General features: G+C 62.6%; 50 protein-coding genes and 3 tRNA genes (2 of these 53 only partly in view). 17 read left to right on the forward strand and 36 right to left on the reverse strand.

Translation table 11 applies throughout. The features are described 5' to 3' along the window. From epsC to SR858_RS18260, 10 genes are all read left to right on the forward strand, one after another. Positions 1 to 536 carry the 3' portion of a serine O-acetyltransferase EpsC gene (gene epsC, locus SR858_RS18215; RefSeq protein ID WP_019920422.1) on the forward strand. 400 nt of this gene lie to the left of the window's left edge, so 536 of the gene's 936 nt are visible here — the last part of the coding sequence; the start codon falls outside the window, past its left edge; its stop codon occupies positions 534 to 536. Beyond that, entirely contained in the window at positions 533 to 790 is a 258-nt protein-coding gene (locus tag SR858_RS18220; RefSeq protein ID WP_019920423.1) for a helix-turn-helix domain-containing protein, read from the forward strand. Before epsC ends, SR858_RS18220 begins: the two co-directional genes overlap by 4 nt. 78 nt (positions 791 to 868) lie before the next feature. Then, entirely contained in the window at positions 869 to 1801 is a 933-nt protein-coding gene (locus SR858_RS18225; protein WP_019920424.1) for a family 2A encapsulin nanocompartment shell protein, read from the forward strand. Between the two features lie 8 nt (positions 1802 to 1809). Beyond that, positions 1810 to 3948: a family 2A encapsulin nanocompartment cargo protein cysteine desulfurase gene (locus SR858_RS18230; protein WP_026637019.1), complete on the forward strand. Its 2139-nt coding sequence runs from the start codon at positions 1810 to 1812 to the stop codon at positions 3946 to 3948. A gap of 106 nt (positions 3949 to 4054) precedes the next feature. Then, positions 4055 to 4381 (forward strand): ArsR/SmtB family transcription factor, encoded by a 327-nt coding sequence (locus SR858_RS18235; protein ID WP_019920426.1) that lies wholly within the window; start codon positions 4055 to 4057, stop codon positions 4379 to 4381. An 8-nt stretch (positions 4382 to 4389) separates the two neighbouring features. Then, complete coding sequence (locus SR858_RS18240) at positions 4390 to 4626, forward strand: hypothetical protein (RefSeq protein WP_019920427.1); 237 nt, start codon at positions 4390 to 4392, stop codon at positions 4624 to 4626. Between the two features lie 70 nt (positions 4627 to 4696). Beyond that, a complete protein-coding gene (locus SR858_RS18245) occupies positions 4697 to 5068 on the forward strand; it encodes a hypothetical protein (protein WP_019920428.1) in 372 nt (123 codons plus the stop codon). Between the two features lie 77 nt (positions 5069 to 5145). After that, positions 5146 to 5427 (forward strand): type II toxin-antitoxin system RelB/DinJ family antitoxin, encoded by a 282-nt coding sequence (locus SR858_RS18250; RefSeq protein WP_084669797.1) that lies wholly within the window; start codon positions 5146 to 5148, stop codon positions 5425 to 5427. Then, positions 5399 to 5719 (forward strand): type II toxin-antitoxin system YafQ family toxin, encoded by a 321-nt coding sequence (locus SR858_RS18255; protein ID WP_040377308.1) that lies wholly within the window; start codon positions 5399 to 5401, stop codon positions 5717 to 5719. The genes SR858_RS18250 and SR858_RS18255 overlap by 29 nt, the downstream gene beginning before the upstream one ends. Positions 5720 to 5823: 104 nt before the next feature. Beyond that, positions 5824 to 7071, forward strand: a complete 1248-nt coding sequence (locus SR858_RS18260; protein WP_019920431.1) for a zinc ribbon domain-containing protein — start codon at positions 5824 to 5826, stop codon at positions 7069 to 7071. A gap of 195 nt (positions 7072 to 7266) precedes the next feature. Here SR858_RS18260 and SR858_RS18265 read toward each other — a convergent pair. The 3 genes from SR858_RS18265 to SR858_RS18275 form a co-directional block, all read right to left on the reverse strand. Beyond that, a tRNA-Asn gene (locus SR858_RS18265) sits at positions 7267 to 7342 on the reverse strand. Positions 7343 to 7398: 56 nt separating this feature from the next. Next, positions 7399 to 9585, reverse strand: a complete 2187-nt coding sequence (locus SR858_RS18270; RefSeq protein ID WP_019920433.1) for a TonB-dependent receptor — start codon at positions 9583 to 9585, stop codon at positions 7399 to 7401. 395 nt (positions 9586 to 9980) lie between these two features. Continuing rightward, the gene (locus tag SR858_RS18275) at positions 9981 to 10673 is read right to left on the reverse strand and encodes a DUF3334 family protein (protein WP_019920434.1); all 693 of its coding nucleotides are present in this window, start codon (positions 10671 to 10673) and stop codon (positions 9981 to 9983) included. A 283-nt stretch (positions 10674 to 10956) separates the two neighbouring features. On the opposite strand from SR858_RS18275, the gene SR858_RS18280 reads away from it, so the two are divergent. Continuing rightward, positions 10957 to 13548, forward strand: coding sequence for a hypothetical protein (locus tag SR858_RS18280; RefSeq protein WP_019920435.1), 2592 nt, complete (start codon positions 10957 to 10959; stop codon positions 13546 to 13548). A gap of 98 nt (positions 13549 to 13646) precedes the next feature. Here SR858_RS18280 and SR858_RS18285 read toward each other — a convergent pair. The 3 genes from SR858_RS18285 to SR858_RS18295 form a co-directional block, all read right to left on the reverse strand. Then, positions 13647 to 13722: transfer RNA gene (locus SR858_RS18285), tRNA-Asn, on the reverse strand. An 85-nt stretch (positions 13723 to 13807) separates the two neighbouring features. Beyond that, positions 13808 to 13883 (reverse strand) — tRNA-Asn (locus SR858_RS18290). 124 nt (positions 13884 to 14007) lie between these two features. Then, on the reverse strand, positions 14008 to 15210 hold the full coding sequence (locus tag SR858_RS18295; protein ID WP_026637022.1) for an amino acid aminotransferase: 1203 nt from the start codon (positions 15208 to 15210) through the stop codon (positions 14008 to 14010). A gap of 116 nt (positions 15211 to 15326) precedes the next feature. On the opposite strand from SR858_RS18295, the gene uvrB reads away from it, so the two are divergent. Together uvrB and SR858_RS18305 are read left to right on the forward strand one after the other, a co-directional pair. Further along, positions 15327 to 17402: an excinuclease ABC subunit UvrB gene (gene uvrB / locus SR858_RS18300; protein ID WP_026637023.1), complete on the forward strand. Its 2076-nt coding sequence runs from the start codon at positions 15327 to 15329 to the stop codon at positions 17400 to 17402. A gap of 10 nt (positions 17403 to 17412) precedes the next feature. Next, the gene (locus SR858_RS18305; RefSeq protein ID WP_026637024.1) at positions 17413 to 18432 is read left to right on the forward strand and encodes a pirin family protein; all 1020 of its coding nucleotides are present in this window, start codon (positions 17413 to 17415) and stop codon (positions 18430 to 18432) included. A 123-nt stretch (positions 18433 to 18555) separates the two neighbouring features. Here SR858_RS18305 and SR858_RS18310 read toward each other — a convergent pair whose 3' ends face one another. The 4 genes from SR858_RS18310 to SR858_RS18325 form a co-directional block, all read right to left on the reverse strand. Beyond that, positions 18556 to 19629 carry an alpha/beta hydrolase gene (locus SR858_RS18310; RefSeq protein WP_322533707.1) on the reverse strand — a complete coding sequence of 358 codons (1074 nt, stop codon included), beginning with the start codon at positions 19627 to 19629 and terminating at the stop codon, positions 18556 to 18558. Positions 19630 to 19662: 33 nt separating this feature from the next. Beyond that, entirely contained in the window at positions 19663 to 20319 is a 657-nt protein-coding gene (locus SR858_RS18315) for an SdpI family protein (protein WP_019920440.1), read from the reverse strand. After that, positions 20316 to 20597, reverse strand: coding sequence for an autorepressor SdpR family transcription factor (locus tag SR858_RS18320; RefSeq protein ID WP_019920441.1), 282 nt, complete (start codon positions 20595 to 20597; stop codon positions 20316 to 20318). The genes SR858_RS18315 and SR858_RS18320 overlap by 4 nt, the downstream gene beginning before the upstream one ends. 101 nt (positions 20598 to 20698) lie before the next feature. Further along, positions 20699 to 20980 (reverse strand): DUF1971 domain-containing protein, encoded by a 282-nt coding sequence (locus SR858_RS18325; RefSeq protein ID WP_019920442.1) that lies wholly within the window; start codon positions 20978 to 20980, stop codon positions 20699 to 20701. A gap of 254 nt (positions 20981 to 21234) precedes the next feature. On the opposite strand from SR858_RS18325, the gene SR858_RS18330 reads away from it, so the two are divergent. Next, on the forward strand, positions 21235 to 21879 hold the full coding sequence (locus tag SR858_RS18330) for an alternative oxidase (protein ID WP_026637025.1): 645 nt from the start codon (positions 21235 to 21237) through the stop codon (positions 21877 to 21879). Positions 21880 to 21927: 48 nt separating this feature from the next. After that, positions 21928 to 22353, forward strand: a complete 426-nt coding sequence (locus SR858_RS18335; protein ID WP_019920444.1) for a group III truncated hemoglobin — start codon at positions 21928 to 21930, stop codon at positions 22351 to 22353. A 54-nt stretch (positions 22354 to 22407) separates the two neighbouring features. Here the strand turns inward: SR858_RS18335 and SR858_RS18340 are convergent, their stop codons facing one another. From SR858_RS18340 to ndk, 18 genes are all read right to left on the reverse strand, one after another. Further along, on the reverse strand, positions 22408 to 25272 hold the full coding sequence (locus SR858_RS18340) for a TonB-dependent receptor (protein WP_084669798.1): 2865 nt from the start codon (positions 25270 to 25272) through the stop codon (positions 22408 to 22410). A 211-nt stretch (positions 25273 to 25483) separates the two neighbouring features. Continuing rightward, the gene (locus SR858_RS18345) at positions 25484 to 26080 is read right to left on the reverse strand and encodes a MarC family protein (protein ID WP_019920446.1); all 597 of its coding nucleotides are present in this window, start codon (positions 26078 to 26080) and stop codon (positions 25484 to 25486) included. Positions 26081 to 26136: 56 nt separating this feature from the next. After that, a complete protein-coding gene (locus SR858_RS18350) occupies positions 26137 to 26676 on the reverse strand; it encodes a phosphoribosyltransferase (protein ID WP_019920447.1) in 540 nt (179 codons plus the stop codon). A 13-nt stretch (positions 26677 to 26689) separates the two neighbouring features. Beyond that, on the reverse strand, positions 26690 to 28000 hold the full coding sequence (locus SR858_RS18355) for an adenylosuccinate synthase (RefSeq protein ID WP_019920448.1): 1311 nt from the start codon (positions 27998 to 28000) through the stop codon (positions 26690 to 26692). Between the two features lie 4 nt (positions 28001 to 28004). Beyond that, a complete protein-coding gene (locus tag SR858_RS18360; protein ID WP_026637027.1) occupies positions 28005 to 29165 on the reverse strand; it encodes an ATP phosphoribosyltransferase regulatory subunit in 1161 nt (386 codons plus the stop codon). Positions 29166 to 29411: 246 nt separating this feature from the next. Continuing rightward, the gene (gene hflC / locus SR858_RS18365) at positions 29412 to 30305 is read right to left on the reverse strand and encodes a protease modulator HflC (protein WP_019920450.1); all 894 of its coding nucleotides are present in this window, start codon (positions 30303 to 30305) and stop codon (positions 29412 to 29414) included. Next, positions 30305 to 31624: an FtsH protease activity modulator HflK gene (gene hflK, locus SR858_RS18370; RefSeq protein WP_019920451.1), complete on the reverse strand. Its 1320-nt coding sequence runs from the start codon at positions 31622 to 31624 to the stop codon at positions 30305 to 30307. The genes hflC and hflK overlap by 1 nt, the downstream gene beginning before the upstream one ends. A 14-nt stretch (positions 31625 to 31638) precedes the next feature. Next, entirely contained in the window at positions 31639 to 32856 is a 1218-nt protein-coding gene (gene hflX / locus SR858_RS18375) for a GTPase HflX (protein WP_019920452.1), read from the reverse strand. 42 nt (positions 32857 to 32898) lie between these two features. Then, the gene (gene hfq / locus SR858_RS18380; protein ID WP_019920453.1) at positions 32899 to 33135 is read right to left on the reverse strand and encodes an RNA chaperone Hfq; all 237 of its coding nucleotides are present in this window, start codon (positions 33133 to 33135) and stop codon (positions 32899 to 32901) included. A gap of 258 nt (positions 33136 to 33393) precedes the next feature. After that, positions 33394 to 34743 carry a ribosome biogenesis GTPase Der gene (gene der, locus SR858_RS18385; RefSeq protein ID WP_026637029.1) on the reverse strand — a complete coding sequence of 450 codons (1350 nt, stop codon included), beginning with the start codon at positions 34741 to 34743 and terminating at the stop codon, positions 33394 to 33396. 4 nt (positions 34744 to 34747) lie between these two features. After that, positions 34748 to 35884, reverse strand: a complete 1137-nt coding sequence (gene bamB / locus SR858_RS18390) for an outer membrane protein assembly factor BamB (RefSeq protein WP_019920455.1) — start codon at positions 35882 to 35884, stop codon at positions 34748 to 34750. A gap of 51 nt (positions 35885 to 35935) precedes the next feature. Continuing rightward, positions 35936 to 36598: a tetratricopeptide repeat protein gene (locus SR858_RS18395; protein WP_019920456.1), complete on the reverse strand. Its 663-nt coding sequence runs from the start codon at positions 36596 to 36598 to the stop codon at positions 35936 to 35938. A gap of 38 nt (positions 36599 to 36636) precedes the next feature. After that, a complete protein-coding gene (gene hisS / locus SR858_RS18400) occupies positions 36637 to 37989 on the reverse strand; it encodes a histidine--tRNA ligase (RefSeq protein WP_019920457.1) in 1353 nt (450 codons plus the stop codon). A gap of 20 nt (positions 37990 to 38009) precedes the next feature. Next, on the reverse strand, positions 38010 to 39278 hold the full coding sequence (ispG, locus tag SR858_RS18405; protein WP_026637030.1) for a flavodoxin-dependent (E)-4-hydroxy-3-methylbut-2-enyl-diphosphate synthase: 1269 nt from the start codon (positions 39276 to 39278) through the stop codon (positions 38010 to 38012). 51 nt (positions 39279 to 39329) lie between these two features. Beyond that, on the reverse strand, positions 39330 to 40376 hold the full coding sequence (locus SR858_RS18410) for a helix-turn-helix domain-containing protein (protein WP_019920459.1): 1047 nt from the start codon (positions 40374 to 40376) through the stop codon (positions 39330 to 39332). 7 nt (positions 40377 to 40383) lie between these two features. Further along, complete coding sequence (pilW, locus tag SR858_RS18415; RefSeq protein WP_019920460.1) at positions 40384 to 41211, reverse strand: type IV pilus biogenesis/stability protein PilW; 828 nt, start codon at positions 41209 to 41211, stop codon at positions 40384 to 40386. Continuing rightward, positions 41211 to 42383, reverse strand: a complete 1173-nt coding sequence (rlmN, locus tag SR858_RS18420; protein WP_019920461.1) for a 23S rRNA (adenine(2503)-C(2))-methyltransferase RlmN — start codon at positions 42381 to 42383, stop codon at positions 41211 to 41213. The genes pilW and rlmN overlap by 1 nt, the downstream gene beginning before the upstream one ends. A 66-nt stretch (positions 42384 to 42449) precedes the next feature. Further along, positions 42450 to 42857 carry a nucleoside-diphosphate kinase gene (gene ndk / locus SR858_RS18425; protein ID WP_019920462.1) on the reverse strand — a complete coding sequence of 136 codons (408 nt, stop codon included), beginning with the start codon at positions 42855 to 42857 and terminating at the stop codon, positions 42450 to 42452. Between the two features lie 284 nt (positions 42858 to 43141). Between ndk and SR858_RS18430 the strand changes: the two genes are divergently transcribed. Both SR858_RS18430 and SR858_RS18435 read left to right on the forward strand, forming a co-directional pair. Continuing rightward, positions 43142 to 43825 carry a Bax inhibitor-1/YccA family protein gene (locus SR858_RS18430; RefSeq protein WP_019920463.1) on the forward strand — a complete coding sequence of 228 codons (684 nt, stop codon included), beginning with the start codon at positions 43142 to 43144 and terminating at the stop codon, positions 43823 to 43825. Between the two features lie 132 nt (positions 43826 to 43957). Next, positions 43958 to 44260, forward strand: a complete 303-nt coding sequence (locus SR858_RS18435; RefSeq protein ID WP_084669799.1) for a hypothetical protein — start codon at positions 43958 to 43960, stop codon at positions 44258 to 44260. Here SR858_RS18435 and SR858_RS18440 read toward each other — a convergent pair. The 8 genes from SR858_RS18440 to SR858_RS18475 form a co-directional block, all read right to left on the reverse strand. Next, complete coding sequence (locus tag SR858_RS18440) at positions 44225 to 45211, reverse strand: nucleotidyl transferase AbiEii/AbiGii toxin family protein (protein WP_019920465.1); 987 nt, start codon at positions 45209 to 45211, stop codon at positions 44225 to 44227. The genes SR858_RS18435 and SR858_RS18440 overlap by 36 nt on opposite strands. Continuing rightward, positions 45198 to 45608 (reverse strand): DUF6088 family protein, encoded by a 411-nt coding sequence (locus SR858_RS18445; RefSeq protein ID WP_154819733.1) that lies wholly within the window; start codon positions 45606 to 45608, stop codon positions 45198 to 45200. The genes SR858_RS18440 and SR858_RS18445 overlap by 14 nt, the downstream gene beginning before the upstream one ends. A 90-nt stretch (positions 45609 to 45698) precedes the next feature. Further along, positions 45699 to 47963, reverse strand: coding sequence for a penicillin-binding protein 1C (gene pbpC, locus SR858_RS18450; protein WP_322533715.1), 2265 nt, complete (start codon positions 47961 to 47963; stop codon positions 45699 to 45701). Next, on the reverse strand, positions 47960 to 53755 hold the full coding sequence (locus SR858_RS18455; RefSeq protein ID WP_019920469.1) for an alpha-2-macroglobulin family protein: 5796 nt from the start codon (positions 53753 to 53755) through the stop codon (positions 47960 to 47962). Before SR858_RS18455 ends, pbpC begins: the two co-directional genes overlap by 4 nt. 60 nt (positions 53756 to 53815) lie before the next feature. Further along, positions 53816 to 55174: a 23S rRNA (uracil(1939)-C(5))-methyltransferase RlmD gene (gene rlmD / locus SR858_RS18460; RefSeq protein WP_019920470.1), complete on the reverse strand. Its 1359-nt coding sequence runs from the start codon at positions 55172 to 55174 to the stop codon at positions 53816 to 53818. Between the two features lie 90 nt (positions 55175 to 55264). Next, positions 55265 to 56269 carry an RNA polymerase sigma factor RpoS gene (rpoS, locus tag SR858_RS18465; RefSeq protein WP_019920471.1) on the reverse strand — a complete coding sequence of 335 codons (1005 nt, stop codon included), beginning with the start codon at positions 56267 to 56269 and terminating at the stop codon, positions 55265 to 55267. A gap of 39 nt (positions 56270 to 56308) precedes the next feature. Next, positions 56309 to 57268 (reverse strand): peptidoglycan DD-metalloendopeptidase family protein, encoded by a 960-nt coding sequence (locus SR858_RS18470; RefSeq protein ID WP_019920472.1) that lies wholly within the window; start codon positions 57266 to 57268, stop codon positions 56309 to 56311. Between the two features lie 60 nt (positions 57269 to 57328). Next, positions 57329 to 57429, reverse strand: the 3' portion of a protein-coding gene (locus tag SR858_RS18475) for a protein-L-isoaspartate(D-aspartate) O-methyltransferase (RefSeq protein WP_026637033.1). 775 nt of this gene lie beyond the right edge of the window; 101 of the gene's 876 nt are visible here — the last part of the coding sequence; its start codon lies off the right edge, out of view; it ends in the stop codon at positions 57329 to 57331.

Consider the following 57429-nt stretch of genomic DNA (forward strand, 5'->3'; position numbering starts at 1 on the left):
TACTGGCCGCCTACCAGGGCGATCCGGCCGCGCGCAGCGTCGATGAAGTACTGCTGTGCTATCCGGGCGTGCTGGCCATGATCCATTACCGGCTGGCGCACCAGCTGTATGGCCTGGGCCTGCCGCTGCTGGCGCGCATCATCGCCGAACTGGCGCACGGCGCCACCGGCATCGACATCCACCCCGGCGCCCACATCGGCCCCGGCTTCTTCATCGACCACGGCACCGGCGTGGTGATCGGCGAGACCGCCGTGATCGGCGCCCGGGTGCGGGTGTACCAGGCTGTCACGCTCGGCGCCAAGCGCTTCCCGACCGACGCCGAGGGCAAGCTGCAAAAAGGCTTGCCGCGCCATCCGGTCGTCGAAGACGACGTGGTGATCTATGCCGGCGCCACCATCCTGGGCCGCATCACGCTGGGCAAGGGCGCTGTCATCGGCGGCAATGTCTGGCTCACCCACGACGTGCCGGCGGGCGGTCGCATCGCCCAGGCCGAATCGCGCTCGGGGGCGCTGGCCAAAGGCATCGGCGCATCATGAGTGCCGATGCCGGACCGGGTTCGCTGGTGCACAACTTCGGCGCCGGCGTGCGCGCGTTGCGCCTCGCGCGCGGCTGGTCGCAGGAGCGGCTGGCCGAGAACTCCAACCTCAATCGTTCGTACATCGGCGAGATAGAACGCGGCAGCGTGATCGCCTCGCTGGTGACACTGGAAAAGCTGGCGGCCGCGCTCAAGCTCACACCGGCCGCGCTGCTGGACCGCAGCGTGCGGGCCGATGCCAACGGCCCCGGTTGATGGCTATAGCATGTTGAGCGGTCCCGCTCCAGCACGCACACTGATGCAAGTCACATCATTAAATCAAAGGAACCTCAAATGACGGCAACTGTAGGCGGCACCACGGCGCTGGGCGACAACGCAGCACGGCAATTAGCCAACGCAACCAAGACTGCACCGCAGCTCGAAACCATCAGTCCACGCTGGCTCACGCACCTGCTGCAATGGGTGCCGGTGGAAGCAGGCATTTATCGCCTCAACAAGGTCAAGAATCCGGAAGCGATCAAGGTCACCTGCACCGCCCGCGAGCAGGAGAACCAACTGCCGCGCACCTACGTCGATTACGAAGAAAATCCGCGCGAGTACTTCCTCAATGCCGTCTCGACCATCCTTGACGTGCACACCCGCGTTTCCGACTTGTACAGCAGCCCGCACGACCAGATCAAGGAGCAGCTGCGCCTGACCATCGAGACCATCAAGGAAAACCAGGAAAGCGAACTGATCAACAATCCGGACTACGGCCTGCTGGCGCAAGTGACCGACGAGCAGCGCATCTTCCCGCTCACCGGCGCGCCCACCCCGGACGACCTCGACGAACTGCTGACCAAGGTCTGGAAAGAGCCGGCCTTCTTCCTTACCCACCCGCTGGCGATTGCCGCCTTCGGCCGCGAAGCGACCCGCCGCGGCACGCCGCCGCCGACCATCAGCCTGTTCGGTTCGCAGTTCATCACCTGGCGCGGCATTCCCCTGATCCCGTCCGACAAGGTGCCGGTGGCCGATGGCAAATCGAAGATCATCCTGCTGCGCGTGGGCGACAAGCGGCAAGGCGTGGTCGGCCTGTTCCAGCCTGGCCTGCCGGGCGAACAAAGTCCGGGCCTGTCGGTGCGCTTCATGGGCATCAACAACCACGCGATTTCGTCGTACCTGATTTCGCTGTACTGCTCGCTCGCGGTGCTGACCTCCGACGCGCTGGCCGTGCTGGACGACGTCGAAATCGGCAAATACCACGACTACCCTGACACCTACAAGTAAGCCGCGCCGTGAGCATCCTGACGCCCCCCTCCTCCCTCCCGGCCAGCGCGCCGGCCAATGTGCCGGAACCGACGGGCGCGCCCTTCGATCCGCCCGTGCTGGCGCGGCTGGCGAACGAGCTGTTTGCAGCGTCGCCGTTTGCTTCGCGGTTGACTTTGCCGTTTTCAGCACCTGGCTCGATATCCGGTTCGGCGCCTGGCGCGGCGCCGGGTTTGTCGCCATCGTCAGCGTCATCGCCGGCATATCCGTCTGCGCCATCATCGGCATCTCTGTCGCCGCCATCGCAGGTGCAGCAATTTGCACCGACGGCAGCGCGGCAGTTTTCCGCGCCCGGCGTACAGGCGCCCGCCAACATCGCGCCGGCCGGCTCGCCCCTGGCCAGCCCCGCCGGCTTCGGTCCGGCAGTACCGGGCACGCCGATCCCGCAAGGACAGATCCCCGGCACCAACCTGATCCCGGCCTCGCCTACCCAGGTACTGTCGCTGGTCAACCGCGCGCCGGCGCTGCTGCCGTCCGCGCAAGCGGGCAACGGCGTGCCGGACAAGGCGCTCGGCGCGATACCCGCGTACGAGCCACGCGTGGGCGGCGCGCTGCTCGGCGTGCCGCAGGCGTTTGGGAACACGCCTGGTAATGCCGGTGCGGCTGGCGTGCCTGTTGCGCCAGCAGCGCAGCAGTACCCGGCTGCGCCTTTCGCAGACACTGGCGCCTACTACTTCCTGAGCGACCGCCACGGCCAGCCCGGCGCCACCGCGCACGACCACCGGAACGCCGTCGTACCAGGAGCATCGAGCACACCGGGCACCCCAGCGCCCGCGCCGCAGTACTATTTTGTCGATGCCGTCACCCTGCCCAGCGGCTTCGTCACGCCTGCCAAGCCGGCGCCACATGGCGCCGTGCCGCTGGCCGGCAGCGACCGCCATCCGCCGTTCGATGTGCACGCGGTGCGGCGCGATTTTCCGATCTTGCAGGAGCGCGTCAATGGCCGCCAGCTGGTGTGGTTCGACAACGCCGCCACTACCCACAAGCCGCAATCGGTGATCGACCGCATCAGCTACTTCTACGAGCACGAAAATTCCAACATCCACCGCGCCGCGCATGCGCTGGCGGCGCGCGCGACCGACGCCTACGAAGGCGCGCGCGAGCGGGTGCGGCGCTTCCTCAACGCGCCCGATGTGAACGAGGTCATTTTCGTGCGCGGCACCACCGAGGCCATCAACCTCGTGGCCAAGAGCTGGGGCGGGCAGCACGTGGGCGAAGGCGACGAGATCATCGTCTCCAACCTCGAACACCACGCCAACATCGTGCCGTGGCAACAGCTCGCTGCCGCCAAGGGCGCCACGCTGCGCGTGATCCCGGTCGATGACAGCGGCCAAGTGCTGCTCGACGAATACCGCAAGCTGCTGAACGACCGCACCAGGATCGTCGCCGTCACGCAGGTCTCGAATGCGCTTGGCACCGTGGTGCCGGTCAAGGAGATCGTGGAACTGGCGCACCGCGCGGGGGCCAAGGCGCTGGTCGATGGCGCGCAATCGGTGTCGCATATGCGCATCGACGTGCAGGACATCGGCGCCGACTTCTTCGTGTTCTCGGGCCACAAGCTGTTCGGTCCGACCGGCATCGGCGTGGTGTGGGGCAAGCGCGAGGTCCTGGAAGACATGCCGCCATGGCAGGGCGGCGGCAATATGATCGCCGATGTCACGTTCGAGAAGACCGTGTTCCAGCCGATTCCGAACAAGTTCGAAGCTGGTACCGGCAACATCGCCGACGCGGTGGGCCTCGGCGCCGCCATCGACTACATCGACAGGATCGGCATCGAAAACATCGCCCGCTACGAGCACGAACTGCTCGACTACGGCACCCGCAGGCTGCGCGACATCCCCGGCGTGCGCCTGATCGGCACGGCGGCGGACAAGGCCAGCGTGATGTCGTTCGTACTGGCAGGCTACACGACAGAGGAAGTGGGCAAGGCGCTCAACGAAGAAGGCATCGCCGTGCGCACCGGCCACCACTGCGCGCAGCCGATCCTGCGCCGGTTCGGCGTGGAGACCACGGTACGGCCGTCGCTGGCGTTCTACAACACCTACGACGAAATCGACCGTTTGATCACAGTAGTCCGACGGCTGGCAGGAGAGCGGCGCAACGGCTGACGCAGCATCTGCCCGGCAGTTGTCCATGAAAGCCTCGTGCGCTGCATGAGGCTTTTTTTCGTTGAAATGGTTTGACATGCTGACACCTGTCAGATATTGTTGACACATGAAATCAAAACACCTTACTGGCGATCAGCTGCTGGCGGCGCTGGCGGCGCTGTCCAACCCGCACCGTTTGCGGGTGGTGGCGGCGCTGGCCGCAGGCGGGCGCAATTACGTGAGCCAGCTGGCGCGGGAGTTGAACATCAGCCGGCCCTTGCTGCATTTGCATTTGCAGAAGCTGGAAGACGCCGGGTTGGTAACGAGCCAGCTGGAATTGTCGGACGATGGCAAGGCGCTCAATTTTTTCGACGTCGCGCCATTCGCCATCGACCTGTCGCCGGCCATGATCAGTACCGCAGTCGCCACCCTGACCAACAATCCTGAAAAATAGAGGCAACCATGTCTGAACCGATTTACCTGACGACCCTCGGCATCTTCTTCGGCACGATCCTGATGATCTTCCTGATCCGCTCGCAGACCATCGTCAAGAAGGCGCGACTGCAAGCCGACAGCGAAGAGTCTTACCGCCTGCTGGCCGAACGCGCGGTCGCCGCCGAAGAAGCCACCGCCGCTGCCCTGGCCGACCTGAAAATCCGCATCGTCGCGATTGAAAAAGTGCTGAAAGACGTCGAGTAATCCAACCTGCCAGAATGGGAGTAGCGCCATGCCACACGTATCGCTGTTTCGTTTGTATTCGCTGAGAGCTGTGTATTTGATCATCGCGCTGGGACTGGCGCTGGTCGTGTGGCCGGGCGTGCTGCGCCACGCCGAACCGTGGGGTTTGTCGCAGGGGGTGGTCAAGTGCATGCTGACGGCCTTCAGCCTGCTGTGCATCATCGGCATCCGCTATCCCTTGCAGATGTTGCCGGTGCTGCTGTGGGAAATGACGTGGAAGTCGCTGTGGCTGCTGCTGGTCGCCCTGCCCGCCTGGCAAAGCGGCACCATGGACGACACCATCATCGCCACCGCCTTCGAATGCGCGGTGGCCATCATCATCCCGATTGCGATGCCGTGGGGATATGTGTTCGACCAGCATATTCGCAAGCGTGGTGACCGGTGGGGTGCGGCTGCGGCTTGAGTTGGCGGCGGTCATAAAATATCCAAAAAGGATATCGGTATCTCTTTTGAGATACAATGTCGTGACAGGAGGATCTCATGGCAACCAATACTTCAATGCTCCATGTCCGCATCGACGAAAACATCAAAGCCCAGGCGAATGAGGCATTGGCGTCGATGGGGCTGACCATGGCCGACGCCGTACGGCTGTTTCTGCACCGCGTCGTGGCGGATCAAGCCTTCCCGCTGGAACTGAAAGTGCCGAACGCGGCCACGCGCGCTGCAATGAGTGAAGCCCGTGCCATCATGGCAGAACGTCGGGCCCGCTTTACCAATGCTGATGAGCTGTTAGCTGATCTTGAAAAAGACAGCGGCCAGTAAGCGGGCAGCAATGCCACGGGCATCGGATTACGCCAAGACCTTCAAAGAGGATTGGATCCGGCTGTCGCATTCGGGCCGCTACGATCTCAATCGCCTGAAGCAAGCAATGCTCCTGCTGATCGCTCACGATGCGCCGCTACCGGCGGAATGGCTCGATCACGCGTTAAAAGGCGAATGGAGTGATCACCGGGAATGCCATATCGGCGGTGATTTCTTGCTGATCTATCGCGAGGAGGCCGATAGCGTCGTCTTCGTTCGTGCCGGTACACATGCCGAGCTGTTTGCCGATTAAACCGGTACTTATTCAACATTGCTCGCGTAATTGATTGAGAGCAATTTCGCGACAGCTCCACTCGGCGACAATGGCCATCCGTCCATTACAAACGGATTATCGTCATGTTCGCGACACTCGCTCAGGCCATCAAATCCAGGTGGCTAAGACTAATCACCTACTCGGGCGCCAAGCGTCTCTCCTGGTTTGCCTTGATACTGGTGTTTGCGCTCGATGGATTTACTCTTACCCTGATGTTCAAGGGGCTGACCGATGCTGAAGAGTTGGTGAACTATCCCAGCTCACACGTGTCGAACGATTGCACGTCCCTGTCATTCAACCTCCTGCGCAGCAGCACCGCTGAGCAGATCGCCACCTTGGCATCGGCTGCCGAAGGGGTAGGTCAGCAGACTCGACAAAATCATGACCTCCACCAGATAAATCAGATCTTATTGCCGATTTGCGTCCAGATCCAGGAAAAAATGCTGGTGACTATCGGCACGCCGCCGATCATTCGTCTTGCTGAGCACCTGAAGCAAATCGACGAGCAAATCAGCAGGGCTAACGAGGAAAGCCGCAAAATCAAGGAAAGCTACAGCACCGCGCTGCTGGAAAAGATAGCTGATCAAAAACGCGAAGAGTCGATACTTCCGGTTGAAGCAGGCAAGATAAAGAGCACTGTAGACTATCTGACGTCCCGACTCGCGATGCTGGAGCAACGGCACGCCGAAGTAAGTAGCGAAATAGTCAACCATCCCAACGTTCTCGCCTATTTCGTCTATTTGAAGTCGCTGCCTATCGACAGCGAATTTGCGAAAGAAGCCGAGCGCTATGAACGGCAGGTCTTCTGGTATCCGCTGAAAGTGGTAGCCGCGCAAGTCGGGTTCATGGTTCCGCTATTGCTGATGACGATCTTCTGGAATGCGCGCGCCATCAGGAAAAGCCAGGAAACCAGCATCCTGATTTCCGCCCATCTGATCCTGGTATGTACGATCCCCATATTGCTGCGCCTGCTGTACTTTATCGGTGATCTGTTGCCCCAAGAACTACTGTACCGGCTACTCTACGTGCTGCAAGAATGGAAACTCAGCTTTCTCTGGTATTACCTTGCGATTGCCGCGAGCGTGGCCGGCGGCTTGTTCCTGGTCTACCTGGCCCAGCGTAGCTTGTTTACTGCAGCGCGCCAACGCCTGACGCGGTTGCGCAAGACGCAGTGCCGGTCATGCGGCGAAAAGCTGCGATTGGTCGATCAAGCCTGCTGCGAGATGTGCGGCGCCAGTCAGCGCGCGCCATGCGATGCCTGCGGCCAGCCGCGCCAGCTGCTGGCCTTCCATTGCAACCACTGTGGTACTGCAACGCCTGCGCCAACCTAGTAACTTCGGCAGGCGACAAGCTGCTGCATACTCTGCTCCGAATTCAGGCAGCCCTGCTGTCCAGCATCGGCACCAATAACCAGCGCATCCACGACAGCAAGGGTGAGATGCTGCGTGGGCTGATAAGGCTTGAATATAAGCCCCAAAGCAAAAAGCCCAACCGGTAAAGGCTGGGCTTTTTGATGCTGCGTATTCTGGCTCCCCGACCTGGACTCGAACCAGGGACCTGCGGATTAACAGTCCGTCGCTCTACCAACTGAGCTATCAGGGAAAAGAGGCCGCATTATATACGGCCATCTGTCAGCTGTCTACGCTGAACGGCGAATTTTAGAAATTGCCGCGGAACTGCACGCCGAACTGGCGTGGCTCGTTCACGAAACCGGTGCGGTTGTTGAAGTCGATGCCACCGATGATGCGCGCGGTGTTGGTGATGTTGCGGCCGAACGCTGCCACTTCATACTTGCCGCCATCCCAGTTGTAGCCGACGCGCACGCCGCCTTCCACCATCGACTTGCCGGTGAACTCTTTCGACTCGTACAGGAAGAAGTTGATCTTGCTGCGGTAAGCCCAGTCGGTCAGCACGAACAGGTTGCCGTTTTCCAGCGCCCAGTTGTAGCGGGCGGTGGCGTTGACGGTGTACTTCGGCGCCTGTGGCAGTGCGTTGCCGTCGATGCGGGCGAAGCCGTTGGCATCGACAGGGTCCGTCACGGTGCAACGGCTGGCGTTGCAAGTAGCCACGCGCAGCGACGGGTCCTTGATCTCGGTAAAGTTGTACGAACCGCCTGCAGTCACCTTGAAGGCCGGGGTGATGAAGGCTTCGAAATCGGCTTCCACGCCGCGGCCCTTGGTCTTGGCCGCGTTGATCAGCTGGTTGGCATTGGACAGGCCGCCCACCACGGTCAGCTGCTGGTTCTTGACTTCGTAGTTGTAGATGCTGAAGTTGGCGCGGGCGCGACGGTTGAACAGGTCGGCCTTGATACCGGCTTCATACGAGGTGATGGTTTCCGCATCGGCCACGGTGATCGGCACGGCTGCCGATGCGGCTGCGATACTTGGCGCGCGGAAGCCGGTCGCCACGCGGGCGTAGGCGTTCACGTCCGGATTGATCTTGTAGGTCAGGCTGGCATCCCAGTTGGCCTTGCTCTTGTCGGCGTCGGCCGTGCTTGGACCCGTTTGTGGCACGTTGATGTTAGTAACGGTGCGGAAGTCCTTCTTGTCGTTGGTGTAACGCACGCCGCCACGCAGGACCAGGTCGCTGCTCAGGTCGTAAGTCAACGAGCCGAAGATAGCCTTGGCGGTGTTGTTCTGGTGGCTCACCAGGTGCGAGGTGCGGGCGCCGGCAGTGTCGAAGTTGTCGGTCAGGCCTTCGGCGCTTTCCTTGAACCAGTACACACCGGTCTGCCAGTTCAGGGGACCGGCGTTTTTCGATTCGACGCGGAATTCCTGGCTGTACTGCTTCAGGTAGCTCAGGCCACCGGCGGTTTCAACCTGGAACGGCACGCCCGGCTGGTTCGGATAGCCGCCGTCGATGTCGCCACGGGACAGGTAGTCGTCCACGCCTTCGTAGCCGGTGATCGAAAACAGCTTGACCGCACCGAGGTCCCACGACAGGCGCACGTTGGCGCCGTTGGTGCGCAGGTGCTGGCCGTTCTGGGCATTGGTGCCGATCTTGGTGAAGTCGTAGCCGTCGGCGAAGTCGTTGCTGCCCTGGCGGATCAGGTTAGCACGGAACAGGCGCGCGCTGCCGGTGGTCGTACGCGAGTGCACATTGAACAGCGCGTTGAAGGTGGTGCTCGGCTTGTACAGGAACTGCACGCGCTCGGCGTGTTCGTTGTAGCCTTCCAGCGAATCCTTGGCGCCGGTAAAGGTGTTGTCCACGAAATCGTCGCGGTGCTGGCGCAGCGTCGATACGCGCATTGCCCATTCCTTCGACAGCGGCACGTTGGCAGCGCCTTCGAGGTTGATGGTGTTGTGGGTTGCTACGGACAGGCTGTAATAGCCTTCCACTTTGTCGAGGTTCGGCTTGGCCGATTCGAACTTGACCACGCCGGCCGGGGTGTTGCGGCCGAACAGCGTGCCTTGCGGGCCGCGCAGCACTTCCACGCCGGCCAGGTCGAACATCGGGAAACCTTTCAGGATGCCGTTTTCTTGCACCACGTCGTCATAGATCAGCGACACTGGTTGCGAGGCGAAGGCGTTGAAGTCGGTGTTGCCGTAGCCGCGGATGTAGAAGCGTGGGAAGGTACGGCCGTTCGACGATTCGATGTTCAGCGATGGCACTTTGCCTGCCAGCACGCGAATGTCCTGGCCGCCGGACAGCAGCACATCGAGGCGCTCGTCCTTGAGCATCGTCACCGATACCGGCACGTCCTTGATGTTTTCAGCGCGACGCTGGGCGGTTACCACGACGGTTTCCAGTTGCGGTTGGGTTGCAGTCTGGGCCATTGCGGCACCCATAGGCATAACGGCGCTCAGCGCCAGCAGGCGCTTGTGCATCTTGGACAGTTTGATCATTCGAAATTCCCGATTTAATTGGCTGGATAAAGAGTGCGAAACAGTGTCTCCTGTCTTCTCTTTTGTGGTCTGGCTTCCGGCTGATCATCTGTCGCGACCATGGCGGTTCAAGCGGGGCAACGCATCTTGAAGATGTCTAGAATGCACCCGCTTTGAGAAAGGCGGTATTTTCTTTCATTGATAGGTGGTATTGCAAGCCGAATATATGACCAGCTCGCTTAAGTGTTAGATATTCGGTACACGATATGTGTTTACAGAATATAAAAAGGCGCCCGGCTGTGCAGCGGGGCGCCTTTTGGCGAAAAATCAATACTGTTTATTTCGTTACCCCAGGTCCGTTGGGCGCGACTTTTTTCATGAAATCTTCACCGTGTGTGTGAAAAACACCACAGCTGTTACATGCCTAGCGAACGCAGCAGGTCGGAGTTGTCGTCGATGTCATCCACCGGGGCGGACTGGGAACCCTGGTTACCCTTGGCTCGTTCGGCATCCATCAGGGCGTCGGCATCGGTTTCTTCGTGGGTGTCGAAGTCGTGCAGGCGGATGAATTCGGTACGGTCGATCGCCAGTTCCAGGTAGAAGATGTTGTTCTTCTCGGTATAGAACGTCACGCGGCGGATTTCCGGACGGTCCAGCGGCGTATCGACGTTCAGCATCACCTGCTTGTTGAGCACCAGCATTTTCGGCTGGTTCTGGGTGATGTTGGTTTGCAGCTCGCGGCGGACCTTGCCGGTGAAGTCGCCGACGATCTGGTTCATCAGCTCGCCCATGATGTTGGACACTTCGTCCGACGTGTGGGCGGTGGCCAGTTCCGACTTCGGCATGCCCATGGTGAGCATGTAGCGCTCGTAGATTTCCATCGCGGTGGCGGCGCTGAAGTTGAGCACCACCAGGCCGGTAAAGCCGCCGTCGAACAGCACGAAGCAACCGATGTCCGGCTTCAGGCCGATCTTGGTAATGCGCTGCACCATGCCCGAATAGTTCACGCGGCTCTGCGTGGCCACGTTGATCACGCGCGATACGGAATCGCACAAGCTCTTCAGCACATCCTCGGTGCCGTAGACAACCGTTTCTTTCTCAAAACTCATGGTGAACCTCTGTGACCTTTTCAATTGTAAAAGCTGGGCGCAGGTGCGCGCTGCGCAACGACCGCGTCCCGAGTTAGAAGAATAACCAGATGCAAGATTCACGTCCACCGATACCTGCGATTTCATGAAACATTTGTGCCGAAATGCAAATTCTGTGAGCCATCCGCCTATGCCTCATAGCAGACCTTGTTCGTTTCAAATCGAATTTGATTTCCGGTAACATTCTCCGGCATTACCGCCACATCAAACATATCGAATCAACCATCAATCCCGGGGAACACCAATGAACAATTTCCGCTCACGATTACGGACGGCGTGCGCGCTGGCCGTGGCCGCCCTGCTGGCAGCCTGCGGCGCCGGCGATGGCGCCAACCGGCAACCGGCTGCCAAGACCGCCAGCTTCGCCGCCACCACGGTGCTGGCCGGAAACGATGCGCTGGTGCTGCCACTCGAAGTGCTGGGCAACGGTTCGCCGACCACGCCAGTGATCGCCGAAGCGCGGTTGGGCCTGGCCGCCGACAAGCTCGGCGCCGCGACACAATTGTGGTTCCAGTGCCACCGCTGCGGCTTCTACGGCGCGCCCGAATTCGAGGCCACCACCGCCCTGCCCGTCAAGATCAAGGCCAGCATGCGCATCCTTGGCGGCGCTGGCGACGACAGCAACGCGCCGTGGATCGACGTTACCGATGCCAACATGGTGCTGGCCGATGACGAGCGCCTGCATGGCGGCATCAACGGCGGCTTCTACACTACCCGCATCACCGTGCCGCTCGACGCGGCAGCCAGGGCGCGCCTGGTGGCGCTGCCCGGCATGAACCGCATCCAGTTCCGCTTCAACGGCACCGACGGCGAATCGAACGGCTACCGCATCCTCAACCTGCAATTGCAGGACGCCAGCGCGGCGCAGGTGGACACCACCACCGTGCAGCACTTCGATCCGCTGAGCGAGCGCGGCACTGGCAACCTGGCGCAAGCCGGCATCGATGCCGGCAAAGCCTTGTGGTACGCGCATGGCAACAACGCCAAGTCGGCCATCGTCACCCGCAAGCTGCAGGCCGCGTGCGCTTCGTGCCACGCCGACAATGGCCGCGACCTGCAGTACTTCAATTATTCAAACAATGCCATCGTCCAGCGCAGCCGCTTCCACGGCCTGTCCGACATGCAGGGTGCGCAGATCGCCGCCTTCCTGCGCGCATCGCTCAAGGACGTACCCTACGTGGCCAGGGCGCGACCATGGAATCCGCCATACCAGCCCGGCCCCGGCCTCGATTGCACTACCGCTGCTTGCGCTACCGAATGGTCGGCCGGCGCCGGCCTCGATGCGGTACTGACCAATCCGGCCGATGCCGTGAAAGCGCTGTTCGGCAAGCCTTTGAACGCGCCGCTGGCCCTCACCCAGGCCGACATCGACCGCGTGATGAATCCCGACGCCACCATGAACGTGCGCGAGACCGCGATCCCGATGCAGTTCCCCGACTGGAATGCCTGGCTACCCACCACCCATCCGCTCGACATCTGGCCCACGACTGCAGACGGCAGCGGCTTTACCAACGGCATCCAGCATCCGAACGAAGGCTGGCAAAATCCCAATGGCCGTTACCATGACCTGATCAACTGGTTCGAGCAGCACAAGAACCCCAACGGCAACCGCGCCGATTACAGCCACCTGATCCCGGACCTGCGGGTGCAGATCAATGCCATGATGACGTTTACCGGGTGGGACGCCTATAAATTCCTCGGCGGCGGACGCGGCAACCACATTGCCGACAACGGCCAGCAATACGGCGCCCAGCGCGGCGCGGCCTACCTGCAAACCCTGGCCAACAGCACCACCATGGCCGCCGCCAAGCCGCGCGACTTCACCACGAACGCCTTCATCGAACGCGCGGTGGCCAGCATGTTCCACTGGAATGTGGTCAAGCAGTGGGAACTGGCGCAGGACTACCAGCTCGAAGGCAACCAGACCTGGTTTATCGGCGACAAGGATAAAACCACCGGCCAGTGGAAGGGTCGCGGCGAGGCGCACGGCTGGCCGTTCCAGACCGTCAGCCTGTTCTTCCTGGCGCCGCACATGGTGTACCAGGAGGACAAGAACGCAGCGGGCAAGATCACGCGCGAATGGTATACGGCATGGGAGGCGGACAACATCGTCGGCTCCTACTACCGCAGCAACCAGTGGTACCAGTTGCAGATGACGGTCAATCCCGGGGGCCAGAGCGGCTGGGTGAACTACCCGATGGACTGGCCGTACCTGACCGCGTTCGACGAATACATCGGCGACCTCGTGGGCTCCGGCACACCGGCGGCGCGCGCACTGCAAAACAGCCACAACGTCCGCCTGCTGCAAGGACGCATCAAGGGCGCGCAATACGTCAACAACGCTATCCCGATCTGGGACCCGAACGGCCCCACCGGCTACGACAACGCCGCCCGCTACGGCCGCGCCCAGATCGTCAAGCACCTGGCCACCGCCAACTTCCTCGACAAGGCCACGCGCGAAGGCGTACAACCCTCGCGCTACCGCTTCCTCGACGAACTGCAGCCGGGCCTCTACCTGAAAACCGTGAACGGTGCGATCGGCCAGTTCAACGCGCTGTATACCCACCAGCCAGCAAGCGCCTGGCGCCGCTGCGACCCGGCCAACACCGAACTGGGCGAACCGGAAAACGTCGCCGGCTTCCGCTACTGCCTCGACCAGGCCAGGGCGCCGCTGGGCCAGTATCCGGACGGCGGCTACTACATGATCACCAACAACCTAGGCCAGGTGACCACCGAGCAGACCGAACAATACGGACTGTGGAAGGCAACGCAGATGGGGGCGGAGCCGGCGCGGTTGAAGGTGTGGCGGGATTGGACTGAGGCGGTTTGGCCGTGAGGTAAGCAAACTTCGGGGGAATAGTTACGCCCCCGAAGTTTTTTTTGGGGGCGGTAAACGAAAAAGGCCACGTTTCTCAACGTGGCCTTCTTGTATTCTGGCTCCCCGACCTGGACTCGAACCAGGGACCTGCGGATTAACAGTCCGTCGCTCTACCAACTGAGCTATCAGGGAATTGTGTCGCTTGGTACTACCCGATGCATGCTGCGAGCTCTGCATTCATCGGTTCACACAGCACCGCGGCGCTGTGTTGAAATTCTGGCTCCCCGACCTGGACTCGAACCAGGGACCTGCGGATTAACAGTCCGTCGCTCTACCAACTGAGCTATCAGGGAAAAGAGGCAACATTTTATACTGTTTGCCTTGCACTTTCAAGAAAGAATTCTTTCAGTGCAATTCTTAACGGTACGTCTTGTTGCCATCTCGAATCACGTTACCGCGATCCGAAGAAGCAAGATTTTAGAGTACTTTGGCGATGGCGTCAATAACGGTATCGATGTTGCGCGAGTTCAGTGCTGCCACGCAGATACGGCCCGTGTCCACGGCGTAAATCGATTGCTCGCGCAGCTTGCCGACCTGCTCCTTGGTCAGGCCCGAGTACGAGAACATGCCCACCTGGTCGCGCACGAAGTCGAAATCGTGCGACGGCGCCTTGGCTTTCAGCTTGGCGACAAACGCTTCGCGCATTTCCTTGATGCGTACGCGCATGCCGGCCAGCTCGTCTTCCCACAACTGGCGCAGTTCCGGCGTGGTCAGCACGGTGGCGACGACCTTGCCGCCATGGACCGGCGGGTTCGAGTAGTTGGTGCGCACCACGCGTTTAACTTGCGACATCAGGCGCGCAGCTTCTTCGCCGCTGGCGGCCACCACGCTCAGGGCGCCCACGCGCTCGCCGTACAGCGAGAACGACTTCGAGAACGAGTTCGAGACCAGCAGCGGGCCGCCGGCGTCGGCAAAGCGGCGCACGACGGCGCCGTCTTCTGCGATGCCCGCGCCAAAGCCCTGGTAGGCCATGTCGAGGAACGGCACCAGGCCGCCGGTGGTCACGGCTGCAATCACTTCATCCCACTGGGCGGATGTCAGGTCGGCGCCGGTCGGGTTGTGGCAGCACGCGTGCAGCAGCACGATCGAGCCGGCAGGCATGGCCTTGATGTCGGCGATCATGCCGGCGAAGTTGACGCCGTGGGTGCCTGGGTCGTAGTAGCTGTAGTTGTTGACGGTGAAGCCGGCGCTTTCGAACAGCGCGCGGTGGTTTTCCCAGCTTGGGTCACTGATGTAGACCTGGGCATCGGGCGCGAAGCGCTTGAGGAAGTCGGCGCCGATTTTCAGGGCGCCGGTGCCGCCGATGGCTTGCACGGTAATCGCGCGCTTCTCTTGAATTACCGCGCTGTCGGCGCCAAATACCAGCTCTTGCACCGCCTTGTCGTAGGCAGCCAGGCCTTCGATGGGCAGGTAGGTGCGCGGCGCCGGCGCGGCGATCAGGATTTCCTCGGCCTTCTGTACGCAAGCCAACAGCGGCACCTTGCCATTGTCGTCATAGTAGACACCGACGCCAAGGTTGATCTTGGCCGGGTTCTGGTCGGCGTTGAAGGCTTCGGTGATACCCAGGATCGGGTCGCGTGGGGCCATGTCGATGGCGCTGAACAAGCTAGGATTCGTCATGATAAGATTGGATTCGATTTGAGCGGTTCGCAGTGGAAAATTTTGACAGCGCCCCTTACTAGTATCCGAAAATTAGGCCGCTGGCAGGCCGTCATTCTAACAAAGGTCTGATCAAGATGGCTGAATTACCCGTAATAGACACTTCTGCGGCAACCGTGGTCACCTTCCCCGACTCGCCCTACAAGCTGCACCAGCCGTTCCCGCCGGCCGGCGATCAGCCCACAGCGATCGACCAGCTGTGCGAGGGCATCAACGACGGCCTGTTCTTCCAGACCCTGCTCGGCGTGACCGGTTCCGGCAAAACCTACACCATGGCCAACGTGATTGCGCGCCAGGGCCGCCCTGCCATCGTCTTCGCACCCAACAAGACCCTGGCCGCGCAGCTGTACTCGGAGTTCAAGGAATTCTTCCCCGAGAACGCGGTCGAATACTTCGTCTCGTACTACGATTACTACCAGCCCGAAGCCTACGTGCCGCAGCGCGACCTGTTCATCGAAAAGGACTCGTCGATCAACGAGCATATCGAGCAGATGCGCCTGTCGTGCACCAAGTCGCTGATGGAGCGGCGCGACGTGGTGATCGTGGCCACCGTCTCGGCCATCTACGGTATCGGTAACCCCAACGAATACCACCAGATGATCCTGACGCTGCGCGCAAAAGACCGCGTCTCGCAGCGCGACATCATCGCGCGCCTGATCCAGATGCAGTACACGCGCAACGAAGTCGATTTCGGCCGCGGCACCTTCCGCGTGCGCGGCGACACGCTCGACATCTTCCCGGCCGAGAATGCCGACCTGGCCGTGCGCCTCGACCTGTTCGACGACCAGCTCGAATCGATCCAGCTGTTCGATCCGCTCACGGGCCGCGTAAAACAGAAGATCCCGCGCTTTACCGTCTATCCCGGCTCGCACTACGTCACGCCACGGTCGACCGTGCTGCGCGCGGTGGAGTCGATCAAGCTCGAATTGCGCGACCGCCTCGAATTCTTCCGCAACGAAAGCAAGCTCATTGAAGAGCAGCGCCTCGAGCAGCGCACCCGGTTCGATCTCGAAATGATGCAGGAAATCGGTTTTACCAAGGGCATCGAGAACTACTCGCGCCACCTGAGCGGCGCCATGCCGGGCGACCCGCCCCCTACCCTGGTCGATTACCTGCCCAAGGACGCGCTGATGTTCATGGACGAGTCGCACGTGCTGATCGGCCAGTTGAGCGCCATGTACAACGGCGACCGTTCGCGCAAGACCAACCTGGTGGACTACGGTTTCCGCCTGCCGTCCGCGCTCGACAACCGGCCATTGAAGTTCGAGGAATTCGAGCAGAAGATGCGCCAGACCGTGTTCGTCTCGGCCACCCCGGCCGAGTACGAAAAGACCCACGCCGACCAGGTGGTGGAACAGGTGGTGCGCCCCACCGGCCTGGTGGACCCGTTGATCATCGTGCGCCCGGCCAGCTCGCAGGTCGATGACCTGATGTCCGAGATCACCGACCGCGTGGCCAAGAACGAGCGGGTGCTGGTCACCACACTGACCAAGCGCATGTCCGAGCAGCTGACCGAGTACCTGAGCGACCATGGCATCAAGGTGCGCTACCTGCACAGCGATATCGAGACGGTGGAACGCGTGGAACTGCTGCGCGACCTGCGCCTGGGCACCTTCGACGTGCTGGTCGGGATCAACCTGCTGCGCGAGGGCCTGGACTTGCCCGAGGTGTCGCTGGTGGCGATCCTCGACGCCGACAAAGAGGGCTTCCTGCGCTCCGAGCGCTCGCTGATCCAGACCATCGGCCGCGCCGCCCGTAACCTCAACGGCGTGGCGCTGCTGTACGCCGACCGCATGACCGATTCGATGGAGCGCGCCATCGGCGAAACCGAACGCCGGCGCGCCAAGCAGATCGCCTTCAACACCGCCAACGGCATCGTGCCGCGCGGCGTGCAGAAGAAGATCAAGGACATGATCGACGGCGTGTTCAGCCCTTCGGAGGCGAAGGAAGAACTGGCGGTGGCGCAGGAATCTGCCAAGTACGAATCGATGAGCGAAAAACAGATCGCCAAGGAGATCAAGCGCCTCGAAAAAGCCATGGTCGATCACGCCAAGAACCTCGAATTCGAAAAAGCCGCGCAAGTGCGCGACCAGCTGCATGGACTCAAGAAGCAGCTGTTCGGCGCCCCGGGCGCGGATACGCTGCCGTCATAAAGGTTACACAATGAATCCAATTCTGAGTAGTGGCCCGCTGGGCATGCCCTGGGCCACCATGGACCCGTTTTTATTCTGCGTCCACCATGTCGACGGCTACCCGCAAGGTAACGGTCAGTATGGCCCGGCCACGCCGCTTTCCGGCCGCAACATCGGCCAGGATTTCGCCAATGTCGACGGCTGGAATATGTACCACGGCCAGCAGATACCGGGCTTCCCCGGCCACCCGCATCGCGGTTTCGAAACCGTGACTATCGTGCGGCGGGGCCTGATCGACCATGCCGATTCGCTGGGCGCCGCGGCGCGCTTCGGCGCCGGCGACGTGCAGTGGCTGACGGCCGGTCGCGGCATCGTCCATTCCGAGATGTTCCCTCTGTTGAAAACCGATGCCGACAACCCGCTCGAGCTGTTCCAGATCTGGCTCAACCTGCCCGCGCGCAGCAAGATGGTCGAACCGCATTTCACCATGCTGTGGTCCGAAGACGTGCCACGCCAGGTGGTGGCCGATGCTTCCGGCGCGCGCACCGACGTGCTGTGCGTCGCCGGCCAGTTGGCGGAATTAAAACCGCTGGCGCCCCCACCCGATTCGTGGGCAGCCGCCGACGACAGCGACGTGGCGATCTGGGTGATCACGATGGAACCGGGCGCCGAGTGGACCCTGCCGCCAACGCGCGGTGCGCAGACCAGGCGCGCGCTGTACTACTTTGACGGCGACGGCGCCACCATCGGCGGCCAGTCGATCGCAGCGCGCAGCGCCAACGACCTGCGCACCGACGCCCCGCTGCTGTTGAAGAACGGCGCCAAACCCGCGCAGTTCCTGGTCCTGCAAGGCCGCCCGATCGGTGAGCGCGTGGTGCAGGCCGGCCCGTTCGTGATGAACAGCGAACAGGAAATTCGCCAGGCCCACGCCGACTACCAGCAGACCGGTTTCGGCGGCTGGCCGTGGCCCGACATGGCGCCCGTCCATGGCGACGATCCTACCCGCTTTGCGCGTCACGTCGGTGGCCGGGTGGAGCGCCGGGAAGGCTGACTCTGTAGGGAACTCGAAAAACCTACTGCGCGGCCCGCTACCGCTCCGTTGCTCAGCGTACCTCGGTACGCCTGCGCTACTCGCGACGATAACGAACCGCTCGCTACGGTTTTTCGAGGTTCCCTATAGTCCCTGCACGAAGTTGGCGACCGCATCGAGCAACTGCGGCGCCACCGGCAGCTCATTGCTGCCGTACGACTTGACCTGCAAGGCCTGGTCGTCGCCGACGATTTTCAACAGGTGGTTCATGCCCTCGACGATCACCACCTTGGCGGCCGGCTGGGCCTTGGCCAGCGCTTCGGCATCGGCCACCTTCACCTGGATGTCGGACGTGCCCTGCACGATCAGCACCGGCATGGTCAAGGCGGCGATGGCGTCGCGCGGCTCGTGGCGCAGCGACGAAATCAGGTAAGGCTGCACCGACGGCCGGTACAACATCATCAGCTCAGGCGGCACCGCGTCCGCCAGCTTGCCCTCCTTGAGCGACGCCACGATGCGGGTGTGCTGCGCAAACTGTTCGGGCGCCAGGTGGGGTTTCAATTGCTCGTCGAGCACTTCATCGAGACCACGCCCTATGCCAGCAATCTCCACGCACCCATCGGCCGCGCCGCGCCGGCAGGCGCCTGCTGCGATCAGCGCGCCCTCGCTGTGCCCGGCCACCACCACCCTGGAGAAGCGCGGATCGGTTTTCAACTGGCGGATCCACGCTACCGCGTCGTTGACAAAATCGTCGAAGCGCAGATCAGCCTCGCTCCACTGCGGCGAGACGCTCGCTGCAATCAGCCGCTTGTCGTACCGCACCGAGGCAATGCCACGCGCCGCCAGCCCTTCGGCCACCATCTTCAAGCTGTCATTGGCGCCGGGCAGCGCGATGCTGTTGCCGTTGCGGTCGGTGGGGCCGGAGCCGGCGAGCAGCAGCACGACCGGAACCTTGCCGCTCTCCCCCGCCTTGGGCGCCAATTCCGTACCGCGCAGGGTGCCGCCACCGACATCGAGCGTCACTTCACGCGCCGCAAAGGGTAACGCAGGTGCGACCGGTATGACGGGCGCGGCGGGCGTGGCCCGTGTAAGGGCTGGCGCGGGCACGGCCGGCACAGTGGGTACAGCGGGCGCGGCGGATACAGTCGGCGCAGCGTGTACCGCAGCATTGGCCATCGAGCAGAACAGCAGCGTGCACAAAGGCAGCGTAATACGCATCAACGGACTCCTTGAAAGGGATGGAAAGGCGGCTCAGCTGGATTCAAGCGTACCCGCTTTTTCCAGCCGCTTGTAGCACGCCAGCGAATAGAGCGCCGCAACCGGCGCCCACCAGAACATCAGCAACAGCACCAGCCAACCCGGCGCGCCAGCCAGCACGCCGACCAGGCCCAGCACACCGCTGGCAACCATCAGCCTGGCACCGAGGCGATGAGTCGCATACCACACGCGGTCGCTGCTCAGGGTCCAGGGCGTGCGGATGCCGAGGCAGAAATTCTTGCGCACCTTGCCCAGCGGGTTGCCGACCAGGATCAGCACGATACACATCCCGGCTGGCACCGCGCCGTCCATCGGCACCTGGCCGCCGGTGGCGGCAATCAGCACCAGCAGGTGGACATACGCCAGCAGCACCACGACCACGCCGGTCGAATACAGCCAGGTGGACTCGAACGCGGTGACGCCGTAGCGGCGCGGTGACAGCCATGGCAGCGCCAGCCCGAGCAGTGCGACCAGCGTCATCAAGCCGGGACCCAGCAGCCACAGCATGGCGCGCGGGCCATGGCCATCGACTTCGCCGGCGGCATTCCAGTGCAACGGTATGTGCTCGGGCAACGCCGGGAAGTAATGCCAGGTGACGGCGCTGACCAGGACGATCAATACGAGGCAGATGGTAATGAAGCGGGTTTTCATTTTTTCCTCCCGGTGGGTTCGGTCAGGTCCATCATCCACGCGACGACGTCCTGCAGTACGGTGGTATTGAGGCTGTACCAGATGGTCTGCCCTTCGCGCCGGCGCGCGATCAGGTCGGCCTCCACCAGTACCGCGAAGTGGTGCGACATGGTCGGCTTGCTCGTGTCGAAACGCTCGGCCAGGTCGCCGGCCGTCATCTCGCCATCGCGCAGCAGCCGCAGGATCTCGCGCCGCGCAGGATCGGCAATCGCCTTGAACGCGCTATTGGTGGCACTCATGTTGAGATAAACATCTAATTAGATAATTATCTAAATATAGAGGAATGGGAACAAGCGGTCAAATAATTTCACTGACCGGTGGCCTGACGGGCGTCTGCACGCTACCGATGGAAGTCGATCTGGAAAGTGACAGGGCCGACTAAGGCAACCTCATGTTGAATGGCGGGTTCCACGATACCCGGCTGATCCGGCGTCAACAGAATCTCTTCCGGTTCGCGCCGTGCATCGGTGATCCGGTAGAGCAGGCTTCCTTCCAGAATGGTGATGCGGCCCCATACATCGGCAGCGGTGGTATGCGCGCGCTGCAAGGCTGCGGGTACGGTGTCCTGGGTAAATACAGGGGTGCTACGGTAGTGTGCGGCGCTGGAAGGTATGGTGTTCATGCGGTATCTCCTGAGGTTGAAATATGTTGCGCTTGCAAAATACGTTGGTTCAAGATTAGCTGATAGTGGCCCTTCGGACGATGCCGCCCCCCAACTAATGGTAGAGCTTGAGGGCCGTGCGGTTACAGGGCAAATATTAATTTTTCAAGTGCATTGACAGGTTTATTTTTAAAGATGTATTCTACCTACATGTTTTGTGATCCGGCCGATTACATGCCTTCTTCTAGCAATATCACACTGACGGGAGCAAAAAAATGAAAACAAGTGACCACATCGCATTGGACGACCACCATGCCGCCCGCAACATTTCTGATCGCATCGCATTGGGGATCACCCTGACGCTGCGCTTTTTCGCCGACACCTTCTTCGCTAAGCGCTACGGCAACCGCGCCATCGTGCTGGAGACCGTCGCCGCAGTACCGGGCATGGTTGGTGGAATGCTGGTCCACCTGCGCTGCCTGCGCTGGATGGTGGATGACAACAACTGGATCCGTACGCTGCTGGACGAGGCTGAAAATGAACGCATGCACTTGATGACATTCGTCGAGATCGCCAAGCCCAGCTGGTTTGAACGCGTCGTGATCCTGGTTGTTCAGGCCCTGTTTTTTATGTTCTTCTTCCTGCTTTACCTGGTCTCTGCCCGTACGGCCCACCGCCTGGTCGGCTATTTTGAGGAACAAGCGGTGGTGAGCTATACACTCTACCTTGAAGAGATCGATGCTGGACGGGTTGAGAACGTGCCGGCGCCAGCGATCGCCATCGCTTACTGGAACCTGCCTGCAAATGCCCGCTTGCGTGACGTGGTAGTGGAAGTGCGCAAGGATGAAATGGGTCACCGCAATGTGAACCACGGATACGCCGATGCACTTACTCCTGTCAGCATCGACCTCAAAGCATAATCTTCGTCCGCCAGACGGGTAAAAGCCGCACAAGTACAAGGATCAGCAATGGCATATCACGAACTCACTGCCGCATCGATAACGATGCTTGTCCATCAGTTTTATGACGATGTACGGGGCGACGCAGAGCTTTTCCCAATCTTCGAGGCTGCCATCGGCGCGGACTGGGCGCCGCATCTCGACCGCATGGTCGACTTCTGGGCGACGGTGATGTTGGGAACAAAAAGCTTCCAGGGGAATGTCTTCGGCAAACACATGCTGCTGCAAGGAGTCACCAGCGAACACTTTGTGCGCTGGCTTGCCAAATTCAAGGCGGTCAGCAGCCGTCTGTTCAGGCCGGAAATCGCAGCGCAATTCCACATGACCGCTGAGCGAATTGCAACTTCACTCGAGTATGGATTCTTCGGCGAAAAAGACTTCGCACCGCCAACTCTGCACCGTAGAAATAACCTGCCTGGAACATCGGTTATTTGATACCAGCATCAGCATACGCGCGGCAAACTTACCGCCCTGCGCACGCTGGCGCTATCAGAAAGCGTAACGCGCGCTGAACTTCACGGTGCGCATCGGGCCGCCCACCGAGTTGGGCACGCCGAGGTTGGCATTGTCGCCGCCGAGACGGTTTTGCGGATTACCGGGGCCGCCGCCCCAGCCGTCGTAACCGCCGTAGTTGATGCTGTTGAACAGGTTGAGCACGTCCGCGCGCAGCGACAGCGCGCCGAACGCGAACTTGACTTCCTTGGCCAGGCCCACGTCCACCTGGCGGAAGTTGCTGCCCTTGCCTTCGGCCGCCACGCAGCTGGTGGAACCGCGCGAGCAGTCGGTGATCCGGTACGGCAGGCCCGAGCCGACCGTCACTTTCCCCGACACCATCAACCCGAACGGCAGCAAGCCGTCCGACACGCCCGCCACCACCAGCCGGTGCTTTTCGACGTCGGTCGATGGATTCCAGGCAGTGGCGTAGCGGCCGTAGGTCCAGTTGAAGGTGTTGTTGGTCCACTCGTTGTTGGTGGTTTCGCCGCGGCTGTAGGTGTACGTCGCGCCCAGGCTCCAGGTGGACGCCTTGGTATAAGGCTTGTCCAGTTTCAGGTAAATGTTCTCGGCCTTGGCCTGGGTGATGAAGTCACCGAGCACCAGGGTGCTGTAACCCGGCACCGAGCCGAACAGCGGATCGATCGGGCTGCCGTTGCCCCAGGTGCCGTTGACGTCGCGGTTGCCGCCGAACCAGTTGAATTGGTTGCGGCTGCGCGAATTGGTGTAACCCACTTCGCCGTTCCAGCGGCCCAGCGCCTGGCGCAGGCCAACGCTGAACTGGTCGGTGTACGCCATCTTGTGGTTGTTCCTGATCAGCCAGATTTCGCCGCCCGGCTGCGAGTTCTTTTGCGCCTCGTCGAGCGCGTGGTTGGCAATTGCGCGGTCATACGCCCTGCCCCAGCCAGCAAACAGCACCGAGGCGCGGTCGCCGTTGATATCGTACGACAGGCCCAGGCGCGGCGCCCACGCATCCTTGAACGGCTTGCGGCTGTTGCCGTTGCTGATGTAGTCGGCGATGTTGACGCCGCCCTTGGCCAGCGACTGCGCATAGGTCTGGCCGGCAGCGGCACCGTCGCGGGGATCTTGCCGGTCGAAGATGGCCGCGCGGTCGGCCGGCGTGGCGTAGCTGTCGTTGAGCATATTGCTCTCGTAGTCGTAGCGCACACCGAGATTGAGCAGCAGCTTGTCGGTGGCCTGCCAGTCGTCCTGGAAATAAATACCGTACTGATTGTTGGAGAACGCCACGCCAGCGGACGGAATTGCCGGCTCCGAGCGGATCAGGCTCGGGATCCCGGTGGTGGTGTCGATGCGCTCCCAGCGCTGCTCGACCGCGCGCGCGGTGCCGGACAGGTTGTAATCGATGCGTTTCACCTTTACCCCGGCCTTGAAGGTATGGTTTTCCAGCCCGCTATAGGTGAGATCGTCCTGCAACAACAGGCCGCGCTGCTGGCGGAACTGGTTGTTGGGCGAGCCGCCGGTGATCAGCACATCGACCACGTTGTTATCGGAGTTGCTGGGAGAGACCTGGTAACGCACGTACGGGTTGGCCGCCTCAGAACGTGGGTTCCAGCTGTATTTTTCGTAGCCGAAGCGCGCTTCGTTCAAAAAGCCCTTGTCGCTCCACTCGTGCTTGACGTCGAAGCGGTCTTCATCGTTGGTACGGTCAAGAACGTTTTCGGCGACGCTGAGCTTGAGGTCTTCGGGGATCAGGTCGGACTCGCGGCGCACGCGGGCAGTCGCCTCCATGCGCTGGTTGCGCGAGATCTGCGCATCGACTTTGACCAGGAGCAGGTCTTCCTTGAAGCTCGATACTTGCGAGCCCTGGCGCGCCAGCAGCGACGGCACGATACCGGCATCGGGCAGCAAGTCGGTGCGCTGCGCAATCACCTGGCGCGGGCTGTCGATCTTCTTGCCCTCGTAGGCGATGAAGAAGTGCGCGACGTCTTCCTTGATCGGACCGCCGAGCGTCACGCCATACTGGTCCTGCGACGACGACGGCCGGCCCACGCCCTGGCGCTCGGACTCCTTCTGAAACGGGTCCTTGGCAGTGAGGTTGGTGCCGCTGTGGTCCCAGAACACGTCGCCGCTCAGGGTATTGCCGCCCGACTTGGTCACGGCGGTAATCGCCGCGCTCGACACCTGGTCGAACTCGGCCTTGTAGTTTTGCGCGATGACCTTGTACTCGGCCACGGCCGATTGCGGGAACGGATTGCCCCGGCTCGAATCGAGCCCAGACACGCCGCCACGCAGGATATTGTTCTTCTGGCTGACGCCATCGATGAACACGTTGACATTGTCCTGGCTCTGCGCGCCGCTCTGCATCTTGACGTTGCCGGCAGTATCGACATTGAAGCGCACGCCGGGCGCCAGGTCGGCAAACGACAGGAAGTTGCGGGTGACCTGCGGCAGCTTTTCGATCTGCTGGCGCGACACCGACGTGCCCACCTCGGAACCGGTCACGTCGCGCCGCGACGCCGAGCCGGTGATCACCACCTGCTGCACGCCCGCCTGCAACTGCAGGTTGACCTGGCTGGTCTGGCCCACGCTGACGGTGACCGGTTCAGCCTGCTGCTCGCCCACGCGGATGCGGTAGGTGCCGGGCGCCACGCCGGTGAGCACATAGCTGCCGTCGGCGCGGGTGGTGGTTTCATACTTATAACCGTTGAGTTCGTTGGTGGCGGTGACAGCGGCGCCAGCCGAGGGTGCTGCGCCGCTGGCAACCTGGCCTTGAATGGTGGCGGTACTGAGCTGGGCGTGCGCCAGCGGGGCCACCATCAGCGCGGCGGCAAATGTTGCGGCCAGCGCGGTGGACATGACGGACAGGCGAAAGGCAGGCGTATGCCGGGCAGAGCTATTCATGGGTACTCCTGGTTTTGTCGTTCGGAATAATCACCAGGCATGGCGCCGCAAGGGGGCGCCGATGATGCTGACAGTGGTGAGGCCGCGCGCCCCCGACGCAGAGACGGGGGCGCATCACTATGTAAATTGTTTACATTGTTGTTTCAGCCACTGTAGCGCCGTTGCTCGCGCACTGTACAGCTTTTTTTCAATCGGGACGCGGTCCTGCGGCCTACAAGGTCTTGACGAACTCGCGTATTCCGCTCAGCAGCATCTCGATCGACATCGCGGTCAGAATCAGCCCCATCAGCCGCTCGAACGCGGTCATTACCTGCGGACCCAGCACTTTTTGCAGGCGCTCGGCGGACAGGAACACGGCCAGCCACACCACCGCCACGGCAGCGAGCGCCGCCACGTGCACCAGCACTTCACCGGTGCTCTCGCTCGAGAACAGCAGCACGGTCGCCAGCGCGGACGGGCCGGCCAGCGCAGGAATGGCCAGCGGCACGATGAACGGCTCGGCGCCATCGGTGCGGCCCAGCACGCCATCGGGATGGGGGAAGATCATGCGGATCGAGATCAACAGCAGGATCACGGCGCCGCCGATGCGCAGCGCCACCTCGGACAAATGCAGTGCCGCCAGGAAGTGACGCCCAAAAAACATGAAGATCAGCAGCAGGCCGAACGCGATCGCGCACTCGCGGATGACGATGCGCGGCCGGCGCGCCGGCGGCACCGGGTTGAGCACGCTGGCAAACAGCGGCACGTTGCCAAACGGATCGGTCACCAGGACCAGCAGGATGAAAGTCTGAAAGAAGTCTTGGGTCATATTTTTATTTTTAAAATTAAAAAGGGAGCCGAAGCTCCCCTTGTCAGCAACCGCGATTAAGCGTCGCCTTTTTTGATCCAGGCCGCGAGTTGATGCGGACGCAGACCGTCGTAGTCCTCGAACGGTTGATGGATCCACGGATTGTGCGGCAGTTCTTCCATCTGGTAATCCGGACGGAAAGCCGAGCTGCCCTTGGTCCAGATTACGGCCGAACGCACTTCGGTCACGCCTTCGAAGTTCTCTTTCAAGTGTTGCATCACCTTGATCAGGGTAACGCCCGAGTCGGCCAGGTCATCGACCAGCAGGATCTTGCCGGACAGCGGGCCCTTGGTCATCGTCATGTACTTGGCGATGTCCAGGTCGCCCTGGGTGGTGCCCTTGTCTTCGCGGTACGAGCTGGTCGACAGGATCGCCAGCGGCACGTCGAAGATGCGGGAGAAGACGTCGCCAGGACGCACGCCGCCGCGCGCCAGGCACAGCACCATGTCGAATTTCCAGCCGGACTCATGCACCTTGAGCGCCAGGCGCTCGATCAGGCGGTGGTATTCGTCCCAGGACACCCAGAGGTGTTTTTCGTTGGTTTGCGGGTTGTTCATGACACTCCTCTTGTTATGCGAACGGATGGCGCAGCACGATCGTTTCTTCACGATCAGGGCCGGTCGAGACCATATCGACCGGTACGCCGACCAGCTCTTCGATACGCTTGATGTAGGCGCGGGCGGTGGCCGGCAGCGCTTCCATGGTCTTGGCGCCCACGGTGCTTTCGGTCCAGCCTGGCATTTCTTCGTAGATCGGCACGCAGCGGGCCGCTTCTTCGGCGCCCGACGGGAAGATGTCCACGGTCACGCCGTCGATGGTGTAGCCGGTGCACAGCTTCAGGGTTTCGATACCGTCGAGCACATCCAGCTTGGTCAGGCACATGCCGGTCACGCCGTTGATCTGTACCGACCGGCGCAGCAGCGCGGCATCGAACCAGCCGCAGCGGCGGGCGCGGCCCGTCACGGTGCCGAACTCGTGGCCCACTTGCGCCAGGTGATGGCCGACGCCGGCATCGGTCGGCAGTTCCGAAGGGAACGGACCGGAACCCACGCGGGTGGTGTAGGCCTTGGTGATGCCCATGATGTAGTGCAGCATGTTCGGGCCGACGCCGGCACCGGCGGCGGCATTGCCGGCCACGCAGTTCGACGAGGTCACGAACGGATAGGTGCCGTGATCGACGTCGAGCAGCGAACCTTGCGCGCCTTCGAACAGCAGGTTGGCGCCGGCCTTGTGCGCAGCGTACAGCGCGCTCGAGACGTCGGTCACCATCGGACGCAGGCGTGGCACGTAGGCCAGCGCGTCGTCCAGGGTTTTCTGGTAATCGACCTTCGGTGCTTTCAGGTAGTGTTCCAGCACGAAGTTGTGGTAGTCGAGGTTCTCGGCCAGCTTTTCAGCCAGGCGGGTTTCGTTGAGCAGGTCGGCCACGCGGATCGCGCGACGGGCGACCTTGTCTTCGTAGGCCGGGCCGATGCCCTTGCCGGTGGTGCCGATTTTCGCTTCGCCACGCTTGGCTTCACGGGCCAGGTCGAGTGCCGAGTGGTAAGGCAGAATGACGGGCGCGGCGTCCGACACTTTCAGGCGCGACGCTACTTCGACACCGACTTTTTCCAGCTTGTCGATTTCGCGCAGCACGTCCGGCACCGACACCACCACACCGTTACCGATGTAGCAGGCCACGCCTGGACGCATGATGCCCGAAGGGATCAGTTGCAGCGCGGTTTTGACGCCGCCGATGACCAGCGTGTGGCCGGCATTGTGGCCGCCCTGGAAGCGCACCACACCTTGTGCATGATCGGTCAGCCAATCGACGATCTTGCCTTTACCTTCGTCGCCCCATTGGGTGCCGATGACGACCACATTCTTTGCGTTTTTGTTTGACATCACACTAACCTAAGTTTTTAAGAATCCATTGACTACTGTTATCGTCGAGCACCAGCGCGCGATCGCACTCGAACTCGTCCAGCTCGTTGCTGTGACCAGGCATGCTCTGGATCACGACTTCGCCGGACTTGCGCAGCTCGGCGATTTTTTCTTTCAATTCAGGCGCATTGCCCCACGGTGCGCGGATCGAATGCTTGCGTTCCGCAGTGGGTAACAGGCGCGCCAGCTCGCGCAGGTCGAGCGAGAAGCCGGTGGCGGGACGGGCCCGGCCGAAGGCTTCGCCTACGTGATCGTAACGGCCGCCGCGCGCAACCGCGTTCGGCAAGCCTGGCACATACAGCGCGAACATCGCGCCGCTTTCGTATTGGTAACCGCGCAGGTCGGCCAGGTCGATGGCGACCTCGGCACGGCCCATCGCGGAAGCGGCCAGCGCCGCCAGTTCAGCCAGCGCGCGGGCGATGCCCGGCAGGTCCGGCAGCACTTCGCGCGCTTTTTTCAGCACGTCGATGTCGCCGTACAGATTGGTCAGCGCCAGCAGCGCATCGCGGGTTTGCGGCGCGTAATTGGCGGTGAGCGCTCTCAGGTCCGACACGTCCTTGGCGCGCAGCGCCAGGTACAGCGCGGCTTCGTCCTTGGCAGCAGCCGCATCTTCTTCGATGATCGCGCGCAGCACGCCCACGTGGGTCAGGTCCAGCCGCACTTGCGTGAAACCGGCCAGCGCCAGGGTGGACAGCGCCAGTTCCTGGATCTCGGCATCGGCTTCCAGGCCGGCATGGCCGTAGATCTCGGCGCCGATCTGCAGCGGTTCGCGGGTGGCGTGCAAGCCCGACGGATGCGTATGCAGCACATTGCCGGCATAGCACAGGCGCGTGACCGAAGCACGGTTGAGCAGGTGGGCGTCGATGCGCGCCACCTGGGTCGTCATGTCAGGACGCAGGCCCAGCAGGCGGCCCGAGATCGGGTCCACCAGTTTGAAGGTGCGCAGGTCGATGTCGGTACCGGCGCCGGTGAGCAGCGACTCGAGGTACTCGAGCAGCGGCGGCATCACCAGTTCGTACCCGTACAGGCGGAAGTTATCCAGCATCAGGCGACGCAGTTCTTCAATCTTGCGGGCTTCCGACGGCAAGACGTCGGCGATATTCTCGGGCAAAAGCCAATTCGGCATGGGAGACAATGATTAAATAATGAACAAGGGGGCGCGGGCGCCGCGTGTCAACAAGTGACAGGCCGAACCTGATATTTTACGCGAAAATGCTGGGGGGGAGGTAAAAATTGAAAAGCCGGCGACCGCAAGTCCGTCATTCCCGCGAAAGCGGGAATCCATAGACCGGTAGATTCGTCATACGTTCCATGGATCCCCGCGTACGCGAGGATGACGGCTCACAAGCCGCCGGCAATGAAGATACTGTGCTTACTTCTGACCGCCGGCGCCGGAGTTCTTGAAGTACTTGAAGAAGTCCGAGCTCGGATCGACCACCATCACGTCGCCCTGGCTCTTGAACGTGGAGCGGTACGCTTCCAGGCTACGGTAAAACTTGTAGAACTCCGGATTGCGGCCGAACGCTTCGGCGTAGATCTGCGATGCCTTGGCGTCGCCTTCACCACGGATGTTCTCGGCATCGCGGTACGCTTCGGCCAGGATCACGGTGCGCTGGCGGTCGGCGTCGGCGCGGATGGTTTCCGAGGCCGCCGAACCGGTCGAACGCAGCTCGTTGGCGACGCGCATGCGCTCGGCCTTCATGCGTTCGTACACCGAGTTGTTGATCTGCTCGACGTATTCCACGCGTTTCAGGCGCACATCGATGATCTCGACGCCGATCTGGGCCGATTCCAGCACCACCTTGTTGCGGATCGCTTCCATCACCTGGCCACGCTTGCCCGAGATCACTTCGCTGACCGTGTGCTTGGTGATTTCCTCGTTCAGCGCCGACTTGATGATGACCGACATGCGGTCGCGGGCACGGGTTTCGTCGCCGCCGAAGGTGACGTAGTACAGCTTGGCCTGGCCTTCGTTGCGGCCAATGCGCCACTTGACGAAGCTATCGACCAGGATGTTCATCTTCTCGGCCGTGATGAAGCGCTCGGCGTCCGGCGACTCGATGGTCATGATCCGGTTATCGAGCAGCACCACGTTCTGGAACGGTGGCGGCAGCTTGAAGTGCAGGCCGGGCTCGCGGACCACTTCCTTGATCTGGCCCAGCGCGAACACGATCGCGTATTTGCGCTGGTCGACCACGAAGATCATCGACGACAGGATCAGCAGCAGGACAAAACCTGCCACGAGGGTACTGACTATGCGATTCATTAACGACTCTCCCGTTCACGTGAGGAATCCCGTGGGCGTGGCTCGCGCTGGCGGCTCACTTCCACCGATGGCATCACGTCGGCCGGCAGCGTGGCCGTGGTCGGCGCGGTCGCTGGCGAACCGGTGTTGCTGCTGTTGTTGCCATGGCGTGCACTGTCTACCGCTGCCGCCTGGGCGATCAGCTTGTCGAGCGGCAGGTACAGCAAGTTGTTGCCGTTCTTGGAATCGACCATGACCTTGCTGGTGCTCGAGAAGATCTGCTGCATTGTGTCGAGGTACATGCGGTCGCGCGTGACGGCCGGCGCCTTCTGGTACTCGACCAGCACCTGCTTGAAGCGGTTGGCGTTACCGGTCGCGTTCTCGGTGACCATCGAACGATACGCTTCGGCTTCCTGCATCAGGCGCGAAGCGGTACCGCGTGCCTTTGGAATCACGTCGTTGGCGTACGCCTGGCCTTCGTTCTTCTGGCGTTCCAGGTCCTGGCCGGCCTTGACCGCGTCGTCGAACGCGCTCTGCACCTGCTCCGGCGGCTGCACCGCCTGCAAAGTCACGCCCGAGATCAGTACCCCGGAAGCGTAACGGTCGAGAATGGTCTGCATCAGCACTTGCGTTTCGTAGGCCACCTTGTCGCGGCCCTCGTACAGCACGAAGTCCATCTTGTTCTTGCCGACGATTTCGCGGATCGAGGTCTCGGCGACCTGGCGCACGGTTTCTTCCTCATCGCGGTTGTTCATCAGCCAGGCCACCGGGTCTTTCAGCTTGAACTGCACGGCCAGCTGCATGTCGATGATGTTTTCATCGTCGGTCAGCATCAGGGATTCCTGGGTCTGCTTGTTCTTGATGTTGCCGCGATAGCCGATCTCGACCATACGCATCTGCGAGACGCGTACCGTTTCGTTCGACTGGAACGGGTACGGCCAGCGCCAGTTGAAACCGGAGCCGGTCGAGTGCGTGTACTTGCCGAAGGTATAGACGATGCCCGCCTGGCCCTCTTGCACGATGAACGAACCGCTGGCCAGCCAGATCAGCGCGGCCACCCCGGCGATGGCGCCAGCGGTGGCGCGCATGCCGGCCGGATCGGGGCGCGGCACGCCGCCACCGTTGTTATTGTTGCCATTGTTATTATTGTTATTGTCCGGGCGTCTTTTCTGGCCGAAGAAGTTGTTCAGGCGCTCATTGAAATCGCGCCACAACTGTTCCATGTCGGGTGGGCCTTCGCCAGGCTTCTTGCCTTCGTTCGCCTGCGGCTCGCCGTCTTTCTTGTCCGAGCCCCAGCGGGGGTCGTTCAGCGACAGCTTGATGCCGAGACGTTTCATCATTGAGGGGACACGCATTAGTGGGATCCAACGTGAGTTGTAAGGGAACTGCGCGAGGTATTGCTGTCGTCGTCGGAGTCGGACGCATCCGGCTCCTGCGCTTCATCATCTAAATCGAGCTCTGCTTCGTCGTCAACCGGATACGCCTGGTTGAGCCTGGCGCCCGGCGCCGCCTTGGCCCATTCCACGATCGCTTCCCGCAACAGGTCCACACCGACACCGGTGCGGGCGCTGAGGAAAACGCGGGAAATCTTAGCATATTCGTCGCGCTCCACCGAGGGCTCCAGGCCGGCGGCGTCGATCTTGTTCCACACTAGAATTTGCGGAATATGATCGGCGCCGATTTCCTTGAGCACCAGGTTGACCTGCTCGATCTGCTCCATGCGCACCGGGGACGATGCATCGACCACGTGCAGCAGCAAATCGGCGTGAATCGTCTCTTCCAGCGTGGCGCGGAAAGCGGCGACGAGCTGGTGCGGCAATTCGCGCACGAAGCCGACCGTGTCCGAGATCACCACGTTGCCCACTTCCTGCCCCATGTAGACGCGACGCGAGGTCGTGTCCAGCGTCGCGAACAACTGGTCGGCTACATACACGCCGGCCTTGGTGACCGTATTGAACAGGGTGGACTTGCCGGCATTGGTATAGCCGACCAGCGACACGGAAAAAGTCTGGCTGCGGCCACGCGAACGGCGCTGGGTTTCATGCTGCTTGCGCAGCTTGGCCAGGCGCGCGCGCAAGGCTTTGACACGCTCGCCGATCAGCCGGCGGTCGGTCTCGAGCTGGGTTTCGCCGGGACCGCGCAGGCCGATACCGCCCTTTTGCCGTTCCAGGTGGGTCCAGCCGCGGATCAGGCGCGTGGCCAGGTGCTGCAACTGCGCCAGTTCCACCTGCAGCTTGCCCTCGTGGGAGGCGGCGCGCTGGGCGAAAATGTCGAGAATCAGGCTGGTACGGTCAAGCACGCGGATGTTCAGGCGCTTTTCCAGGTTACGCTGCTGGGCCGGCGACAGCGCATGGTTGAAGATGACGATTTCGATACGCTCGTCCAGCACGGCCTGGCCGATTTCGTCAGCCTTGCCGCTGCCGACGAAATAAGCGGAGTCCGGGGCGGAGCGCTTGGCGGTGATCGTCGTCACGGGTTCCGCACCTGCTGAACGGGCCAGCAGTTGCAGTTCCTCGACGCTGGCGGCGAAGTCGCCCTGGCCGAAATCAATACCGACTAGAGCTGCACGCATACGACGATCTGTAAGGTTGGGGAGAAGCGATAAGGCAAGCGCTTAGTCCGCGTCGTTATCGATGCTGAGGTTGACGGCGCGAGCCGGCACCACGGTGGAGATGGCGTGCTTGTACACCATCTGGGTCACGGTGTTGCGCAGCAATACGACGTATTGATCGAACGATTCGATGTGGCCCTGCAGCTTGATGCCGTTAACGAGGTAGATCGACACCGGCACGTGCTCTTTGCGCAGTGCGTTGAGGAATGGGTCTTGTAACAGTTGCCCTTTGTTGCTCATAACAGCTCCATTTTATGTTGTTGTGTTGGATTTGGAGGCGAGACGCTTAATTTCAAGTACGTGGCCCAGCGAAAGTCAAATGATATTCGCTGAAACACCGCTCGCCACGTAGGGAATGGTGCTTCCAAGCCACTGTAACCTGTTTTTGCTTTTTTTGCAGTGTCGCACCGCAAAAAAACAGCCTATTTAATCGAATACTAAGTTGAAAACCAGGTCACACATTTGGCGACCCGATTTAACTTATCGCCTACCTGGCGATTACTTCTTCTCGGTACGCTTGTCGAACGGGTTTTTACCCGTGCGCAGCTCGATGCGCAGCGGCGTGCCTATCAAACTGAACGTATCGCGGAAATGCTTTTCCAGGTAGCGCTTGTACGGATCGCCAACCGCTTCCAGGGAATTGCCGTGGATGACGATGACCGGCGGGTTCATGCCGCCCTGGTGCGCATAGCGCAGCTTCGGACGGATCGAGCCCTTGCGGCGCGGCTCCTGCTTCTCCACCGCCTCGATCAGCGCGCGGGTCAGCTTCGGCGTGGACAGGTTGCACATGGCGGCGGCATACGCCGCATCGACCGACTTCATCAGCGGGCCGATGCCCTGCGATTTCAGTGCGGAGATGAAATGCATCTTGGCGAACGACAGGAAGTCGAGCTTGCGGTCGATATCGATCTTGATTTCGTCGCGTTCGTCGGTACGCAGGCCGTCCCACTTGTTGACGGCGATGACCAGCGCACGGCCCGTCTCCAGCACGAAGCCGGCAATGTGGGCGTCCTGTTCGGAGATGTCCTGCTGGGCGTCGAGCATCAGCACGACCACGTTGGCTTCCGAGATCGATTGCAGGGTTTTCACGACCGAGAATTTCTCGATCGCTTCGAACACCTTGCCGCGGCGGCGGATACCGGCGGTGTCGATCAGCGTGTACTGCTTGCCTTCGCGCTCGAACGGAATTTCGATCGAGTCGCGGGTGGTGCCCGGCATGTCGAACGCGATCACGCGCTCTTCGCCCACCAGGGTGTTGATCAGGGTCGATTTGCCCACGTTCGGACGGCCGACCAGGGCGATCTTGACGCCGCGCTGGGCAGGGTCGAGTTCGTCCGGTTCTTCGGGACGCTGGGCAAACGCCAGGTTCAGCGCCTCCTCCACCAGGTCGGCCACGCCGTCGCCGTGCGCGGACGAGATCGAGTACGGCTCACCCAGGCCCAGCTCGTAAAAGTCGGAGACCACGGCGGTGTACCGCATGCCTTCCGATTTATTCACGACCAGCATGACCGGACGGCCGCTTTTACGCAGGAAGTCGGTAATGGTTTTATCATGCGGCGTCAGGCCCTGGCGGCCATCGACGAGAAACACGACGATGTCGGCCTCGGCAACGGCTTGCTTGGTCTGCTTGGCCATCTGATGCATGATGCCTTCCTTGGCGACCGGCTCGAAGCCGCCCGTGTCGATGACGAGGAAGGGACGTTCGCCGACACGGCCCTCGCCATAGTGACGATCGCGCGTCAACCCAGGCAAGTCCGCCACCAGCGCATCGCGCGAGCGGGTCAGACGATTAAACAAGGTCGATTTCCCTACATTGGGTCGACCCACAAGTGCGATTACCGGCTTCATTGAATTACTCGACCGCGAAAGCGGTCACAGTTCCTGCTTGAGTTTGAAAAATCAAATTCGAGCCGGCGATGACGGGGGCCGACTGGATCGGGCTGCCATCGGTCGCGACTCGACCTATCAGAGCGCCATCTTCCCGTGACAGGAAGTGGATGTAACCCTGGTAGTCGCCAACGGCCACGGCGCGGCCATACGACACGGGGGTCGAGAGGCGGCGATAGGACAGCTTGTCGTTCTTCCAGGCGTTGCTGCCGCTTTCGCGGCTATAGGCGGCAACTTCGCCCTTGTCGTCGGAGACGAATACAAAACGCTGGTCCACCGCCACGCCCACGTCGGACGAAGCAGGCTTGCTCCAGGACGGCGCGCCAGTGGTGGCGTCGTAACAGGCCACGCGGCCCTGGTACGACACAGCGCAGACATCTTTTTCGAAAATCACCGGTGCGCCGGCAATGTCGGTCACGCGTTCGAGTTCGGTCGCGCCACGCGGCTCGCCCACTGCCACTTCAAAACGTGGCAGGCCGCCGGCCAGGGCCAGCACCACCAGCTTGCCACCCGGCTGGGCGACATATACATTCGGACCGCTGATCACCATGCCCGGCGCATTGCGCAGGGTCAGGGCTGGCGTGGTCCGGGTGACGTTCCAGCGCTTGGCGCCGGTCTTGGCCTCGTACGCGGTGATCACGTTATCGACACTGCGCACCACCACCACGCCGCCGCCGACCACCGGCGAGGACAGCACTTCGCTCGACGCTTGTGCTTTCCACAATTCTTTGCCGTTGGCGTCGAAAGCAAGGATAACACCTTTCTTGTCGCCAACCACAACCACCTCGCCATCGCTGCCCACGCCGGCCGTCAGGTCGGTGCCGGTCTTGATGCGCCAGATTTCCTTGCCGGTGGCCGCGTTCAGGCGTGCCAGCACGCCATCGCCATCGGCCACGTACACGCTGTCGCCAGCGAGCACCGGGGTGAAGACGGCGTTGCCGGCCTTGCCGACCGAGTACTTCCAGGCCACAGGCGGCTGCAGGCTGCCCGCCGGTTCCACCAGCGCCGCCGGCTGGTTCTTGGTGTCTTTCGAGCCAAACAAGGAGCAACCAGCCAACAGTGCCAGCAGGCTTGCAGCAATAGCTTTTTCGGTGATGCGCATAAAATTTTTCAACCTTGCTCGTTACGGGTTATCCGGATGCGGTACAGCTGCTTACGCAGCGGCCTTGGCTGGTTTGTCGGCTGGCACGGCGCCGCCGATCGCTTCCAGCTTCAGCTGGATCAGCTGGCGTCCCGGGTTTTTCTTGTCGGTGGCGTCGAGCGCGGCCTGGTAGGCGGTGCGCGCTTCGGCCAGCTTGTTCTGTGCTACCAGGATGTCGCCCTTGCGGTCGGCCACCGAACCGGCAAACGCTGGCGGCACCGTGCCGTCCAGGGTTTTCAGCGCCTGGTCGTACGCTTTTTCATCGAGCAGCACGCCAGCCAGGCGCACCTTGGCGATCGCCTTGAACTCGTCGGCGCCGTGCTCCACCGCCCATTGCAGCTGGGCCTTGGCGGTCTTGGCGTCGTTCGCTTCGAACGCGCTCTTGGCGGCGACCAGCGCCGACATCGGTGCGTACGAGGTGCCGCCGAACTTGCTTTCCATGTCGGTGGCGGCGCGTTGTACCTTGGTGTTGTCCTTGGCTTCCACCGCGCGTTGCAGTTCTTCGTACAGGGCCGAGGCCTGGGTGGTCTGGTTGCGCTGGTAATAGTTCCAGCCGGCCCAGGCCGAGTAAGCGGCCAGTGCCGCGATGACGATCCAGGTCGTCAGGTTGCCGTACCGTTCCCACCATGCTTTGAGCGTAGCGAGTTGTTCTTGTTCTTCGAGATCGTATGCCATGTCAGTTCGTCTGCTAAAAGGTTAAGGGGTGGGTCGGCTTAGTGATTGCAGTGTTCGTCGTGCACGTGGTGGTGATGGTCGCCGCTGCCGGTGATCTGGTCCACCACGTAGTCGACCACTTCGTCGAACGGTACGGTTGCCTGCTGGGGTTCGCCGTCGGCGCCGCGCATGGCTTTGACCGACGCGGTGTGGTTGGTCACTTCGTCTTCGCCGATGATGACCGCAAACGATGCGCCGCTGCCGTCGGCTTTTTTCATCTGGTTCTTGAAGCTGCCGGGACCATTGCTGGTCGAACCGTGCATGATGACGTCGAGGCCGGCGTCGCGCAGGCGTTCGCCCAGCACGAATGATTGCAATTGCGCCGCTTCGCCCTGGTGCACCAGGTACACGTCGCACAGGTTCGGTTGTTCCGGCTCGCCCGCTTCTTTCATCAGTTCCAGCAGGCGCTCGATGCCCATGGCAAAACCGACGGCCGGCGTCGGCTTGCCGCCGAACGAGGCGATCAGCGGATCGTAACGGCCGCCCGCGCATACGGTGCCTTGCGAGCCAAGCGAGTCGGTCACCCATTCGAACACGGTGCGGTTGTAGTAATCGAGGCCGCGCACCAGGCGCGGATTGATCACGTACGGGATGTTGTTGTGGTCGAGGATCTTGCGCACGCCGTTGAAGTGCGCCAGCGATTCCTCGCCCAGGTAGTCAAGCAGTTTCGGCGCGCCGTTGACCATGTCCTGCATGGCAGGGTTCTTGGTGTCGAGGATGCGCAGCGGGTTGCTGTGCAGGCGGCGCTTGGCTTCCGCGTCGAGCAGCGCTTCGTGGCTTTCCAGGTACGCGATCAGGTCCACGCGGTGGCGCGCGCGCTCTTCGGCGTCGCCGATCGAATTGAGTTCGAGGCGGATGTTCTCCAGGCCCAGGTCATCCCACAGGCGGCGGCACAACATGATCATCTCGGCATCGACGTCGGGACCGGTGAAGCCCACGGCTTCGCAGCCGAACTGGTAGAACTGCCGATAGCGGCCGCGCTGCGGGCGCTCGTGGCGGAACATCGGTCCCGTGTACCACACGCGCTTCGGACCTTCGTACACCAGGTTGTGTTCGATGACCGCGCGCACCGCGCCTGCCGTGCCTTCAGGGCGCAAGGTCAGCTGGTCGCCGTTCATCGAATCGGTAAACGAGTACATCTCTTTTTCGACGATGTCGGTGACGGCGCCGATGGCGCGCTTGAACAGTGCCGTGTCTTCCACGATCGGCGTGCGGATCTGCTGGAAGCCGTAGCTTTGCACCACCGATTGCGCGGTGTTCTCGAACAGCTGCCACAGGTGCGAGTCCTGCGGCAGGATGTCGTTCATGCCTTTGACGGCGGTGATTTTTTCAGCTTTTTTATTTTCGGACATGGTTCTGATTTCGTTAAAAACTAGACTGCGGCAGTCTTGCTGTAATTGGTCTTGACGTAATTGAGGACGATCTCGTGAAACTCTTCCACGATGCGCTCGCCGCGCAGCGTCGCCACCTTGGCGCCATCGACAAAGACCGGCGCGGCTGGCGATTCGCCAGTGCCGGGCAGGCTGATGCCGATGTTGGCGTGTTTCGATTCGCCGGGACCGTTGACGATGCAACCCATCACGGCCACGTTCATCGCTTCCACGCCCGGGTAGGTTTTTTTCCACTCCGGCATCTGGTCGCGCAGGAAGGTCTGGATGTTGTCGGCCAGCTCCTGGAACGTCGTTGACGTGGTGCGGCCGCAGCCGGGGCACGCGATCACCATCGGCGTGAACTTGCGCAGGCCCATGGTTTGCAGGATCTCCTGCCCCACCACCACTTCCTTGGTGCGGTCACCACCCGGCTCCGGCGTGAGCGAGATACGGATGGTGTCGCCAATGCCCTCTTGCAGCAGCACCGACAGCGCGGCGGTGGACGCCACGATACCCTTGCTGCCCATGCCCGCCTCGGTCAGGCCCAGGTGCAGCGGATAGTCGCAGCGCTTGCCCAGTTCGCGGTACACGGCGATCAGGTCCTGCACGCCCGAGACCTTGCACGACAGGATGATCTTGTCGCGCGCCAGGCCCAGTTCTTCGGCACGGACGGCGTTCTCGATTGCCGACGTGATCAACGCTTCGTACATGACCTGCTGCGCGGTCCACGGCTCGGCGCGGCCGGCGTTTTCATCCATGATGCGCGCCAGCAGCGCCTGGTCGAGGCTGCCCCAGTTGACGCCGATGCGCACCGGCTTGTTGTAGCGGGCCGCCACTTCGATCATCTGCGCGAACTGGGTATCGCGCTTGGCGCCCTTGCCCACGTTGCCCGGATTGATGCGGTATTTCGATAGCGCCTTGGCGCACTCCGGATAATCGTTGAGCAGCGTGTGGCCGTTGTAGTGGAAGTCGCCGACCAGCGGCACATCGACGTCCATCTTGTCGAGCTGTTCGCGGATGTACGGCACGGCTTCGGCCGATTCCGGACGGTCCACGGTCAGGCGCACCAGCTCGGACCCGGCACGCGCCAGGTCGCGGATCTGGATCGCGGTTTCGATGGCGTTGGCGGTATCGGTATTGGTCATCGACTGCACGACCACGGGAGCGTCGCCGCCCACCCAGATCTGGCGCTGGCCGTGCGCCACCAGCACGCTGCGGCTGGCGCGGCGCGGTGACTGGCCCGAAGGAATAGCTGTTGGCGAAGAAGACATGGTGGTTTTACTCGGAACTGGTATTTGTTGGCTTGCTTGGTTTTGCTTGGCTTACTTGATGTTCACGCGGGCGATCGTACCGCCTGCAACTTGCGGCAACGCCAGCGGCGCGCCGCCCAGCGAAGCCTGAACACCAGCTGGCTTGCCGACGATCAGCAGCGACGGGCCCTTGATGTCGAAGGTTTCGGTGCTGCCGGCCTTGACCACGCGCGAAATCAGCGGCGCGGCGCCCGGACGGCGAATCTCTACCCACGAATCCTCCGCTACTTTCAGGACCAGCGCGGTGCCGGTGACGGCTGCTGCAGTCGTGGCAGCAGCGGCTGCGGCCGGCGCTGCGGTGGTCGTAACCGGCTGACCGGTCACGGTAGGCGCCGGCGTATTGACCGGTGCGGTGGCCGGGGTGGTAACAGCGGCGGAACCGGCAGCTGGCGCAGGCGCGACGCCGGCCACCGTGCCAGCATTGGCGGCACTACCGCCATCGACCGGCGGCACCGACACCAGCGGCACATTCGGCGACTGCAGCGGCGCGGTTTCCTGGCCGGGCTTGACCAGCGTGGTTTCCAGCGGCGCCACCGTGGCATCGGTCTTGGCCGGCTCGGTGGCGACGGCAGCGCTATCGGCGCCACGCTCGAACAGCGCCAGCGTGTGCGCAATCAGGCCGCTCTGGTAGAGGAAAATCCCGCCCACCACGACCACCACTGCCACACCACCCATTACCCAGGCGCCGGTGTGCGAGTTACGCGACTTCATCAGCGGCATGCGCGTGTCGGAGAACGTGGCCGCGATTTCCTTGCGCGGAGGCGACACCTCGGGACTGGTGGGCGAACGCACTTCGATCATTGCCACCAGCGGCGTGGCGTCGATGCGCACCACCTTGGCATAGGCGCGCACGAAACCGCGCGTGACGGCCATATTGGGCAGCGACGCATAATCGCCAGCTTCGAGCGCCACCACCTGGCGCGGCGCCAGCTTGAGCTGGTCGGCGATCTGCTCCACGGTCAAGCCCAGCGCTTCGCGCTGCGCCTTCAGTTGTGCTCCGGGCGTAGCCAGGCCGGTTTTGGCCTGGTCTTTTGGCGGTTCTACCCACTCAGAATTCATTGCTGTCTCACTCATCAAACGCCCCACGTTGATAAGCAGCATACTCGGTCGAGCCGGGGTAGCGGGACCGTAACTGCGTGACCCAACCAGCTTGTTTTCCCGTATCGCCCACTTGATGCTGCACTTTAATCCCGAGCCACAGCACATCGGCCGTCAAGCTCTCCATCTTTGCCACGTCAGCCAGGCGGGTCACGAAGAAATGGGCACGCTGGACATCGCGTTTTTCCACGTAAAGCCGCGCCAGGTTGGCGTTGGTGGCCGGCAGATCGGGCGTCAACTGCAACGCTTGCAGCAGATAACGCTCCGCGCTGGCGTAATCCTTGATTTTCAATGCACACGCACCGGCATTGTTGGCGGCGCTGGCCGGCGAGCGGTAAGCGCGGTTGGCCAGCGCGGCGTCGAACAGCGGCAACGCCTCGGCCACGCGGCCGCTCTCGCACAAAAAAGAGCCGTAATTGTTGGCCAGGTCCGGATTTTCCGGCGCCAGCTTGCGGGCGCGGCGGAAATTCTCGTCGGCGGCAGCGGTATGGCCCAGTGCTTGCTCGATCAGGCCGCGCAAGCCCAGCGCTTCGGCGTTATCGGGCTCGGCAGCGAGCGCCAGCTTGATTTCGCCCAGCGCCACCGCGTACTGGCCCTGCTCGAAATAACCGACCGCCAGTTGCGTGCGGATCGCCGCCTTGCGCTCGGCGCTGCCCGGCGCCCGTGCGCTGTCGGCGCCACGGGCAGATTGTGGACTATCCGGGGTCGTGACGCAACCGCCCAGTGCGCCGGCCAGCAGCGGGAACATCCCGAGCATGGCCAAGCGATACCGGTTGCGCTGCGCCCAACCCGCCATCAGGAATGGATCTCCACGATCTTGCCGAAATTGGCGCCGAACTTTTGCTGGTACTCGGCCATCTTGCCCATGCGCTCCTGGACGCGGGTGCGGTCCTGGACTTCGCCAGCGAGCTGGCCGCAGGCGGCGTCGATGTCGTCGCCACGGGTTTTACGGATGGTGGTCACCAGGCCGGCATCGACCAGAATCTGGGCGAACGCCTTGATGCGCGGATTTTTCGAGCGCAGCAGGCCCGATTCCGGGAACGGATTGAACGGAATCAGGTTGAACTTGCAGTTGATGCCATCGACCGGGTGCTGCACCAGTGCGATCAGTTCGCGCGCGTGCTCGTCGCTGTCGTTGACGCCGTCGAGCATGCAATATTCAAACGTGATGAAGTCGCGCGGCGCGTATTGCAGGTAGCGCTTGCAGGCAGCGATCAACTCTTTCAGCGGATACTTCTTGTTCAACGGGATCAGGCCGTTGCGCAGCTCGTCGTTGGACGCGTGCAGCGAGACGGCCAGCGCCACCGGCACTTCCTGCGCCAGGCGGTCGATCATCGGCACCACGCCCGAGGTGGACAAGGTCACGCGGCGGCGCGACAGGCCGTAGGCGTTATCGTCCAGCATCAACTTGAGTGCCGTGGCGGTAGGTTCGAAATTGAGCAGCGGCTCGCCCATGCCCATCATGACCACGTTGGTGATCTGCCGTTCGCCCTTGGGGCCGGGCTCGATGCCCTTGGTACGGCGCAGTTCGAACTCGGCCATCCACAGCTGGCCGATGATTTCGCCGACCGACAGGTTGCGCGAAAAGCCCTGCTTGCCCGTCGAGCAGAAGCGGCAGTTTACGGCGCAACCGGCCTGGGTGGAAATACACAGCGTGCCACGGTTTTCTTCCGGGATGAACACGGTTTCGACCGCGTTGCCATTGCCGACGTCGATCAGCCATTTGCGGGTGCCGTCGGTGGACGTGTTGTCGCTGATGATGGCTGGCGCGGCAACAAAGGCGCGGGTTTTCAGTTTGTCGCGCAGCGACTTGGCCAGATCGGTCATGCTGTCGAAATCCGACGCGCCGAATTGGTGGATCCAGCGTTGCAGTTGCTTTGCGCGGAACGGCTTCTCTCCCAACTCGGCGCAATAAGCGATGAGCTGCGCGGGATCGAAGTCCAGCAAGTTGGTCAGAGGTGCGTTCATAGTCAGTCCAGACAATACAAAAAGTTTCCGTTTCCACCAAGGCGGAAACGGAGACATTACAAAAAATTACTTGCCGAAGAAGTAGGCGATTTCTACTTGAGCAGCTTCTACTGCGTCCGAACCGTGAACGGCGTTGGCATCGATCGAGTCGGCGAAGTCAGCACGGATGGTGCCTTTGTCAGCCTTCTTAGGATCGGTAGCGCCCATCAGTTCGCGGTTTTTCAGGACGGCGTTTTCGCCTTCCAGGGCTTGGATCATGACTGGACCCGACACCATGAAATCGACCAGATCCTTGAAGAAGCCGCGCTCTTTGTGCGCAGCGTAGAAGCCCTCAGCTTCTTCACGCGACAGTTGCTTCATTTGCGCAGCAACGATCTTCAGGCCAGCGTTTTCGAAACGGCTGTAGATTTGGCCGATTACGTTTTTTGCAACTGCGTCTGGTTTGATGATCGACAGGGTGCGTTCGATTGCCATTTGAAAAACTCCAATAAAAAGAAAGGTTTAAAACAAGAATTGATAGTTCAATCAACCTTCGATTTTAACATAGAACACTACGGACTTTCGAGAACCAGCACCAGATTAGCCCGAACAATGGCTCACGATAGAGCATTTTGAAGCCGTGCAAGCACGATATCGGGCATTTGATGCCGGTTTAAGCCCCCTTTAAGTGCTTTTGCCCCAGTTTTTTGGGTAATCTCGCGCGGGCGTGCTATCCTTTTATCTAAGCGGATTGCTCCGCACCAACTATTGGAGGCATCATGAACAACTTGCAACAAAACACCTACGACCTGAGTAGCGGTCGCCGGGCGGTGCAGCACAACGTGTTGCGTAACACGTACTGGCTGCTGGCGCTGTCGATGATCCCGACCGTGCTGGGCGCTGCGCTCGGTATGGCGCTGCACCTGCCGCTGACCGGCGGCATCATGATGATCGTGTTCCTGGCCGGCGCGTTCGGTTTCATCTGGGCCATCGAGAAGAACAAGAACTCCGGCCTGGGCGTGGCCCTGCTGCTGGGCTTTACCTTCTTCATGGGAGTCATGCTCACGCCGCTGCTGACGCGCATCATGGGCTTCTCCAACGGCGGTACGCTGATCATGATGGCCTTTGGCGGTACGGCCTCGGTGTTCGCGGTGCTGGCGTCGATCGCCACCGTGACCAAGCGTGATTTCTCGGGCATGGGCACCTGGCTGTTCGCCGGCGTGATCGTGCTGATCCTGGCATCGCTGGCAAACATCTTCTTCGCCATCCCTGCCCTGAGCATCGTGATCTCGGTCGTGGCGATTGCCATCTTCTCGGCTTACATCCTGTATGACGTGCAGCAGATCGTCAACGGCGGCGAAACCAACTACGTCAGCGCCACCCTGCGCCTGTATCTGGACGTCTACAACATCTTTACCAGCCTGCTGTCGCTGCTGGGCTTTGCGGGCGGTAGCCGCGACTAAGCGCTAAGTCCATGCCGGTCTTACCGACCGGCTGACGACAAAAGCCGCCAACCTTCACGGGTCGGCGGCTTTTTTTACTCGTGTCCCGCTTCAGGAAAACCGGGAGAATCAACCACGCCCTCTCGGAGCGCCATGAGTCCCGCTGTCCCAGTTATCTTCATGATCATTGTCGGCACACTGCTGTTCGCCGGGCTGTTCTGTATTTTCCGCTTCAAGTATTCCACCCGATCGGCCTTCGCCCTGGCGATCATCTTTGCTGGCGGTGCCGGACTGGGCTTTGTAATCGCTGCAATGCTCACCATGCTGACGATTGGTTTCGCCCCCATACTGAATTCAGGACTTGCTGTCAGTTTCTATCTGGGCTCGATAGCGACAGGCGCAATTGCAGGCGGCATTACTTCAGTGCGCTGGGTTTTGCGGCACTGGCATTGCTGACACCAAGGCGCGTTGGAACGCGTTGCATGCCATGTCGAAGGTCGGCGGCTCACGTCCGTACACCATCACCTCAATGAACCGGTCGTAGTGCTGCCGCATCTGCATATCTGCCTGGACCGATTCCATTGCCTTATACAGCTCTCCGACAGGGTCGCCGAGAAACTCAGGATGCTGACGAGAAAACAACTGAGCGTCTTTTTCTATGACGTTAAGCATCAACGAATGAAGGCGGTCACTCGGACTGAATAACGCGGGATAAGCTGCGGCGATTTGGTGAATGTCGTAGAGATGACGAACCATTAAGGGTTCGAAGATTCGCCCGGGATTCTCTTGATACATTGCCAAGCGCCGGGGAAACAGCACCAGCTTCTCCACCGCCGCTTCCATCAAATCTATGCATGGCACTTCAAATGTTTGCCCGACAGTCGCTGCTGCAAGGACATCGAATAGCAGCCCGATTTTTTTTGTGGCTACCGGGGCAGAAAGTTGAGTGTAATTGAACTCCACCCGAACATGGGCGCGCATGTCGAACCCAGGCGAAAAATACGACTCGTAGGCTATGCTGAGCAATATATAACCGTTGTTGTTGCGAGCCTTATCGACTTTGATATATTCAACTGGAAATCCTGACGCCACTAGGCACTCCATCACCTGACGCTTGAATGCGCCCAAGAGCTCACGCCGTTTGCTATTGCCGAGGACTCCAGCCGCCTTGCTGACAACCTTGAAATCAACATCCTCCGAAATCCTGGCAAGCAACTTGTAGGCCTTGGAAAGGCAGGTTCCACCGCAAAATACACAATCGAAATTGCTGTTGCCGAGTTGACTGATAACCTTGAGAACCTGCGTGACAATAAAGTCCTTTTCAAGCGCGTATTCGGCGATGGCAAGGCCGTTTTCATTGATCAGGTCGGATATCTGATGACTTTGATAATGGTCAATCTTTCTCATACATGATTTTGCGATTGCCAATCGCGATGGCTCGGCGTATCCGGGATTTGCCCACGCTGATTACAGCAGACATGGGCATTTGAGTACTTTTACCGGCTCGAAGTTCCCGAGCCTCGGCCCCGATATCAGCTTTCACCCCAAGTTTCCGCATGGTTTCCAGGCCGATATCGATCAATGATCCTGTCGGGACCGGTTTACCACTGATGGTAGACGGCCGCGCCTTGGCGTAGACGCCGTAGCCCACGCGCGTGATTTGCCCCTGGTCGACAAGCTCCTTGATGACACGGCTTACTTGCCGATATCCACCAAAGTGGTCGAACTCCTGGCGCAAGAACACCATGCTCTTAGACGCGCGAATGCGCGCGGAAATGCGTTGCTTGATTGATGTGGTGGTCATGGCATCCTCCTTACACGCCCCGGGGAAAGTCGCAAACACAGGCTATTCAATGTCCCATATTTGCACCTTGAGTCGGGAAATTCAAGCGCGCTAACGCGCATTGCCGCGCACCTGGAAACGGCTGCTGGCCACGACCTTGTCGGCCGCGTCCACCAGCGCCAGCTCGTGGGTGCCCGGTTGCGGGGTCCAGGGGAAGTCGGCGCTGGCGGCGGCCAGGGCGGCGCCGTTCAGACGCCAGGTCAGGCCTTGCGCGGCCTGGGCGTGGAACATCACGCGTTCGCGGCCGGGCGGAATGTCGGGGTCGATGGCGATCACGCTGCCGGGTGACGGATAGACGATAGCTGGCGGCTGGCCGCTGTCGCTGTCCTGCAGCAGCGCCACGACCGCGGTGTCGGTGCCGGCCAGGAACCATTCGGCGCGGGTCGGTTCCAGCGCCGGCTGCCAGGTGACCTGGCGCCGTACCACGCCGGCCGGCGCTGCCGGTGCGCGGCTGGGCTGGCCGTGGTGCAGGTAGTCCATCACGTCGCGCCACACCGGCGCAGCGCCCGTCACGCCCGAGACGTCCCACATGGCCTGGCCGTCGAAGTTGCCGACCCACACGCCGACAGTGTAGCGGTCCGAGTAACCGATGCACCAGTTGTCGCGCATGTCCTTGCTGGTACCGGTTTTGACCGCGCTCCAGAACGTGGTGGCCAGTTCGTTTTTCAGCCCGAAGGTGGTGCTGCGCGCGGCGCGGTCGGCCAGGATGTCGCCGATGATGAAGCTGGTGCGCGCATCGAGCACCCGCAGCGGCTTGGATGCCGCGCTGCCACCTGCCCTGCCGCCTGCCCCAGCGCCGGCAAGTCCGTCAACCGTGGCCACCAGCCTGGCCGGCGCATACAGGCCGCCATTGGCCAGCGTGCGGTAAGCGTTGGTCAATTCGAGCAGCGACACCTCGGCCGAGCCGAGCGCCAGCGAGTAGCCGTAGTAGTCGGCCGATTCGGTCAGGCTGCTCAGGCCCACGTCGCGCAGGCGCGCGTAAAAGCGGTCCAGGCCCGTCATCACCAGGGTGCGCACGGCCGGCACGTTGAGCGAGCTGGCCAGGCTGGTGCGCACGCTCACATACCCTTTAAAACCCTTGTCGTAGTTCTGCGGCGCGTAGGTGCCGGCCCCGGTGGCAATCCCGAAGCTGCTGTCGTCCATCAGCGAGGCGGCGGTAAGCAGGCGGCGCTCCAGCGCCAGCTGGTACAGGAACGGCTTCAAGGTGGAGCCGGCCTGGCGCAGCGCGGCCACGCCATCGACCTCGGCGCCGCCCGCGTTGCCGACATACGCCAGGATGTCGCCGCTGGCATTGTCGAGCACCAGCACTGCGCCGTCGTTGACGTTGCGCGCGGTAAGCGCCATCAACTGCTGGCGCAGTGCGCCCTGGGCAAAGCGCTGCACGTCGGCGTCGAGCGTGCTGCGCACCGACTGCCCGGCTGCCATTCCGGTCAGCAGTTGTTGCGCCACCTGCGGCGCGGGCGCCAGCCCGGCAGCCAGTTGCGGCCGGCCGAGGGCAATCGCGGTACGCAATTCGATGTCGGCGCAGGTGGCCGGCATGCGCAGCTCGCGCGCCAGTGCGCAGGCGCGCTGCGACACCAGGCGCGGCGCAGCCGAGGGCGCACGCAGCAAGCTGGCCAGGATGGCCGACTCGGTCAGGTTCAGCCCCGACGGCGCCTTGCCGAACAATCCGCGCGAGGCGGCGCCCACGCCCTGCAACTCGCCCCGGAACGACACCAGGTTCAAATAGGCTTCGATAATCTGGCGCTTGGTCCAGCCTGCATCGAGCTCGCGCGCGGCCTGGATCTGGTCCCACTTCTGGCCCCAGCTGCGGCCCTTCGACTTCGGCAGCAAGGCCGGATCAAGCAGCGCCGCCAGCTGCATGGTGATGGTCGATGCGCCGCGCGGGCGGGTGCGGAACAGGTTGTCCCACGCCGCCTTGGCCGCCGCGTTCCAGTCCACGCCGCCATGCTCGTAGAAGCGCTGGTCCTCCGCTTGCAGGATCGCCGCAGGCAAAGCCGGCGAGATATCGTCAAACGACACCCAGTCGAGCCGGCGCGCCTTCATGTCGATGCGCAGCGACTGTACCGGTACACCGTGGCGGTCGAGCAGTACAGCCTCCGAGCTGCGGTATGCTGCGCGCACCTGCTCCGGCGTGGGTATGGACGATGCCAGCGATGCTGCGGATGCCGCCGGCTGGGCCAGCGCCGCGGAGGCGGCCAGCGCCAGCGACCACGAAAATGTCCGTGCCTTCGCGCCCGCCCCCGCCCTCGCGCGTGTACGGTTATTTGCCCAAGCGCGTACCGGCACAGCGATCCGCTCAGCCATCCCCTTCATTTGACCACCACCTGTTCATTGGGCGCCGCGCCAAACATCTCGGGGCTGTACAGCGCTTCCACCCGCGTGGGCGGCAGGTTGAACTGGCCGGGATTGTTCAGCCGCACCGTGTATTCGACGCTCCATTTACCCTTGGGGACGAATTCGTAAAACGCCCGGTAGCCGTCGAAGCTGCGCTCCTCGAACGCCAGCCACGCCCAGCCGGCCTTGCGGTTGCCGCGGTCCAGCAGCGCCGCGTCACGCCCCAGTCCCGAACCGAGCACGGTGGCGCTGGCGGGAATCGGATCGTCCACCACCACCCAGGTCATGTCCGACTGCGCTTCCAGTTCGAGCCGCACCCGGTACACATCGCCCCGCGACCACACGCCGCGCGTCTTCTGCTCGACCGGCGTGATGGTCTTGGCGATGGTGTAGCCGCTCGATACCGGCGCCTTGAGCGGCAGCGCCGCCAGCGTGCGCACCGTCACCCACGGTTTGCCGGTGCCGGCGTGGACCAGGTCCAGCGTACTGCTGCCCTTCGGCCATGGCAGTGCGACGGTGGTCGATTTGAGGTCGGTACTCGGCGCGGCTTTCGGGTCGGCCGCAATTCCGGTTTTGCTGCCCGCCTTGACGCCTGCCTTACTGCCGGCATCAGCAGGCACCGCACCAAAACTCACCGACATGCTGGCCCCGCTCAGCGTGGCAGTCGCGCTGCCGGTCACCGGCGCGCGCTCGAACACGGCACTGAAACGGTCCATGGCCAGCACGCCCCAGGCGTTCGACACGGTCGTGTCCCAGTGTCCCGCGCGCTGGCGTCCCAGGGTGCCGCGCGCCAGCCGTCCCATGTCGGCGCGCCAGGCGGGATTGTCGGCCATGGCCAGCAGCAGCCGGTTGGCGTTGCTGTCGGCCGACGACATCAGCCACCACCAGTTGTCGGTGCGCTCGGTGGCAAAGCCCATGGTTGTGCCTTGCAGGTTCAGGCGCGCACGCAGGATCTGCTCGGCCTGGGCCAGCTGCCTGGCCTGCTGCGGCAGCTGGGGCGAGCGTTTCAGCACCAGGTACCAGTCGATCACGGCCGACGTGGGCCACAGGTTGGGCGCGACCGTGAACGATTCGAGGTCGTCGTGGTTGATGGCGTTGCTGCGCGAGAGCGCCTCCAGCGCCGCCACCTTGCGTACCGCCAGGTCGGCCGTGGGCAGCGGCGATTCGAGCCACAGCTTGCCCTGCACAAAGGCCTGCAAGCCCGACTCCATGCGCGCCTTGAGTTCCGCCGGAATCTCGTAGCCGGCCTCCTGGCTGGCCGACAGCACGTACGCGGTCAGGCTGTCGCTGCCGTGCAGCATGGGGGCGAAGTACTTGACCAGGCCATTGCTGTCCAGATGCGCCGGCAAGGTGGCCACCGCCGTGCGCCACAGCGCCGGATCGCGCAGTGCGATCGCGCGCGAGGTCACCTGTTCGAAGCAGCGGTACGGATAGTCGCGCATGAAGTCGCGCACGCCGGGCAGGTCGCCGCCCAGGCGCGCACTGAACTGCGCCTGCACCTCCCCCCGTCCGGGCAGCGCATCGTCGGGCAGGCGCACCGCCATCGACTGCTTGCCATCGAGTTGCAGCAAGGTCGCTTGCGTGGTGCGCACCGGCACCGCCGGCGCCACTTTCTGGCTGACCTTGATGCTGTCGCGCGCGCCGTTGCCTGCATTCGCCACGGTGGCTCCTACTTCCCACGCCAGAACGGTCACGCCGGCCGGCACCTGGTAGTCCCAGCCGATTTCCTTCGCCTGCCCCGCCGCGAGCGCGACCTTTTGCGTGGGCAGCGTCTGCGCGCCCGCCCTGGCTGTCAGCGCCACGTCCAGCGCGGCGGCGGTGGTGTTGCGCACCGTGTAGATGGCGCGCAGGCGGTCGCCCTCGCGCACCAGCGCCGGCAAGCCGGAGAGCAGCATCAGGTCCTGCGTGCTGCGCACCTCGGCCTGGCCGGTGCCAAACAGGCCTGCCTGGGCGCTGGCGATGGCGACGATGCGAAACGCGGTGAGCGAGTCGTTCAATGGCACCTCGACCGACGCCGTGCCGTCGGCATCGAGAACCACCTGCGCCTTCCAGAACAGCAGCGTGTCGAACAGCTCGCGCCCGCCGCCCTTGCCGCCGCCACCGCCGGCCGCCACCGCCTTGCGGCCGAAGTGGCGCTTGCCCACCACCTGCATCTGCGCGGTGGCCGTCTGCACTTGCAGGCTGCGCTGCTGCATCATGGCGTCGAGCAGGTTCCAGCTGGTGTTGGGCATCAGTTCCAGCAGGCCCACATCGACCGCCGCCAGCGCCACTTCGGCACCCGCCGGCGGCGCCGACCCGTCCGCGCGCGTGACCCGCACCTTGACCTTGGCCTTGTCGCGCACCTTGTACACCTGCTGGTCGGTATCGACCTGCACCTTCAGTTCATTGACGGCCCAGCCTACCCGCACCGGCGCGATGCCAAGCTTGTAGGCAGGCTTGCCCAGGTCCACCAGTGCGGTGGGCTGCACGCCGGCCACGCGCCCGCGCACCACCAGCGCCGACACGTACACATTCGGTGCGTAACCGGCCTTGATCGGCACCGTGAACACCGGCGCGCTGCCCACGAGCGGGCGCACATAGCTGTCGATCACGCCCTCGCGCTCCACCGTCACCAGGGCGGTCGCCGCGCGAAACGGCATCCGCACCTGGAAGCTGGCGTCCTGGCCCGGCTCGTAGCGCTTGTGTTCGGGCAGCAGGTCGATGCGGTCGTTGTCGGACACGTTGAACCACCAGTCGTCGCCATCGGCCACCCAGGTTTCGCGGTGGGCGGTGGTCGCGCGCTGCTGCGCGTCCTGCGTTTGCGCGCGCAGGATCAGGTTACCCGCCGCCGGCGCCTTGACCTGGCAGACCAGCAGCCCCTTGGCGTCGGTGCGTCCTGCGCAGGCGTGGCCCAGCGCTTTCACTTCGCTGCTGTTCTCGTAGGCGTAAAAGCCGCCGACCAGGCGGCGCCGGTGCGAAGTCGATTCGCGCTGGAAGAAGTCCACAGACACCGGCGCATCGGCCACCGGCTTGCCTTGCAGGTCGAGCACCACCACCTGGAACTTGAGCGCGTCGCGGCTCAATACCCAGCCGTCGGGCGCGATGCCCACCACCACGGCCGCAGGCCACAGGCCCACGCGGGTGGCGGCGGACAAGGTTTCGCCGTTGGCGTCCTGGTACGACAGCTCGGCCGCCAGTTCGCGCGGCACGGTCACCGCCGGCAACTGGTCAATGGTGACGCGGGCACCGCCGGCCCTGTCCAGCGTGATGTTGCGGGTGCGGACAGCGCCACCCACGGCGCCACTGCCTTCCTCGTTGTCACCGTCATCGAAAATGCCCTCGTCCTCGTCGAACGCACCGCCGCTGCGCTCCACGCCCACCTTCACGTCGCCATTGCTGAACGTGAAGTCGCCGTAATCGTCGAAGCTGACCGGCTTGTCCTGCACCAGGGTGCGCAGCTGCACCGGTGCGTCACCGGCGCCGCCGCCGGACAGGTAGCTCAGTTGCACGTCGAGGTCGAGCGAGGCCGCCTGCACCGCCGGCGCCTTTGGCCCCTGCAGCAGCGCCTTCATGGTCGGCACGCGGAACTGCTCGACGCGGAAGCGGCCGGCCGCGCGGCCGCCGACCAGCACCTGGTACCAGCCCTGGCGCGCGTCTGGCGGGATCTTCCAGTCGTTGGCGGCGCTGCCGTTGGTGCGCCAGGCCAGCGGCAGTTCGTAGCGCTGGTCGCTGCCTTCGTGGATCACGAACATGCTGGCCGGGAGCGACTGGTTCGGCTCGAGCGCGAAGCCGTGCATGACCTTGCGGCGCAGGAAGTGCTTCATGTGTACCGTTTCGCCGGCGCGCAGCAGGGTGCGATCGAAGACCGTATTGGCCACCACGTTGTCGGCACCGCCGTATTCGGTGGGCAGGTTGAAGCGCCATCCCTCGATGCCGCGATCCCATTTCGACAAGGTGAACGTCATGTCGGCGCCGTGGCGCGCGCTGACGAACAGGCCTTCGCGCGCTTCGCACACGGGTTCCGCCAGCTCCTGGGCGATGTTGGCCACGCCGTCCTTATTGGTCGCGCCCTGCCACAATAGCTTGCCCGCGCAATCACGCACGGCCACCCTGGCGCCAGCCACCGGCTGGCCCTGGTCGAGCGAGGTGACCCACACCAGCGACGACTGCGCGCCGCGCTTGAAGTGCGCCACCAGGTTGGTCACCAGCGCGGCCGAGCTGACGTATGCGGTCTGGCGTTTGCCCGATAAAGCTTCGCCCAGGCGCGGGCTGGCCAGCTCCACCACGTAGAAGCCCGGTTTTTTCAAGGGGATGCCCACCACTTCGAACTGCTGGCGCCCGCCCGGTTTAGGCATGGTAAAACGCTGCACGCGGTCGGCGCTGCCGTCCTTGACTTCAAAGCCGGCCAGCAGCGGCTTGAACAGCTGATCGTGGTACAGCTCCTGCGGCTCCCAGCCGCCGTTATAGCTCATGCGGCCGAGCCAGCGCACGATCTGCCGGTCCTGCTGCTCGTCGGTGGCGCCTTCGTTGACGCGCAGCGATGCGCCGTCGATATCGACGGCGGCCAATTGTGCAGCGAGCGCCGCCTCCACGTTGCGCACGGTGACCGGCAGCAGCTTGTCGCCCTGCGCTTCGATGATGCCAAAGCGCGCCGGGAATTTCACCAGCGGCGGCTGGGCGTCGGTGTTGATCGTCATCGGAAAGCGCGCGGCGTTGAGGAGCAGGCGGCCCGCATCATCTCTCAGCCCGGCCGGCAGCGCCAGGCGCAAGGCGCTGCTGGCCGGCAGCGGTCCCGCAAAGCTGATGCTGTCCACGTAGTCGGCCTTGGCCTGGTATTTTTCCACTGTCGGCTTGAAGCTTTTGGCGCCTGGCCCGGTCAGCGTGGCGGCCAGCGCATCGGTGCGCCGCACGGGCGCCGAGAAGGTCACGCGGGCGGGCAGGAACGGCAGGCAGCCGGCTTTGGGCGAGAGCCGTTCGCAGGTAAATTTGGCGGTAAAGTCGGGCCGCGTGCGGAATGCCAGCGCCTGGTCCTGGCGCGTGGCGATGCCGTTGTCGGCCGCCATGCCAGCGCCCCACACCAGCGCCACCTTGGCCTTGGCCGGCAACGGCCGCTGGCATTGCAGTACCACCAGGGGCAAGCGCTCCAGGCGCTTGTCCTTGACCGCCATGCCCGCATGCCACACCACGCCGCGCGCCTTGAAATACAGCGACAGGTAGCGCTGCGCAAACGCCTTGCGCTGCGCCAGTATCTGTTCGCGCTCGGCGCCGGCCAGGATACGCACGCCGATTTTTTCGTGGATACCCTCGGCGCGGCACCAGGCGTGCTGCGCGACGGTGGCGTCGCTGGCCGGCGCATCGAGGCCGAGCACGAAAATCTGCTGCTCGTCGATTTGCGATCCCTCGTACGGCAGCATCTCCACCACGGCCGGACCGCCGGTGTCAAAACCGAAGCGGCGCTCGCCCGTCACCGGCTGGCCGGCCAGGTCGCGCGCATCAGGTTTGACCGTGAAGCTGCACGCCACGCCGGCCGGCAAGTCGCGCTCGAAGTCGTAGCTCCAGTTGCTGCCATCGATCCAGCGGCCCTTGCCCGGTTCAGCGCAATCGACCGTGAACGGATCGTCCAGGCGCATGTCGCCGAGCGGCACCATCTGGCCGCTGAAACGCGCGGTCACCTGGCGCACGCCCTTGACGGTGCCGGTGGGCGAAAAAGCGGTGATGGTGGTTTGCGCCAGTGCCAGGAGTGGCAGGCCGCAGAACGCGGCGGCGCCGAGGAAGCGAAACAGGGAACGCATGCAAGCTCCGTTGCTGAAATATTATCAGCCCAGTGTTGCAAACGCCCCTTCTAAAGTCAACTACATTTGCGGTTCGACAGGACCCGCAAGATTGAACACCGCCATCGACTCCACGTGCGACGTATGCGGGAACATGTTGACCACGCCCGCCTTGTCGAGCACATAGCCGGCGCCGACCAGGATGCCGGCGTCGCGCGCCAGGGTCGAGGGGCTGCACGAGACGTACACCAGCCGCTGCGGCAGCAGGTCGGCGCGGGTCTGGCTCAGTTCCACCAGCGCTTCGCACAGGGCGGCGGCGCCGTCGCGGGGCGGGTCGATCAGCATGCGGTCGAACTTGCCCAGTTCGACCAAGTGCTCGGCCGTCACCAGGAACAGGTTGCGGGTATAGAACGTGGTTTTATCGGACAGCCCGTTGGCCTTGGCGTTGTCGAGCGCGCGCTCGGACAAGGTGGTGCTGCCTTCGATACCAACCACTTCGCGCGCCTGGGTGGCCAGCGGCAGCGTGAAGTTGCCGAGGCCGCAGAACAGGTCGGCCACGCGGTCTTGCGGCTGCACTTCCAGCAGGCGCAAGGCCTTGGCGACGAGCATGCGGTTGATGTAGTGATTCACCTGCGTAAAATCGACTGGCTTGAACGGCATCTTGATGCCGAATTCCGGCAGCAGGTAGTGCAGGTCCGGGCCCAGCGGGTAGTAAGGCGCGGCGGTTTCCGGGCCCTTGGTTTGCAGCCAGAACTGGATACCATGCTGGTCGGCGAACGCCTTGACCTTCACTTCATCGTCGGCCGTCATCGGCGCCATGATGCGCAGCACCAGCGCAGTGACGCCCTCGCCGATCGCCACTTCGATTTGCGGAATCTGGTTGTACAGGGAGAGTGAACCGATCAGCGCGCGAAGCGGCAGCAGCAGGTCCGAGACGTGGCGCGGCAGGATTTCGCAGCTCTGGATGTCGGCCACGAATGCCGAATGCTTTTCGTGGAAGCCGACCAGCACCGTGTCCTTCTTGACCACGTGGCGCACCGACAGGCGCGCGCGGTAGCGGTATTCCCAGGTGGGGCCGTACATCGGCCGCATCACGGTCAGCGGTTTCACTTTGCCGATGTGCCACAGGTTATCTTCGAGTACGCGCTGCTTGATCGCCACCTGCGCGGTCGGTTCGAGGTGCTGCATCGAGCAGCCGCCGCACATATTGAAGTGCGGGCACTTCGGTTGCACGCGCATCGACGATTCGCGGTGCAGCGTGGTCATGCGGGCCATTTCCCAGTTCTTCTTTTTCTTGAAGGTGGTGAAGCTGACGCGCTCACCGGGCAGCGCACCCTCGACAAACACCACCTTGCCTTGCGAACCGTCTTCGTTTTCCAGGTGGCCGACGCCGTTGGCGTCCATGCTGAGCGATTTAATCTCGAGAATGGTATCTTGCATAAAATTCAAAATGAGTAGAGGGACGCCGGCCCGTCCGGGCACGCCGGGGGCGGTGGTGGCACAGGGGCAGTATGATAGCAGAAGGGGGAACTACAGCAGCGAATCGCGGACCACGCCGCGCGCCGCCATCGCCCGTTTGAGCTTGACCAGGGCTTCCTGCTGGATCTGGCGCACGCGCTCGCGCGTGACGCCCATTTCCTCGGCCAGGGTTTCCAGCGTGGCCGGATCGTCGTTATCGAGGCCGAAGCGGCGCATGATCACGATGCGCTGCTTGTCGGGCAGCTTGGTGAGCCAGTCGCGCATGAGCACCGTCATTTCGTGGTGCTCGGCGCGGGCGTCGGGACTGTCGTCGCTGTCGCCCGGCAGCAGGTCCATCAGCGACGATTGCGGATCGTTGTCGAGCGGCGCGTCGAGCGAGGTGGCGTGCTCGGACAGGGCGAGTATGTCCTGCACCTCTTCCACCGGGCGGCCGACCAGCGCGGCGATGTCCTCGGCGGTGGCGTCCTTGCCGTCGTGCTGCTGCGCTTCGAGGTGGTATTTGCCGCGCAAGATCTGGTTCAGCTCGCGCACCATGTGCACGGGCAGGCGCACCGTGCGCGCCTGGTTCATGATGGCGCGCTCGATGCTCTGGCGGATCCACCAGGTGGCGTACGTGGAAAAGCGGAAGCCGCGCTCCGGTTCGAACTTGTCGATCGCGCGCATCAGGCCGATGTTGCCTTCTTCGATCAGGTCGAGCAGCACCACGCCGCGGTTGATGTAATGCTTGGCGATTGAGACCACGAGGCGCAGATTGTGCTCGATCATGGTCTGCCGGGCGCTGAAGTCGCCGGCCTTGGCCAGGGTGGCGTAATGCACCTCCTGCGGCGCGGTGAGCAGCGGCCGGGTGCCGATCTGGTTCAGGTAGTGCTGGGTGGTATCGGTGGACAATTCCGCCGCCAGCACTTTTTTCAGTTCATCGACCGGTTCGAGCACGCTGCCGCCGATGCCGATTGCTGCCGCCCCATCTTCCGCAAGGTCTTCGTCATCGACTGCATCGTTGTCGCGGAAGTCTTCCGGGACATCGTCATCGAGCGGATCGTGGGGCGTGTTTGTCATGGCTCGGCTCGGATCATTTCAACGCTCGTCGGACGGCGGTCAACGGGCCGGCAGGAACTTCGACGGATCCACCGGCTTGCCCTGCTGGCGGATCTCGAAGTGCAGCTTGACCGCGTCGGTATCGGAGTCGCCCATCTCGGCGATCAACTGTCCCTTGGTCACGCTTTGCCCTTCCTTGACCAGGATGGTGCGGTTGTGCGCATACGCGGACAACAGCGTATTACTGTGCTTCACAATCACCAGATTACCATAACCACGGATGCCGCTGCCGGCAAACATGACTTTTCCGGCCCCGGCCGCGACGACGTGCTGGCCGGCCTTGCCGGCAATGTCCACGCCCTTGTTTTTACCTTCGTCGAAGGTGGCGATCACGCGCCCTTCGGCGGGCCACATCCACGAGAGCTTCTCGTCTTCGGCGCTCAGGCCCGCGCCCGGAACAGCTGCTGGCGGCCGCGCGGCTGGCGGCACGGTGGTGGCAGGCGGTGCGGCGGGCTTGGCGGCGGCCGTTGCCGGTGCGTCGCCATCCGGGCGTTGCAGTTCCGCCAGGGTGGCGTCGGTGTACGGGCGCTTCTCGCCTTTCGGTCCGGTCTTGCGCGCAACCACGGCTGGCGCGGTGGCCTTGTCGCTTGGCGGCATGATGATGGCGGCGGTTTCCACGCCGCTGCTGTTCGGGGCTGCGTTGCCGGCCTCGGGTGGCAGCACGCGCAGTACCTGGTCCACCTTGATGTCGTTGGGGTCGTTGAGGTTGTTCCAGATGACCAGGTCGCGGTAGTTCTGGCCGTATTCGAGCGCAATGCGGATCAGGGTATCGCCCTTGCGAACCGTGTACAGGCCACGCTCGTCGCGCGACACTTGCGCGGTCTGGCTCGGCGTGGAAGGTTTCACGGCCGGCCGTGCGACGGGGCGGTCGACGACCGGGGCTTGACTCGGGGCGGTGCTGCAAGCGCTGAGGAAAGCCAGCGCCAGGCTCAATACGAGCAGATTGCTTTTATTAATCATTCTCATCTTAAATTCAATTGTGGTGCAGTGTGCGGCATGCAACGTGCGGTGGGCGGGTGCTCAGGCAGTGCCCGCGCGCAGCGGCACAAAATGGCAATCCTCCAGCGTTTCGCTGGTCCATTGCGCTTTGCCGGTGCGTGTGATCAGCACCAGTTGCTGCG

This window comes from Duganella zoogloeoides (assembly GCF_034479515.1).
In the GTDB taxonomy this organism is placed as follows: domain Bacteria; phylum Pseudomonadota; class Gammaproteobacteria; order Burkholderiales; family Burkholderiaceae_D; genus Rugamonas; species Rugamonas zoogloeoides.

Bases quoted from the DNA above. Each gene is read 5' to 3' on its own strand.
- SR858_RS18220 (WP_019920423.1), top strand. From the start codon at position 533: ATGAGTGCCGATGCCGGACCGGGTTCGCTGGTGCACAACTTCGGCGCC.
- SR858_RS18225 (WP_019920424.1), top strand. From the start codon at position 869: ATGACGGCAACTGTAGGCGGCACCACGGCGCTGGGCGACAACGCAGCA.
- SR858_RS18235 (WP_019920426.1), top strand. From the start codon at position 4,055: ATGAAATCAAAACACCTTACTGGCGATCAGCTGCTGGCGGCGCTGGCG.
- SR858_RS18240 (WP_019920427.1), top strand. From the start codon at position 4,390: ATGTCTGAACCGATTTACCTGACGACCCTCGGCATCTTCTTCGGCACG.
- SR858_RS18250 (WP_084669797.1), top strand. From the start codon at position 5,146: ATGGCAACCAATACTTCAATGCTCCATGTCCGCATCGACGAAAACATC.
- SR858_RS18260 (WP_019920431.1), top strand. From the start codon at position 5,824: ATGTTCGCGACACTCGCTCAGGCCATCAAATCCAGGTGGCTAAGACTA.
- SR858_RS18270 (WP_019920433.1), bottom strand. From the start codon at position 9,585: ATGATCAAACTGTCCAAGATGCACAAGCGCCTGCTGGCGCTGAGCGCC.
- SR858_RS18275 (WP_019920434.1), bottom strand. From the start codon at position 10,673: ATGAGTTTTGAGAAAGAAACGGTTGTCTACGGCACCGAGGATGTGCTG.
- SR858_RS18280 (WP_019920435.1), top strand. From the start codon at position 10,957: ATGAACAATTTCCGCTCACGATTACGGACGGCGTGCGCGCTGGCCGTG.
- SR858_RS18295 (WP_026637022.1), bottom strand. From the start codon at position 15,210: ATGACGAATCCTAGCTTGTTCAGCGCCATCGACATGGCCCCACGCGAC.
- uvrB (WP_026637023.1), top strand. From the start codon at position 15,327: ATGGCTGAATTACCCGTAATAGACACTTCTGCGGCAACCGTGGTCACC.
- SR858_RS18305 (WP_026637024.1), top strand. From the start codon at position 17,413: ATGAATCCAATTCTGAGTAGTGGCCCGCTGGGCATGCCCTGGGCCACC.
- SR858_RS18310 (WP_322533707.1), bottom strand. From the start codon at position 19,629: ATGCGTATTACGCTGCCTTTGTGCACGCTGCTGTTCTGCTCGATGGCC.
- SR858_RS18315 (WP_019920440.1), bottom strand. From the start codon at position 20,319: ATGAAAACCCGCTTCATTACCATCTGCCTCGTATTGATCGTCCTGGTC.
- SR858_RS18320 (WP_019920441.1), bottom strand. From the start codon at position 20,597: ATGAGTGCCACCAATAGCGCGTTCAAGGCGATTGCCGATCCTGCGCGG.
- SR858_RS18325 (WP_019920442.1), bottom strand. From the start codon at position 20,980: ATGAACACCATACCTTCCAGCGCCGCACACTACCGTAGCACCCCTGTA.
- SR858_RS18330 (WP_026637025.1), top strand. From the start codon at position 21,235: ATGAAAACAAGTGACCACATCGCATTGGACGACCACCATGCCGCCCGC.
- SR858_RS18335 (WP_019920444.1), top strand. From the start codon at position 21,928: ATGGCATATCACGAACTCACTGCCGCATCGATAACGATGCTTGTCCAT.
- SR858_RS18340 (WP_084669798.1), bottom strand. From the start codon at position 25,272: ATGAATAGCTCTGCCCGGCATACGCCTGCCTTTCGCCTGTCCGTCATG.
- SR858_RS18345 (WP_019920446.1), bottom strand. From the start codon at position 26,080: ATGACCCAAGACTTCTTTCAGACTTTCATCCTGCTGGTCCTGGTGACC.
- SR858_RS18350 (WP_019920447.1), bottom strand. From the start codon at position 26,676: ATGAACAACCCGCAAACCAACGAAAAACACCTCTGGGTGTCCTGGGAC.
- SR858_RS18355 (WP_019920448.1), bottom strand. From the start codon at position 28,000: ATGTCAAACAAAAACGCAAAGAATGTGGTCGTCATCGGCACCCAATGG.
- SR858_RS18360 (WP_026637027.1), bottom strand. From the start codon at position 29,165: ATGCCGAATTGGCTTTTGCCCGAGAATATCGCCGACGTCTTGCCGTCG.
- hflC (WP_019920450.1), bottom strand. From the start codon at position 30,305: ATGAATCGCATAGTCAGTACCCTCGTGGCAGGTTTTGTCCTGCTGCTG.
- hflK (WP_019920451.1), bottom strand. From the start codon at position 31,624: ATGATGAAACGTCTCGGCATCAAGCTGTCGCTGAACGACCCCCGCTGG.
- hflX (WP_019920452.1), bottom strand. From the start codon at position 32,856: ATGCGTGCAGCTCTAGTCGGTATTGATTTCGGCCAGGGCGACTTCGCC.
- hfq (WP_019920453.1), bottom strand. From the start codon at position 33,135: ATGAGCAACAAAGGGCAACTGTTACAAGACCCATTCCTCAACGCACTG.
- der (WP_026637029.1), bottom strand. From the start codon at position 34,743: ATGAAGCCGGTAATCGCACTTGTGGGTCGACCCAATGTAGGGAAATCG.
- bamB (WP_019920455.1), bottom strand. From the start codon at position 35,884: ATGCGCATCACCGAAAAAGCTATTGCTGCAAGCCTGCTGGCACTGTTG.
- SR858_RS18395 (WP_019920456.1), bottom strand. From the start codon at position 36,598: ATGGCATACGATCTCGAAGAACAAGAACAACTCGCTACGCTCAAAGCA.
- hisS (WP_019920457.1), bottom strand. From the start codon at position 37,989: ATGTCCGAAAATAAAAAAGCTGAAAAAATCACCGCCGTCAAAGGCATG.
- ispG (WP_026637030.1), bottom strand. From the start codon at position 39,278: ATGTCTTCTTCGCCAACAGCTATTCCTTCGGGCCAGTCACCGCGCCGC.
- SR858_RS18410 (WP_019920459.1), bottom strand. From the start codon at position 40,376: ATGAATTCTGAGTGGGTAGAACCGCCAAAAGACCAGGCCAAAACCGGC.
- pilW (WP_019920460.1), bottom strand. From the start codon at position 41,211: ATGGCGGGTTGGGCGCAGCGCAACCGGTATCGCTTGGCCATGCTCGGG.
- rlmN (WP_019920461.1), bottom strand. From the start codon at position 42,383: ATGAACGCACCTCTGACCAACTTGCTGGACTTCGATCCCGCGCAGCTC.
- ndk (WP_019920462.1), bottom strand. From the start codon at position 42,857: ATGGCAATCGAACGCACCCTGTCGATCATCAAACCAGACGCAGTTGCA.
- SR858_RS18430 (WP_019920463.1), top strand. From the start codon at position 43,142: ATGAACAACTTGCAACAAAACACCTACGACCTGAGTAGCGGTCGCCGG.
- SR858_RS18435 (WP_084669799.1), top strand. From the start codon at position 43,958: ATGAGTCCCGCTGTCCCAGTTATCTTCATGATCATTGTCGGCACACTG.
- SR858_RS18440 (WP_019920465.1), bottom strand. From the start codon at position 45,211: ATGAGAAAGATTGACCATTATCAAAGTCATCAGATATCCGACCTGATC.
- SR858_RS18445 (WP_154819733.1), bottom strand. From the start codon at position 45,608: ATGACCACCACATCAATCAAGCAACGCATTTCCGCGCGCATTCGCGCG.
- pbpC (WP_322533715.1), bottom strand. From the start codon at position 47,963: ATGAAGGGGATGGCTGAGCGGATCGCTGTGCCGGTACGCGCTTGGGCA.
- SR858_RS18455 (WP_019920469.1), bottom strand. From the start codon at position 53,755: ATGCGTTCCCTGTTTCGCTTCCTCGGCGCCGCCGCGTTCTGCGGCCTG.
- rlmD (WP_019920470.1), bottom strand. From the start codon at position 55,174: ATGCAAGATACCATTCTCGAGATTAAATCGCTCAGCATGGACGCCAAC.
- rpoS (WP_019920471.1), bottom strand. From the start codon at position 56,269: ATGACAAACACGCCCCACGATCCGCTCGATGACGATGTCCCGGAAGAC.
- SR858_RS18470 (WP_019920472.1), bottom strand. From the start codon at position 57,268: ATGATTAATAAAAGCAATCTGCTCGTATTGAGCCTGGCGCTGGCTTTC.